This window comes from Paraburkholderia caballeronis (genome assembly GCF_900104845.1).
Lineage (GTDB): Bacteria > Pseudomonadota > Gammaproteobacteria > Burkholderiales > Burkholderiaceae > Paraburkholderia > Paraburkholderia caballeronis.
In genome coordinates, this window is record NZ_FNSR01000003.1 from 916285 (window position 1) to 973955 (window position 57671).

General features: G+C 66.2%; 45 protein-coding genes (2 of these 45 only partly in view). 16 read left to right on the forward strand and 29 right to left on the reverse strand.

Features of this window, described 5'->3' with window-relative positions; translation table 11 throughout:
- Positions 1–936: the 5' portion of a serine hydrolase domain-containing protein gene (locus tag BLV92_RS30695; RefSeq protein ID WP_090552929.1), read on the reverse strand. Its footprint begins 330 nt before the window's first position; the window shows 936 of its 1266 coding nt (coding positions 1–936); the start codon lies at positions 934–936; its stop codon lies off the left edge, out of view.
- A 135-nt stretch (positions 937–1071) separates the two neighbouring features.
- On the opposite strand from BLV92_RS30695, the gene BLV92_RS30700 reads away from it, so the two are divergent.
- Positions 1072–1713 carry a TetR/AcrR family transcriptional regulator gene (locus tag BLV92_RS30700; protein WP_208325500.1) on the forward strand — a complete coding sequence of 214 codons (642 nt, stop codon included), beginning with the start codon at positions 1072–1074 and terminating at the stop codon, positions 1711–1713.
- A gap of 82 nt (positions 1714–1795) precedes the next feature.
- Here the strand turns inward: BLV92_RS30700 and BLV92_RS30705 are convergent, their stop codons facing one another.
- From BLV92_RS30705 to BLV92_RS30725, 5 genes are all read right to left on the reverse strand, one after another.
- Complete coding sequence (locus BLV92_RS30705; RefSeq protein ID WP_110332488.1) at positions 1796–2830, reverse strand: lysylphosphatidylglycerol synthase domain-containing protein; 1035 nt, start codon at positions 2828–2830, stop codon at positions 1796–1798.
- Positions 2831–2895: 65 nt separating this feature from the next.
- Positions 2896–4122, reverse strand: a complete 1227-nt coding sequence (gene hpnI, locus BLV92_RS30710) for a bacteriohopanetetrol glucosamine biosynthesis glycosyltransferase HpnI (RefSeq protein ID WP_090553205.1) — start codon at positions 4120–4122, stop codon at positions 2896–2898.
- Between the two features lie 59 nt (positions 4123–4181).
- Positions 4182–5609: a hopanoid biosynthesis associated radical SAM protein HpnJ gene (gene hpnJ / locus BLV92_RS30715; protein WP_090552932.1), complete on the reverse strand. Its 1428-nt coding sequence runs from the start codon at positions 5607–5609 to the stop codon at positions 4182–4184.
- 39 nt (positions 5610–5648) lie between these two features.
- Positions 5649–5999 carry a hypothetical protein gene (locus tag BLV92_RS30720; RefSeq protein ID WP_134046819.1) on the reverse strand — a complete coding sequence of 117 codons (351 nt, stop codon included), beginning with the start codon at positions 5997–5999 and terminating at the stop codon, positions 5649–5651.
- 479 nt (positions 6000–6478) lie between these two features.
- Complete coding sequence (locus BLV92_RS30725; protein WP_090552935.1) at positions 6479–7444, reverse strand: LysR family transcriptional regulator; 966 nt, start codon at positions 7442–7444, stop codon at positions 6479–6481.
- A gap of 102 nt (positions 7445–7546) precedes the next feature.
- On the opposite strand from BLV92_RS30725, the gene BLV92_RS30730 reads away from it, so the two are divergent.
- Together BLV92_RS30730 and BLV92_RS30735 are read left to right on the forward strand one after the other, a co-directional pair.
- A complete protein-coding gene (locus BLV92_RS30730) occupies positions 7547–8566 on the forward strand; it encodes an aldo/keto reductase (protein ID WP_090552936.1) in 1020 nt (339 codons plus the stop codon).
- A gap of 13 nt (positions 8567–8579) precedes the next feature.
- A complete protein-coding gene (locus BLV92_RS30735) occupies positions 8580–9002 on the forward strand; it encodes an SRPBCC family protein (protein WP_090552938.1) in 423 nt (140 codons plus the stop codon).
- 66 nt (positions 9003–9068) lie between these two features.
- Here the strand turns inward: BLV92_RS30735 and BLV92_RS30740 are convergent, their stop codons facing one another.
- The gene (locus BLV92_RS30740) at positions 9069–9992 is read right to left on the reverse strand and encodes a glycosyltransferase family 2 protein (protein ID WP_090552940.1); all 924 of its coding nucleotides are present in this window, start codon (positions 9990–9992) and stop codon (positions 9069–9071) included.
- 377 nt (positions 9993–10369) lie between these two features.
- Between BLV92_RS30740 and BLV92_RS30745 the strand changes: the two genes are divergently transcribed.
- Positions 10370–10666, forward strand: a complete 297-nt coding sequence (locus tag BLV92_RS30745) for a YciI family protein (protein WP_090552941.1) — start codon at positions 10370–10372, stop codon at positions 10664–10666.
- Between the two features lie 245 nt (positions 10667–10911).
- On the forward strand, positions 10912–11154 hold the full coding sequence (locus BLV92_RS30750; protein WP_090552943.1) for a hypothetical protein: 243 nt from the start codon (positions 10912–10914) through the stop codon (positions 11152–11154).
- A 100-nt stretch (positions 11155–11254) separates the two neighbouring features.
- On the opposite strand, the gene BLV92_RS30755 is transcribed toward BLV92_RS30750, so the two are convergent.
- The 3 genes from BLV92_RS30755 to BLV92_RS30765 all read right to left on the reverse strand — a co-directional run bounded on the left by BLV92_RS30755 (position 11255) and on the right by BLV92_RS30765 (position 14269).
- The gene (locus BLV92_RS30755) at positions 11255–12133 is read right to left on the reverse strand and encodes an ABC transporter permease (RefSeq protein ID WP_090552944.1); all 879 of its coding nucleotides are present in this window, start codon (positions 12131–12133) and stop codon (positions 11255–11257) included.
- Positions 12130–12996, reverse strand: a complete 867-nt coding sequence (locus BLV92_RS30760; protein WP_090552946.1) for an ABC transporter ATP-binding protein — start codon at positions 12994–12996, stop codon at positions 12130–12132. The genes BLV92_RS30755 and BLV92_RS30760 overlap by 4 nt, the downstream gene beginning before the upstream one ends.
- A 220-nt stretch (positions 12997–13216) precedes the next feature.
- Positions 13217–14269, reverse strand: coding sequence for an ABC transporter substrate-binding protein (locus BLV92_RS30765; protein ID WP_090552948.1), 1053 nt, complete (start codon positions 14267–14269; stop codon positions 13217–13219).
- A 373-nt stretch (positions 14270–14642) separates the two neighbouring features.
- Between BLV92_RS30765 and BLV92_RS30770 the strand changes: the two genes are divergently transcribed.
- A complete protein-coding gene (locus BLV92_RS30770; RefSeq protein ID WP_090552949.1) occupies positions 14643–15467 on the forward strand; it encodes a MetQ/NlpA family ABC transporter substrate-binding protein in 825 nt (274 codons plus the stop codon).
- Positions 15468–15697: 230 nt separating this feature from the next.
- On the opposite strand, the gene BLV92_RS30775 is transcribed toward BLV92_RS30770, so the two are convergent.
- The 9 genes from BLV92_RS30775 to BLV92_RS30815 all read right to left on the reverse strand — a co-directional run bounded on the left by BLV92_RS30775 (position 15698) and on the right by BLV92_RS30815 (position 27150).
- Positions 15698–16897, reverse strand: a complete 1200-nt coding sequence (locus BLV92_RS30775; protein ID WP_090552951.1) for a porin — start codon at positions 16895–16897, stop codon at positions 15698–15700.
- 539 nt (positions 16898–17436) lie between these two features.
- On the reverse strand, positions 17437–18228 hold the full coding sequence (gene ugpQ, locus BLV92_RS30780; RefSeq protein ID WP_090552953.1) for a glycerophosphodiester phosphodiesterase: 792 nt from the start codon (positions 18226–18228) through the stop codon (positions 17437–17439).
- Complete coding sequence (locus tag BLV92_RS30785; RefSeq protein WP_090552954.1) at positions 18228–19340, reverse strand: sn-glycerol-3-phosphate import ATP-binding protein UgpC; 1113 nt, start codon at positions 19338–19340, stop codon at positions 18228–18230. The genes ugpQ and BLV92_RS30785 overlap by 1 nt, the downstream gene beginning before the upstream one ends.
- Positions 19341–19392: 52 nt before the next feature.
- Positions 19393–20238: a sn-glycerol-3-phosphate ABC transporter permease UgpE gene (gene ugpE / locus BLV92_RS30790; protein ID WP_090552956.1), complete on the reverse strand. Its 846-nt coding sequence runs from the start codon at positions 20236–20238 to the stop codon at positions 19393–19395.
- Complete coding sequence (gene ugpA, locus BLV92_RS30795; RefSeq protein WP_090552957.1) at positions 20235–21119, reverse strand: sn-glycerol-3-phosphate ABC transporter permease UgpA; 885 nt, start codon at positions 21117–21119, stop codon at positions 20235–20237. The genes ugpE and ugpA overlap by 4 nt, the downstream gene beginning before the upstream one ends.
- A 14-nt stretch (positions 21120–21133) precedes the next feature.
- Positions 21134–22444 (reverse strand): sn-glycerol-3-phosphate ABC transporter substrate-binding protein UgpB, encoded by a 1311-nt coding sequence (gene ugpB, locus BLV92_RS30800; RefSeq protein ID WP_090552959.1) that lies wholly within the window; start codon positions 22442–22444, stop codon positions 21134–21136.
- Between the two features lie 469 nt (positions 22445–22913).
- Positions 22914–24440 (reverse strand): glycerol-3-phosphate dehydrogenase, encoded by a 1527-nt coding sequence (gene glpD / locus BLV92_RS30805; protein ID WP_090552960.1) that lies wholly within the window; start codon positions 24438–24440, stop codon positions 22914–22916.
- A 281-nt stretch (positions 24441–24721) separates the two neighbouring features.
- Positions 24722–25501, reverse strand: a complete 780-nt coding sequence (locus BLV92_RS30810; RefSeq protein WP_090552962.1) for a DeoR/GlpR family DNA-binding transcription regulator — start codon at positions 25499–25501, stop codon at positions 24722–24724.
- Positions 25502–25743: 242 nt separating this feature from the next.
- Positions 25744–27150 (reverse strand): Do family serine endopeptidase, encoded by a 1407-nt coding sequence (locus tag BLV92_RS30815; protein ID WP_090552963.1) that lies wholly within the window; start codon positions 27148–27150, stop codon positions 25744–25746.
- A gap of 469 nt (positions 27151–27619) precedes the next feature.
- On the opposite strand from BLV92_RS30815, the gene BLV92_RS32285 reads away from it, so the two are divergent.
- Both BLV92_RS32285 and BLV92_RS30820 read left to right on the forward strand, forming a co-directional pair.
- A complete protein-coding gene (locus tag BLV92_RS32285) occupies positions 27620–27778 on the forward strand; it encodes a hypothetical protein (protein WP_166676728.1) in 159 nt (52 codons plus the stop codon).
- A 46-nt stretch (positions 27779–27824) separates the two neighbouring features.
- The gene (locus BLV92_RS30820) at positions 27825–30029 is read left to right on the forward strand and encodes a phosphocholine-specific phospholipase C (RefSeq protein WP_090552965.1); all 2205 of its coding nucleotides are present in this window, start codon (positions 27825–27827) and stop codon (positions 30027–30029) included.
- 110 nt (positions 30030–30139) lie between these two features.
- On the opposite strand, the gene BLV92_RS30825 is transcribed toward BLV92_RS30820, so the two are convergent.
- The 4 genes from BLV92_RS30825 to BLV92_RS30840 all read right to left on the reverse strand — a co-directional run bounded on the left by BLV92_RS30825 (position 30140) and on the right by BLV92_RS30840 (position 38910).
- Entirely contained in the window at positions 30140–32728 is a 2589-nt protein-coding gene (locus BLV92_RS30825) for a sensor domain-containing protein (RefSeq protein ID WP_090553206.1), read from the reverse strand.
- 413 nt (positions 32729–33141) lie between these two features.
- On the reverse strand, positions 33142–34584 hold the full coding sequence (locus tag BLV92_RS30830; protein ID WP_167627173.1) for an efflux transporter outer membrane subunit: 1443 nt from the start codon (positions 34582–34584) through the stop codon (positions 33142–33144).
- 124 nt (positions 34585–34708) lie between these two features.
- A complete protein-coding gene (locus BLV92_RS30835) occupies positions 34709–37780 on the reverse strand; it encodes an efflux RND transporter permease subunit (RefSeq protein WP_090552969.1) in 3072 nt (1023 codons plus the stop codon).
- Complete coding sequence (locus BLV92_RS30840) at positions 37777–38910, reverse strand: efflux RND transporter periplasmic adaptor subunit (protein ID WP_167627174.1); 1134 nt, start codon at positions 38908–38910, stop codon at positions 37777–37779. The genes BLV92_RS30835 and BLV92_RS30840 overlap by 4 nt, the downstream gene beginning before the upstream one ends.
- Positions 38911–38979: 69 nt before the next feature.
- Here BLV92_RS30840 and BLV92_RS32290 point away from each other — a divergent pair, with 69 nt between their 5' ends.
- A complete protein-coding gene (locus tag BLV92_RS32290) occupies positions 38980–39207 on the forward strand; it encodes a hypothetical protein (protein ID WP_167627175.1) in 228 nt (75 codons plus the stop codon).
- Positions 39208–39451: 244 nt separating this feature from the next.
- On the opposite strand, the gene BLV92_RS30845 is transcribed toward BLV92_RS32290, so the two are convergent.
- The 3 genes from BLV92_RS30845 to BLV92_RS30860 all read right to left on the reverse strand — a co-directional run bounded on the left by BLV92_RS30845 (position 39452) and on the right by BLV92_RS30860 (position 42483).
- Entirely contained in the window at positions 39452–40690 is a 1239-nt protein-coding gene (locus BLV92_RS30845; RefSeq protein ID WP_244283986.1) for a phospholipase A, read from the reverse strand.
- 779 nt (positions 40691–41469) lie between these two features.
- Positions 41470–41988, reverse strand: coding sequence for a DUF2778 domain-containing protein (locus tag BLV92_RS30855; RefSeq protein ID WP_090552975.1), 519 nt, complete (start codon positions 41986–41988; stop codon positions 41470–41472).
- A 9-nt stretch (positions 41989–41997) separates the two neighbouring features.
- Complete coding sequence (locus tag BLV92_RS30860) at positions 41998–42483, reverse strand: Hcp family type VI secretion system effector (RefSeq protein WP_090552977.1); 486 nt, start codon at positions 42481–42483, stop codon at positions 41998–42000.
- A gap of 569 nt (positions 42484–43052) precedes the next feature.
- Between BLV92_RS30860 and BLV92_RS30865 the strand changes: the two genes are divergently transcribed.
- The gene (locus BLV92_RS30865; protein ID WP_090552979.1) at positions 43053–44714 is read left to right on the forward strand and encodes an alpha/beta hydrolase; all 1662 of its coding nucleotides are present in this window, start codon (positions 43053–43055) and stop codon (positions 44712–44714) included.
- Positions 44715–44994: 280 nt separating this feature from the next.
- On the opposite strand, the gene BLV92_RS30870 is transcribed toward BLV92_RS30865, so the two are convergent.
- The 3 genes from BLV92_RS30870 to BLV92_RS30880 form a co-directional block, all read right to left on the reverse strand.
- On the reverse strand, positions 44995–46818 hold the full coding sequence (locus tag BLV92_RS30870; protein ID WP_090552980.1) for an SLC13 family permease: 1824 nt from the start codon (positions 46816–46818) through the stop codon (positions 44995–44997).
- A 412-nt stretch (positions 46819–47230) separates the two neighbouring features.
- Complete coding sequence (locus BLV92_RS30875) at positions 47231–47596, reverse strand: RcnB family protein (protein ID WP_244283987.1); 366 nt, start codon at positions 47594–47596, stop codon at positions 47231–47233.
- A gap of 326 nt (positions 47597–47922) precedes the next feature.
- On the reverse strand, positions 47923–48348 hold the full coding sequence (locus BLV92_RS30880) for an outer membrane lipoprotein (protein WP_243842751.1): 426 nt from the start codon (positions 48346–48348) through the stop codon (positions 47923–47925).
- On the opposite strand from BLV92_RS30880, the gene BLV92_RS32835 reads away from it, so the two are divergent.
- The 6 genes from BLV92_RS32835 to BLV92_RS30905 form a co-directional block, all read left to right on the forward strand.
- Positions 48266–48436, forward strand: a complete 171-nt coding sequence (locus tag BLV92_RS32835) for a hypothetical protein (protein ID WP_244284001.1) — start codon at positions 48266–48268, stop codon at positions 48434–48436. The genes BLV92_RS30880 and BLV92_RS32835 overlap by 83 nt on opposite strands.
- Positions 48437–49290: 854 nt before the next feature.
- Positions 49291–51450, forward strand: coding sequence for a hydantoinase/oxoprolinase family protein (locus tag BLV92_RS30885; protein WP_090552985.1), 2160 nt, complete (start codon positions 49291–49293; stop codon positions 51448–51450).
- Positions 51447–53771, forward strand: coding sequence for a hydantoinase B/oxoprolinase family protein (locus BLV92_RS30890; RefSeq protein WP_090552986.1), 2325 nt, complete (start codon positions 51447–51449; stop codon positions 53769–53771). Before BLV92_RS30885 ends, BLV92_RS30890 begins: the two co-directional genes overlap by 4 nt.
- Before the next feature lie 34 nt (positions 53772–53805).
- The gene (locus BLV92_RS30895; RefSeq protein ID WP_090552988.1) at positions 53806–54312 is read left to right on the forward strand and encodes an acetone carboxylase subunit gamma; all 507 of its coding nucleotides are present in this window, start codon (positions 53806–53808) and stop codon (positions 54310–54312) included.
- 339 nt (positions 54313–54651) lie between these two features.
- Positions 54652–56685, forward strand: coding sequence for a sigma-54-dependent Fis family transcriptional regulator (locus BLV92_RS30900; protein WP_244283988.1), 2034 nt, complete (start codon positions 54652–54654; stop codon positions 56683–56685).
- 313 nt (positions 56686–56998) lie between these two features.
- On the forward strand, positions 56999–57671 hold the 5' portion of the coding sequence (locus BLV92_RS30905; RefSeq protein ID WP_090552989.1) for an acyltransferase family protein. It continues 392 nt past the right edge of the window; the window shows 673 of its 1065 coding nt (coding positions 1–673); it begins with the start codon at positions 56999–57001; the stop codon falls past the right edge of the window.

A 57671-nucleotide genomic window follows, 5' to 3' on the forward strand; every position in this document is an offset into this window, starting at 1 on the left:
GGTCTGCGGCTTCAGCACGCTGCCGCCGCCGGCCCGGATCGCGAGCAGAAAGCGCATGAAGTCCGGCGCGGTGCCGACCATGCCCGCGCCGCCGGACGGATACGCGTGCGCGTCGAGCGCGCGTTCCGGCGTATAGCGCAGCACGCCGCCGCCGACCGGCACCGCCGCTTCGGACGCCATCCTGACCGGCTCGGGCGCACCGTCCTGATACGGCGTCGCGAGCCGGCTCGCGGACCGCGCGTGGAAGCCCGTATCGTTCATCCACAGCGGACCGGTTATCTGCTGCTGCACGACCTGCGGCAACGGCTTGCCGGTCGCGCTCGCCAGCGCCGCGCCGAGCACGTCGAGCGACATCGAATACGCCCAACGCTGCCCCGGCGCATAGCTAAGCGGCACCGACGCGATGCGCCGCAGATTCTCGTCGAGACTCACGCCCGGATCGTCGAGGCCGTCCGATACGCCCGCCTTTCGGTACGGCCCGTCGTCCGGCTCCGCGAAGCCGTAGCTCAGGCCCGCCGTATGGGTCAGCAACTGGCGGATCGTGATCGTCGGCACGCTGCCGTCCGGCAGGCGCGGCTGGAACGACGGCAGCCAGCGCGTGACCGGATCGTCGAGGCCGATCTTGCGCTCTTCGACCAGACGCATCGCCGCCGCCGACACCAGCGGCTTCGACAGCGACGCGAAGCGGAAGATCGTGTTGTCGCGCATCGCGACACCGCGCTCGCGGTCCGCGTAACCGGCCGCCCGGCGGTACACGACATGCCCCCGATACGCGACCAGCACCACCGCGCCGACGATCCGCCGTCCGGCGATCGCATCGTCGATGACCGCGTCGATCGCCGAGGCCTGCCCGACCCCGGTTCCCTCCGCCAGACAAGGCACGACCGAAACCACCGAAGCGCCGAGCGCGGCGGCCACCACCAGCGACCTTCTCATCACCGCTCCTTCACGAACAGGCGGGCCGCCGCCGGCGACCCGTCAACCGGCGCGGCACCGCGAGAATTATCTATAATCACAATGACCGTTCCGTAAATCTACCCGCGAACCGGATTAATTTCAACAATGACCGTTATGATAAATCGAGATGAGCAGGTGCCGCGCCGCGGACGTCCGCGCAATTTCGACCGCGACGCGGTGCTCGACCGCGCGATGCAGACGTTCTGGAAGCTCGGCTACGAAGGCGCGTCGATCGCGGACCTGACCGCCGCGATGGGGATCACCGCGCAGAGCCTGTACGCCGCGTTCGGCTCGAAGTCCGCACTGTATCGCGAAGCGTTGGGCCGCTACCGCGACACGGCCGGCGCGTTTCCGGCGCGCGCGCTGACCGAAGAGACGTCGGCCGTCGCCGGATTCGAACGGCTGCTGAACGAAGCGGCAACCGAATATTCGCGGCCGCGCCGCCCGCGCGGCTGCATGATATCGACCGGCGTGCTCGTGTGCGCGGCCGAGAATCGCGACGAGGCAAAGCACGTCGCGCAGCTTCGCCGCGACACGATCGACCTGTTCCGGCAGCGGCTCGACGCCGCGATCGACGCCGGCGAACTCGCGCCGGACGCGGACAGCGCGGGCCTCGCCCGTTATCTCGGCGCGATCGTTCAGGGGATGGCGGTGCAGGCGCAGGACGGCGCGTCGCGCGACGAACTGCTGGCGATCGCGCAGGTCGCCGTGCTGGCATTGAAGCAGCATAGGCGCGTGAAGGCCCGGCGCGCGTGAGGCGGGACTATCGTAGAGAACCGCGGCGAGACAGCATCACGCGAAGGCGAAGCGACAGCAACAACGCCGCCGCGACGCGCGGCTATCCCGCCCCGCCGCCCCGCTCGCCCGAGGCGGCCGTCGCCAGCCGCGCGCGGCCGGCGGTTCGCTGCCCCTTCTGCGCGTATTCGGCGAACTGCCACATCACGAGCCCGGGCACATAGATCAGCAGATCGCGAATCCGCCGTGCGCCGGCAAGCGCGAGGCTCGTCGCCGGATCGAGCCCGATCAGCCCGCCGATCAGCACGAAGCCGCCCTCCTGCACGCCGAGCCCGGCCGGCACAAGGAACGCGACGCTGCTCAGCAACTGAATCAGCACTTCCAGCACGAACGCATCGACGGCGCTCACGCGCGAGCCGAGGAAGTACAGCGCAAGCCAGATCTCGAACGCGGTCGCCACGCACTGCAGCGTCTGCCACACGAACAGATAACGGAGCACGACGCCGGATTGCCGCCAGATCAGCTTCACCGACTGGTCGATCCGCGTCGAGCGGCCGACCAGTCCGTACACCTTGCCGCCCGTCACGCGGTTCAGCACGCGCGCGATGCGCTCGAACGGCTTCGCGTGCTGAACCAGCGCGAACAGCAACAGCAGCGGCGCCGCCGCCGTGATCGCGAACGCCAGTTGGCCGACGACGCGCAGCGTGCCGGACGATGCCTCATGCAGCAGGAACCCGACGCCCGCGAGCGCGAACAGCAGCTGGCTGATCAACGTGAGCTGCATGTCCGCGACGAGGCTCGCGACCGCCGTTTCGGGCCGCACGCCCTGCGCGCCGAGCAGACGGAACGACACGATCTCGCCGCCGATCCGCGCGACCGGCAGCAGGCCGTTCACCGATTCGCGGATCCACACGAGCTTCAGCATCGTCGCGAACCGTGGGCGCTGCGCGCGCCGGATCAGCGAACGCCAGTCCAGTGCGTTCGCCGCCATCGGCACGACGTGCGCGAGCGCCGCGAGCACGAGCCCCGCGCCCGCGCCGCGCATCAGCCGGAACACGTCGCCGGGATGATCGCGCATGAACAGCCAGATCGCCGCCGCGAGACCGCACAACGCGGCGGCGCGTCCAAGAGATTTCATCGATGCGGCCTCGCAGGGCGGGCAGGCGCGCCGCGAAACAATCGGCCAGTCGGGTCCGGCATCGGTCAATCGTTCCGCAGCGGATAAAGCTGGCCTTTCCCGTCGACGCCGAAGTCGACGCCGCGCCACACGACGCGGGCGGAAAGGAAGCTGGTCACGAAAATCGCAAAGGACACGATATCGGAGATCGGCAGCACCCACAACCCGCGGGGCCGCTCGCCGGCCACGCGATCGACCTGCCATTTCAGCAGAGCGCGCGCGACGAGCGCGAACGCCACGAGCGGCCACGACCAGTCCGCGCCGCCGGACAGCAGCGCCGCGAGCAGCGCGAACGCGAGCGGATAGATCAGCGCCGAGCCGAGGTGGCCGAGCCGGTCCACCGCGCGTATCGTGCGGCTCCAGCGCAGTTCGTGCGAGAACAGCCGCGCGAAGGTCGTCTCGACGCATGCGTGCCGGACGAGGAACGGCGGAATCGCGACCGTCGCGCCGGTGCTGCGGATCGCCTCGCCGATCGCGTTGTCCTCCGCGAGATGCGACGCGAACCGCGACAGTCCGCCGATGCGTTCGAGCATGTCGCGCGTCATCGCGATCGTCTGCCCGAAGCACGGTCGCGCGCGCCCGATCGCGAGGCCCGCGATGACACCCGGCACGAACTGGTAGTTCGTCGCCGCTGCCGAAAGACGCGGCCAGAAACCCGGCTGGCACAGCCCGCGATACAGGCACGTGACGAGCCCGACGCCCGGCTGCTGAAGCTCGCCGACCACGTTGCGCAGGAAGTCCGGCGCGGCGGTCACGTCGCTGTCGGTGAAGCACAGCACGTCGTGCTGCGCGACCGGCAGCATGTTAATCAGGTTGCTGATCTTGCGGTTCAGCCCATGCAGGCGCGGATCGGCGACGACCGTCACGTGCGCGTGCGGATAACGCCGCTGCAACGCGTCGACCGCATTCAACGCAGCGTCGCCCGGATCGTGCACGCCGAACAGGAACTGCACCGGCCCTGGGTAGTCCTGCTCGAAAAAACTGGCGAGGTTGTGTTCGAGGTTCCACTCGTCGCCGTGCAGCGGCTTCACCAGCGTGACCGATGGAAACGTGGCCGGCACGGGCGCGGAACGCGAGAAGAAGCGACCGACGAGCAGCGTGGTCAACGACGTGTAGACGATGCCGAGCACCGCGCAGACGCCGCACGCGACGGCCAGCGCGGCGCAGCCATGCGCGGCCGCGCGAGCGACGGCCGACGCCGGAAAACTCGCGGCCAGCGCGACAACGAGCGCCGCGCCGACCGCGAAACACATCGCGGTGCGGCGCGCGTGGTGCGGCCTGTTCGTCCCGCCGCCGGGGCTGCGCGCGTTCATCACGCCTCGTGCGCGCGCAGGAAGCGGAAGAACTCGACGCCTTCGCGCAGGCGTCGCTGCATCATCTCCCAACTCGTCAGCATCTCGCGCACGATCTCCCAGATCTTCGACGGGCGGAAATAGAACTCGCGGTAGAACGCCTCAAGCTGGTGATAGATGTCCTCGCGCGACAGATGCGGATAACCGATCGCCGCCAGTTGAACCCCCTCCTTGCTCACCAGGTTGACGACCTTGTTCTCTTCGAGCCAGCCGTTCTCCACCGCCTGCCTGTAGAGCGTCGTGCCCGGATACGGCGCGGCCAGCGACACCTGGATCGTGTGCGGATTGATTTCCTTCGCGTAGTCGATCGTCTTGCGGATCGTGTCCTGCGTCTCGCCCGGCAGCCCGAGAATGAACGTGCCGTGAATCTTGATGCCGAGCTTGTGGCAGTCCGCGTTGAAGCGGCGCGCGAAATCCGTGCGCAAGCCCTTCTTGATGTTGACCAGAATCTGGTCGTCGCCCGACTCGTAACCGACCAGCAGCAATCGCAGACCGTTGTCCTTCATCACCTTCAGCGTGTCGTACGGCACATTCGCCTTCGCGTTGCACGACCATGTGACGCCGAGCTTGCCCAACCCGCGCGCGATCTCCTCGACGCGCGGCAGGTCGTCGGTGAAGGTGTCGTCGTCGAACATGATCTCCTTCACTTCCGGCAGGTTGTCGCGAATCCACGTCACCTCTTCGAGCACGCTCGCGACCGAACGCGTGCGGTAACGATGCCCGCCGACCGTCTGCGGCCACAGGCAGAATGTGCAGCGCGACTTGCAGCCGCGTCCGGTGTAGATCGACACGTATGGATAGTTCAGATAGCCGATGAAGTAGTTTTTGATTTTCAGGTCGCGCTTGTAGACCGGCGCGACGAACGGCAGTTCGTCCATGTCCTCGATCATCGGCCGCGCCGCGTTGTGCTCGATCGAGCCATCCTGCGCGCGATACGACAGGCCGAGGATCTCGCTGAACGGCCTGCCCTCCGCGATCTCCTGGCAGGTGTAGTCGAACTCCTCGCGGCACACGAAGTCGATCGCGTCGGTTGCGGTCAGCGAGTTGTGCGGATCGACCGCGACCTTCGCGCCGACCATCCCGATGAGCGTCGCCGGACGGCGCTTCTTCAGCTCCTGTGCGAACATCGCGTCGCTCGGGAACGACGGCGTGCTGGTGTGGATGATCACGAGGTCGTAGTCGTCCGCGATCCTCAGCGTATCCGCGACCGACAGGCCATCGGCCGGCGCGTCGAGCACGCGGCTGCCGGGGACCATCGCGGCGGGCTGCGCGAGCCACGTCGGATACCAGAACGAGCGGATCTCGCGTTTCGCCTGGTAGCGCGAGCCAGCGCCGCCGTCGAAGCCGTCGTACGAAGGGGCCTGCAAAAACAGCGTTTTTTTCGTCATTGGAAAATACCCAGTGGATTGCGGCCGCCCGCGCACGGCTCAAGTCGCGGCGAATTCAAGACGCCTGCGGTTGAGCCGAACATGGAAAATAACGAGCACGCGCCGCGGGCAGTCGGCCGACACCGACACGGTCCGGCACGGCGCATCGCTGACGACGGCATGACGGCTTTCGACAGCGGAACGGAACGCGAAACCGGCGACATTGCGCGCGACGACGAGCGTCACGGCGACGGCAATCAATACGCCGATGCGAAAGGGAAAAGACTGGAACACGTGTTCGGGGACGTCGAACACGCAAAGCGCAACGATAACGACAGCATCGATAAAGGTCGCTGCAAGCGACGCCACAAGCAGATAAGCCCGCAGCATTTCCACCGTCGATGGCTTCATAGGGTTGCCCGGTCAGCGCAAGATTACGGATGATCGACAGGCCTTTCGCGACACTTGCGATTCGCCTTCTGCCGGCGAAAAAATCGTACGTGCGCTCAATGACCTGTGTGTGAAACGTCCGCGATGCTAGCGGTCATTTCTGATGGGATGCTTAAGCGAACGCCATGCATGCAACGAACGTTCGACCGGCGGATCAGGCGGCCGTTTACGTGTTGCATATCGTGGTGGTGGTGATGGCGGCGGCGCAGGCGTGCGCGCCCGATCCGGTTGTCCGCACGCTGCGAGGTCGGCGTGAGATCGATGTATGTCGATGCTGAATTGTGCGATCGCGATGACGACCGATCGCATCGCGTGATGCGCGCCTGGGTTACTGGCAGATCCATTACAACGAGTTGACTACTGTGTTGCGCGCTCATCCATTGCGTCGATAGCGCCAGCTATTCGCGTGGCAACTAACAACACCATGCGACATGCTTGCTTCACGCCGAGGCCGTCGCGCGCTTCGCACGCCGGCTGCCGCGCTTCGGCGTCGCGCCGGAAACCGGCGCGACAACCGCACGGGTCTGCAACAGCGTCTCGCGGAAACTGCCGACGAGCGGCCGCAGATTCACGCGATGCCACGCGGCCCACAGCGGCGTCCGGTAGCTGAACCACGGCAGTTCGTGCAGCACCACGCCGTCCGGCGCCTGGTGGCGCAGGCTCTGCTGGATCATCGTCACGCCGAGCCCGGCCGCGACGAGGCCGAGCGCCGCGAGCGGCTCGGTCGCCTGCATCGTGATGTCCGGCGTGAAACCGGCCTTCGCGCACGCGGCGACGAAAAGATCGTGCCGCAGCGCGGTTTCCTTGTGCATCACGCCGATCCACTTCTGCGCGGCAAGGTCGTCCGGCGTGAACTGCTTCGCGCGCGCAAACGGATGACCGTCCGGCACCGCGAGCAGCATCGGGTCGTTCAGCACCTGCGCGCAGTCGAGATCGGGATCGTCGGTAGCGGGCGGCTCGCAGACGAGCGCGATGTCGAGACTGCGCTGACGCAGCCCTTCGAGCTGTTCCGCCGAATGATAGTTGTACAGCGCGATATGCACGGCGGGCCGTTGCGCGCGCAACGCGCGCAGCGCATTCGGCAGCACGCCCGAATGCATTGCGTTTTCGAGGTAGCCGATGCACAGGCCGCCCTCGTCGCCGCGGCCGAGCCGCCGCGCGAGCGATTCGAGCCGGTTCGCGTGCGTGAGAAACGCCTGCGCTTCCGCCAGGAACGTGCGCCCATCCGCCGTCAGGCGAATGCGCTGCTGCGAGCGTTCGAACAACGTCAGCCCGAGCCGCTCTTCGAGCTGCGCGATCTGCCGGCTGAGCGGCGACTGCGAAATGTGCAGGCGTTCGGCCGCGCGCCCGACGTGCTCTTCCTCGGCGACCGCGACGAAATAATGGAGTTGGCGAATGTCCAGCATGTCAGACCTCCAAGGACTCAAGTTCCGCATATTATGTCTTGGACAGACGCAAGCCCGCAACCTAGACTGCACGCACTCCCTTCTTTCCTGGAGCAGTCAATCATGAGCATCAAGGACAAATTGCCCGCCGGCACCGTGCTCGGTTTCGGCACCGCGCCGCTCGGCAACATGTTTCGCAATATCCCGGACGCGGAGGCGGCCGCGACCGTCGACGCCGCGTGGCAGCACGGCATCCGCTACTTCGACACCGCGCCGTTCTACGGCGCGGGGCTCGCCGAACTGCGGCTCGGCGACGCGCTCGCCGCGCATCGGCGCGACGACTACGTGCTGAGCACCAAGGTCGGCCGCGTGATCCTCGACGAGGTCGAGGACACCAGCGCGCGCGACCTCGGTGAAAAAGGCGGCCTGTTCGAATTCGGCCGCCCGAACCGGATGGTCAACGACTATTCGGCCGACGCGACGCTGCGCTCGATCGACGACAGCCTGAAGCGTCTGCGCACCGATCGGCTCGACATCGTCTGGGTGCACGACATGGCGCAGGACTTCTACGGCGACGAATGGCTCGCGCAGTTCGAGATCGCGCGCAAGGGCGCGTTCCGCGTGCTGACGCGGCTGCGCGAAGAAGGCGTGATCCGCGCATGGGGTCTCGGCGTGAACCGCGTCGAGCCGTGCGAACTGACGCTCGATCTCGCGGAAGCGAACCCGGACGGCTTCCTGCTGGCCGGCCGCTACACGCTGCTCGACCACGAACGCGCATTGCAGCGGCTGATGCCGGGCGCGCTCGCCCAGAACGTCGAGATCGTCGTCGGCGGGCCTTACAGCTCGGGCGTGCTCGCGGGCGGCACGCACTTCGAATATCAGCAGGCGTCGCCGGAGATTCTCGCGAAGGTCGAGCGCATCCGCGCGATCGCCGCGCGTTACGGGGTGCCGGTCAAGGCGGCCGCGCTGCGCTTCTCGCTCGCGCATCCGGCGACTGCCGCGGTGATTCCGGGCGCGAGCCGTCCGGAACGGATCGCCGAGGATCAGGCCGCGCTGAAGGTCGAGATTCCGGCGGACTTCTGGCGCGAAATGCGCGAACAGGAACTCGTCGCGGCGAATGCGCCGCTGCCGATCGATCGTTGAAAGGAGACCTGCGATGGCACAAGCCCATGCAAGCATCGAGGTGCCGGTCTCGCCGGATACCGTGTGGCAACTGATCGGCGGCTTCGGCTCGCTGCCGGACTGGCTGCCGTATATTCCGGATAGCGAACTGTCCGACGGCGGACGCGTGCGGCGGCTCGCGAATCCGGACGGCGACGCGATCGTCGAGCGGCTCGTCGCATTCGACGATGCGGATCGCAGCTATAGCTATGCGATCCTCCAGGCGCCGTTTCCGGTGACGGGCTATCGCGCGACGCTGCGCGTGCGGGCAACGGACGACGCGGCGCGCGCAAAGGTCGAATGGTCGGGCAGTTTTACGCCGGTCGGCATCAGCGACGATGACGCGAGCCGGTTGTTCCAGCGCATCTACGAGGAAGGGCTCGGTGCGCTTGCGAAGCGGCTGGGCGCGGGCGACTAGAGCGACATGGAACAGGACTGCAAAAAGCAGCCCTGTTCTATCGACTGTGCCGAACACCGTACTCCGTCAATTCGGCGGCGGCGGCAATGACCGGCTGCGCAAATGCAACGCCCCGGCGAGCGGCGATTTCGGTTCGCTGACGAGCGTCGTCACCAGAATGCCGACGAGCGATACGATCACGAGCAGATACGCGGTATGAAGATAAGTGATCTGCCGTTTGTACCGCGCGGTGAACGTCGGCGCGAAGTCCTTCATCCGGCGCGAGAACACGCCGATCGGATTGTGCGAAATCGCGCGATACCGTTCGCTGTTGCGCGCGTAGATGAGCCGCATCGACTCCTCGACGCGGCCCGACTGGATCTGCTCGGTCGTGCGCGACACTTCCTTCACGCGATAATAGAACAACGGCTTCTTCACGAGCCGCACCTCGGACTGCGGATCGAGCAGGCGCACGTAGAACTCCCAGTCCTCGAAGCCGTGAACCATCTCCTCCGAATAACCGCCGGACCGCTCGAACGCGTCACGCCGAAAGACCGCCGAATTCACGAGCATGTTCTGAAGTAGCAGCTTCTCGTACGAATAGTCGGGCAGTCGCCAGATGCGATTCTTCGCGCCGAAGAGACGCGTGCGGCAGTGAACCAGCGTCGCGGCGGGATGCCTGCCGAAGCAGTCCATCACGGATGCCAGGAAGTCCGGGTGGAGCCGGTCGTCGCCGTCGAGCGGCAGGAAGTAGCTGCCCGTCGCATGCGCGAAGCCCAGGTTGCGCGACGCGGCGACGCCGCTGTTCGGCTTGTGGATGTAGCGGAATCGCGGGTCGCTCTGGACGAACGACGCGATGATGTCGGCGGAACCGTCGGTCGAACCGTCGTCCACGACGATGCACTCCCAGTCGCGATAGCCCTGCGCCGCGACCGATTGCAGCGTTTCCCCGATGAATCGTTCCTGGTTGAAGCAGGGAACGACGATTGAAACCTTACCCGTGCTGGACATGTTGTCGTCTGTCTTCGTTTTTTTCCTGCCGGCGCGCGGGCGGTCTGTCCCGTCGATTTTTCTGCTGGCAAGCCCCGTAGCTGCGCATTGTACCGCCGTACCGCCGAGTGATCGCCCGGAATCGGGCTTCGGCTCAACGGCCGCCGCGCGGCGCGATGGCCGCGGTATCCGGCTGGCCGCTTCGCGTCACGGGCTTTTTCTTTCGCCAGGCTTTCACATCCACTGCCGCCCCGCAACGAATGCGACATCGTCATCATGATGGTTTGCATCGGCCCGTGCGTGCATGCGCTCGCGATCCCCGGCTGACGCCGAATGCGGCACGAGCGCGCCAGCCGCTACAATCCCCCGACACCCAATCACCCTCACCCGGAGCCACCATGCCGTACATGATCGAAACGTGGGACAAGCCGAACCATGCACACGTGCGCGAACGCGAGCGGCCCGCGCATCTCGCGTTCCTCGCGCAACACACTGAGAAGCTGCTCGCGTGCGGCCCGAAGCTGAACGACGACGGCCAGGGCGCGCACGGCAGCCTCTATGTGCTCGACGTCGACACGCGCGACGAAGCGGAGCGCTTCATCGCCGCCGATCCGTACGCGCTGGCCGAGCTTTTCGAGCGCGTGTCGGTCGTCCGCTGGCGCAAGGCTTATCTCGACGGCCGCAGCTATCTGTAATCGTTCGCTGTCGTGGCGCCCCGAAACCGGCTCGACGACAGTCCATCGAACAACGACACCAGGCGCACGGCGCAAACGTCCCGCGCAGCGCGCCTGGCAAAGACCCTGGCCCGCTCCCGCCGGCCCGCGATCCTTGCGCTCGCTCACCCTATCCGTTTTGATAGCTAGCCAGTGCCCGCTGCTGTCCTACAGTGCTATCAGAACGACAAGAAACAAACCACTATCGACCGTTGCGGGGCGTCACCATGACATTCGTCGACCAGGAAATCGCGCACATCACGAACGCGATGGCCATCTCGTTGCAGGGGCTCGCGGAAACCGGCGTGCCGGTGCTGCCCGCCGCCTACTGGCGAGAACGCATCCACAAGCTGATGGACGGGAATCATCTGGTGCACGGCCAGCTATGCGCGGTGGACACGCTGCTGCGCCAGCTGGACGGCTTCGAGGCGGTCCAGCGCTGGTCGATGCCGGCCGGCAACGCCGCGTGACCTGATGGACGAAGCGCGCGGCGCAAGCAACCTGCCGCCGCCACGCGCTTGCGACTACATGGATGTAAACGCCTGATCGCGAGCGGCAACCTCGCGGCGCTCAGTGCTGCACGCCCCAGCGGCGCACGGTCAGCCGCTCCAGCGTGTCGAACACCAGATGCTCGACGAGCAGCCCGATCAGGATCACCGCCGCGAGGCCCGCGAACACGCGATCGGTGTAAAGCTCATTACGGTTCTGAAAGATGTACCAGCCGAGGCCGCCATTGCCGCTGCTCGCGCCGAACACCAGTTCCGCCGCGATCAGCGTGCGCCACGCGAACGCCCAGCCGACCCGCAGCCCCGCGAGGATCGACGGCAGCGCGGCCGGCACGAGGATCAGCACGACATGGCGCAGCCCGGTCAGCCCGTAGTTGCGGCCGGTCATCCGCAGCGTCTGCGGCACCGCCTGGAAACCCGAATACGTGTTCAGCGCGAGCGGCCACAGCACCGCATGCACGAGTACGAACAGCAGACTGCCGGTGCCGAGCCCGAACCACAGCAGCGCGAGCGGGAGCAGCGCGATCGACGGCAGCGGGTTGAACATCGCGGTCAGCATCGACAGCAGATCGCGGCCGATGCGCGTCGACACCGCAAGCGACGTCAGCACGAACGCGCACGCGACGCCGAGCAGATAACCGCGCAGCAGCACCGACATCGACACGGCGGTTTTCTGCAACAACTCGCCCGACAGGACGCCCTGCACGAACGCGACCGCGGTCGCGCCGAACGTCGGCAGCAGCAGGTCGTTGTCCATCGCGCGCGCGAGCGCCTCCCATGCGCCGATCAGCACCAGCGCGATCAGCGCCTTGCGCAGCCACGACTGCGATGCGAGCCGCTTCGCGAACGGCAGCGGCGTCTCCACCGCGAGGTCGCCGACCGGCTCCAGCGGCCGCTCGTATTCGGCGCGCACCGGCGGCGTCAGCGGATGAGGCGTGCTCATGACGCGGCTCCCGTTTCCTCGAACAGCAAACGATGAATGTGCGCAACGCTGTCACGGAACGTGTCCTGACCGGCGCTGTCGTGCGTGTATTGATGGCTGTTCAGTTCCGCGCGCACGCGCCCCGGGTGCGGCGACAGCAGCAGGATCCGGTTGCCGACGATCAGCGCCTCCTCGATCGAATGCGTGACGAACAGCAGCGTGAAGCGCACGTCGTCCCACAGGCGCAGCAGTTCCTCCTGCATCTTGCGGCGCGTGAGCGCGTCGAGCGCGGCGAACGGCTCGTCCATCAGCAGCACGCGCGGCTGCATCGCGAGCGCGCGCGCAATTGCGACGCGCTGCTTCATGCCGCCGGACAGCGTATGCGGATAGGCATTCGCAAACGACGCGAGCCCGACCTTCTCCAGATAGTGCAGCGCCAGCCCGTTCGCTTCCGTGCGGCCGAGCTTCTTCGCGACGCGCAGCGGAAATGCCACGTTCTGCAGCACCGTTTTCCACGGCGGCAACTGGTCGAATTCCTGGAACACCACGATCCGGTCCGCCCCCGGCCCGCGCACCGGCTCGCCGCCGAGCGAGATCGTGCCGGACACCGGCGGGATAAACCCCGCGACCGCCTTCAGCAACGTGGACTTGCCGCAGCCCGACGGCCCGAGCAGCACGAAGCGGTCGCCACCGTACACGTCGAAGCTGACGTTGTGCGTCGCGCGCACGATGCGTTCGCGGGTCCGGTATTCGAGGCTCACGCGATCGACCGACAGCAGCCGGCCGCTGGCTGCGGCGGCCGCCGCGGCAGCGGTCGCAGCCGTCGCCGCGGGAACGGTAAGCGGCGTGGAATCGATGAAAGCGGCCGAAGCGGAAGCGCCCATCACTGCGCTCCCGGCCGCGTGTTGCCGGCGATAACTGACGCTATGACTTTCACGATGAGGATATGGCAGACGAAAAACGACACGATACGGCCGCGCCGGGCGTCGCCCAACCAATGTTTCCGCATATTCAATACGCGGCGACGCATAAGCGTCGGTATCGGCTGTCTCGCAACCGATACGTCCGCCGCGACGGCCAAATCGCGGCGGACGCAGTGGGCTTTCAACTTCCCGACGCGGTCGCCGGATCGTCGAAGAAGTAGTCCTTCCACGACTTCGGCTCGTTGCGGATCGCGCCGACCCGATACATGAACTGCGCGAGCGGATATGTATTCTGCGGCGCGACCTTGAACTGCACCTGCGGGTTGCGGATCACCGACAGCAGCAGGTTGCGGTCGGTCTTCGCCTGGTTCACGCGGATGTAGATGTCCGCGGCGGCTTCCGGATTCGCGGCGATGAAGCTCGCCGCATCCGCGAGGCCGTTCACGAACGCGCGATACGTCTTCGGATTCTCGTTGCGGAACTTCTCGGTCGCATACAGCACGGTCGCCGAGCTGGGGCCGCCGAGCACGTCGTACGAGTTCAGCACGATGTGCGCCTTCGGATTGCCGGCCAGTTCCTGCTCCTGGAACGGCGGGTTGCCGAAGTGACCGGTGATCTCGGTGCCGCCCGCGATGATCGCGGCGGTCGCGTCCGGATGCGGGACCGCGACGGTCAGCTTGTCGAGCCGGTCGTATTCCTTGTCGCCCCAGCGTTTCGCGGCGGCGAACTGCAATACGCGCGACTGCACCGACACCGACACGGCCGGCAGCGCGATGCGGTCCTTGTCGGTGAAGTCGGCGATCGTCTTCACGTTCGGATTGTTCGATACGAGGTAATAAGGCAGGTTGCCGAGCGACGCGACGCCCTTCACGTTCTGCCGGCCGTGGGTGCGGTCCCAGATCGTCAAGAGCGGACCGACGCCCGCGCCGGCGATGTCAACCGAGCCGCTCAGCAGCGCGTCGTTGACGGCCGAGCCGCCGGACAGCTTCACCCAGTCCACCTTGATGTCGAGCCCTTCCTTGCGGCCTTCCTTCTCGATCAGTTGCTGGTCGCGCGCGACGTTCAGCAGCAGATACACGATGCCGAACTGTTCGGCCACGCGGATGGTCCCTTCCGCATGCGCATCCGGCGCGACGCCGAGGCCCGCGGCCAGGGTGGACACGGCGAGCAGCGCGGCCGCGAACCGGCGCGCGGCGACGCGGCGGCCAGAGAAAGGTCGAACGGTGGACAGCATCGGGGCTCCAGGGAATTTATCGGGAATGTCGGCGGCGCAGCCGAGCGGACATCCGCGCAGCGCGGCCGGTTCGGGTGTCGGGCGGCTTCGTGGCATCACGCCGCCCGATCGATAGCGGGCAACCTCGCGCGCCAGCGTCTGCGGAATTTACGGTTCGCGCGCGGCGACGGTCAACGAAGCAAATCCGATACGCTTATCTGCTGAAACGATAAACGGCGTGCTGAAGCGACCCGCCCGTTCCGCAGAACCTGCGAACCTTCTTCGATAACCGGTTTCTGTCCGCATCGCTTAGCAACGCACGATAAGTTATTTGCCGGCGCGCAGCCCGCTCCCTACGATGCGAACCGTGTTCCACTCCACACGCACCGCATTCATGATGAAGAAAAGCATTCTCAGCCCGATCCTCGCCACGCTGCTGTTCGGCTTCGGCGTTTCGCTCGTTCAATCGTCGCAGGCCGCGGAGCAGACGATCCGCGTCGGCATCATGTCCGGCGAGGACGAGGACGTCTGGCGCGTGGTCGCGGCGAACGCGGCGAAGCACGGGCTCGCGGTGAAGGTGACGACGTTCTCCGACTACACGCAGCCGAACGAGGCGCTGTCCGGCCGCGATCTCGACGCGAACTCATTCCAGCACAAGCCGTATCTCGACGCGCAGGTGAAGGCGCGCGGCTACCACATCGTGCCGGTGGGTTATACCTACGTGCAGCCGATCGGCCTCTACTCGGTCAAGGTGAAGTCGGTCGCCGACCTGCCGAACGGCGCGACGATCGGCGTGCCGAACGACCCGAGCAACGAAGGGCGCTCGCTGCTTCTGCTGCAGGCGCAGGGTCTCATCACGCTGAGCCCGAACGTCGGCCTGCTGCCGACCGCGCGCGACATCGCGCAGAATCCGAAGAACATCAAGATCAAGGAACTCGACGCGGGCATCGTCGGCCGCGCGATCGGCGACCTGGACGCGGCGGTCGTCAACACGGACTGGGCGATCAAGGCGGGCATCAAGATTCCGCAGCAGCGGATCGCGCAGGAACAGGTGCCCGGCAATCCGTATCGCAACTTCATCGCGGTGAACGAGAAGGATGCGAACGCGCCGTGGGTGCATGCGCTCGTCGAGAGCTATCAGCAGCCCAACGTGGCCGCCGAGATTCTGAGCGTCTATCACGGCGCGACGCTGCCGGCGTGGGATGGGGCGCCGCATTGAGGGTGGCGGCCGACGCTTGCGGCGGCCTGTGTAGCTAACGACGACGGCGCCGGTGTGAACCGGCGCCGTCGTGCATTTTGGGCGGCGTTGTCTCGGGGTGCAGAGCGTACGGCGATTGACGTGCTTAACGGCGTCACGCTCAAACTCCAGGAAACCGGACCTCGAAAACACCGGCCGGAAAAAATTCCGGCCGCGATATCGCTATCGCGGCCAGAACGTACTGCTGTCGATCAGAAGCGGTGCGTCATGCCCACGATCGCCGCGACCTGATGGCTGGTGCTGGACCACGTCGAACCGCTAAGATTCGCAACCGCTGCCTGCCCCGTCGAATCGACCCCCGACGCGCTTTCGTAGAAACCGGTCGCGTACAGCGACGTACGCACGCTCAGCGCGTAGATCACGCCAAGGTTGACCTGGTTGTAGTGGGCGCTGCCGAAGTCGCCGGCGCCGCTGTTATGCGTGTAGATATACGCGCCAGCCAGCGTCAGGGCCGGCGTGAACGCGTACTTCACGTTCAGTTCGCCGGAATTGAACGTCGCGGTGCCGCCGGTGTACTTCGTCGCGTACGGGCTGCCCACCGGATTGACCGAACCGAGGTCCTTGAACTGCGTGTTCGAATACAGCACGGCGATCGTCGCCGGCCCGAGCGCGTACGAACCGCCTGCCGTGAGGATCTGCTGCGCGCCCGCCGAAGCGTAGCCGCCGAAGATCCGGCTCGGCATGTTGTTCGTGCCGCCGGGCGCCGACGTCGGCGTGGACGAGTTGCCCTGGTTGCCGAACGTCGCGTAATACGGATCCTTCGTGTACATGTAGCCCACGCCGAACTTGAACGGACCGTTCGCATACGAAGCCGCGACGTCCCACACCGAGTTCTTCGAGAACTGGCCAGCCTGACCGCCGAAGCTGTACAACAGCCCGACCGTCAGCCCGCGCCACGTCGGGCTCGTGTATTTGAGCGAGTTCTGGATGCGGTTCGACGTATCGACGTTGTCCACGTCGGCGGCGCGCGTGCCGTAGCCGAGACCGGATGCGGCCCAGTCCGCGCCCGAACCGAAGATGCTGTTCGCGTCGTTGCTGGCCGAATACTGGCGGCCCGCGGTCAACGTACCGTAGGTCTTGCTCGACAGCCCGACGAAGGCCTTGCGACCGAACAGCAGGCCACCCTGGCTCATGCCGCCGGTGCCGATCGTGTAGCCGTTTTCGAGCGTGAAGATCGCGCTCAGCCCGCCGCCCAGGTCTTCCGAGCCGCGCAGGCCCCAGCGCGACGAATTCGCGGTGGAAAGCTGATAGACGTGGTCGCCCTTGACGTTGTTGGTATAGAGCAGGCCCGCGTCCGCGACGCCGTACAACGTCACGCTGCTTTGGGCATGCGCGACGCCCGCGAAAGCGCCCAGCGCGAGAACAGCCGCAGTGGTCTTTTTGAGTTTCATCTATTCGGATTTCTTGTAGGTAATACGGTCGCGATAGATAAATCGGCAACCTGACACCCGGCGTCATTTAAATAGATTTTCATCCGGATAATTAATCTGGAATTCCGCCATTCAAATCCCCCGGGACTCGCTGGTCGGTTCGATATCACCCGCTACTCCAAACCATTTAGTGTTGCGAACGAAACTCGACCAGTCCGCGAATGCTAACATGCCAGATATCGTTTTCATTGTGACAGTTTCGCATATTGTTGTGATCTATCCACGCTATTGTTCACGCAACTATCACAATATAAATGTACACATCCGCATCGAAGGCCGACGCTCCTGTCGGAAAAGATGAATCTGGAAATAGGATATAAAAATAATCGAGAAAAGAAATCCACCATCGCATTCATAAATGCAATGGAATGGTGCGCTGGATATTCAAAATCGGGATTTCAGCCAGCCGGACGCCCCAAAACGAGCGCCGCGCCTTTCTCAGAAATCAGTCGAATAAAGCCTGCCGCCAATCCGGTTCGAAACGGCCTGCCCGAAACGGGTCATGCACCGGCCAGACGATCGACGGTGATCTCGTCGATGCGGTCGGTGCAGATCGAATCGACTCCCCATGCCGCCAGTTGGCGCGCACGCTCCAGTTCGTTGACCGTATAGACGAGGATTCTCAACCCTGCCGCCTTGATCCCGGCAACCCGCGCTTCGTCCAGCGCGCGATGATCGACGTGCAGCGAAACGCAATCGAGACTCTCCGTCTGCTCGCGCCAGTCGGGCGGCAACGCACCGAACAGCAGGCCGCGCGGCAGCGCCGGCGCGGCGTCCCGCGCCGCAGCCAGCGCCTGACAGGAAAACGACGACAGTAGCGGCGCGGGCTCGCCGCGTTGCCAAAGAGATGCCGCCTGTTGTGCGACGACCCGGCCTGTCAGCGTCTCGCGACCGGGGCTCGGCTTGATCTCGATGTTCGCCGCCACGCCGAGTTCCAGGCAGGCGCTCGCGACCTGATCGAGGGTCGGCATGATTTCGCGTTCGAAACCCGCGTCGAACCAGCTTCCCGCATCGAGCCGGGCGATCGACGCATAGTCCATCCGCGCCGCCGCACCCTGGCCGTTGCTCGTGCGATCGACGGTATCGTCGTGCAGCAGGAACACGACGTCGTCCGCGGACAGCTTCGCGTCGAACTCCACCATCTTCATCCCGAGTTGCGCGCCGAGCCGGATGCCGGCCAGCGTGTTTTCGGGCGCCAGCGTGCCGCCGCCGCGATGCGCGACGACGCGCGGATACGGCCATGCGGGCGCACGGCCTTTAACGGAGCCAGTCAGCGGTTTCGAGTCGCTCATCACACGCGCAATCCAGTAGTTGAATCGAAGAAGTGCAGACGCTCGGGCGGCAGCGCGATTTCGACCTGCGCGCCGGTCGACGGACGATCGGCCGCCGGCAGACGCCATACGATTTCCTGCTCGCCCAGGCGGCCATGCGCCAGATTATCCGCGCCAAGCAACTCGCATGTTTCCACCGCCAGCGACACCGACGAAACACCGCCGCCCGGCGCGATGTGTTCCGCGCGAATACCCAGCGTGTAATCGCGTCCCGGCTCCAGCCGCGCCACGACGGACGCGCCATGCCCCGCCGCGTCGGCAGACCCGCTTGCTTCGCCAAGCGGCAGACGGGGGCCGCCGGTCGCCGCCTCGAAGAAACGCCGGTCGGCCGAAACGCGGCCTTTCACGAGGTTCATCGCCGGCGAGCCGATGAAGCTCGCAACGAACTCGCTGGCCGGCGCTTCATAAACCTCGCTGGGGACGCCGATCTGCTCGATGTGTCCGCCGTTCATCACGACGATGCGATGCCCGAGCGTCATCGCCTCGATCTGGTCGTGCGTCACGTAAAGACTGGTCGTCCGCAGCCGCTGATGCAGGCGCTGGATCTCGAAGCGCATCTGCACGCGCAGCTTCGCATCGAGATTGGACAGCGGCTCGTCGAACAGAAACACGGCCGGCTCGCGCACGATCGCCCGCCCCATCGCCACCCGCTGGCGCTGGCCGCCGGACAGGTCCCGCGGGCGGCGTTCGAGCAGCTTGTCCAGTTCGAGAATCTTCGCCGCGTTCGCGACCCGCGTGTCGATCGCGCTACGCTCCATGCCCCGGATCTTCAACCCGTAGGCCATGTTCTCCGCGACGTTCATATGCGGATAGAGCGCGTAGTTCTGGAACACCATCGCGATGTCCCGGTCCTTCGGCTCCAGCTTGTTGACGACCCGCCCGCCGATCGAGATCGTGCCGTCGGTCACGCTTTCGAGGCCGGCGACCATCCGCAGCAACGTCGACTTTCCGCAGCCCGACGGACCGACCAGCACGACGAACTCGCCGTCCGCGACGTCGAGATTCACCGCATGCAGCACCGTCGCCTTGCCGTCGTAGCTCTTGCGCACACCGTTGAGCGTCAGCGCCGCCATGGCTTCCTCTTCCGCATCGATCCGACGCCCACCATGAGAATTCCTTTTGCTGTCATTTTTCTGAATCGACCAGGCCGCGAACGAACCACCTCTGCATCGACAGCACGACGACGAGCGGCGGCAGCAGCGCGAGCAGCGTCGCGGCCATCACCCGATGCCATTCGGTCGCGGCATCCCCGCTCGCGATCATGCTCTTGATGCCGATGACCGCCGTCGTCATCGACTGCGAGTTCGTAATCAGGATCGGCCACAGATACTGGTTCCAGCCGTAAATGAACGTGATCACGAAAAGCGCCGCGATGTTCGTTTTCGAAAGCGGCAGCACCACGTCCACGAAGAAGCGCATCGCGCCCGCCCCGTCGATGCGCGCGGCTTCCATCAGTTCGTCCGGCAACGTGAGGAAGAACTGGCGGAACAGGAACGTCGCCGTCGCCGATGCGGTCAGCGGCAGCGTCAGCCCCGCATAGGTGTTCGACAGGTGCAGCGTGGACACGACCTGCACCGTCGGGAAGATCCTCACTTCGACCGGCAGCATCAGCGTCGAGAAAATCACCCAGAACGACACCGTGCGAAACGGAAAGCGGAAAAAGACGATCGCATACGCCGAGATGATCGAAACGGCAATCTTGCCGACCGAAATCACGAGCGCCATGATCACGCTGTTGAGCAGCATCCGCCCGAACGGCGCGGCCGCCGTTCCGCTGCCGTGCGTCCATACCGCGACCACGTTCTCGATCAGGTGCGTGCTCGGGACCAGATGCAGCGGCACGGTGAACACTTCCGCCTCGTTCATCGACGCGGCGCAGAACGCGACGTACACCGGAAATACGATGATCGCGATGCCGGCAATCAGCATCGCATGACAGAACAGATCGAAGCCGCGACGATTTTCGATCATGAGTATTTCACCTTGCGCTCGACGAAGCGGAACTGCACGACAGTCAGCCCGACGACGACGAACATCATCACGATCGACTGCGCGCCCGAACTGCCGATGTCGAGCCCCTGAAAACCTTCCGTGAAAATCTTGTAGACCAGCGTCCTGGTTGACTGCCCCGGACCGCCGCCGGTCGCCGCGTCGATGACCGGCAGCGTGTCGAAAAACGCGTAGACGAGGTTCACGACCAGCAGAAAAAAACTGACCGGCGACAGCAACGGCAATGCAATGCCGAAGAAGCGCCGCACGGGTCCCGCGCCGTCGATCGCGGCCGCTTCCATCAGCGAGCGCGGAATGGCCTGCAGGCCCGCGTAGAAAAACAGGAAGTTATAGCTGATCTGCTTCCAGACCGACGCCAGCACGATGAGCGTCATGGCCTGGCCGCCGTTCAGCGCGTGATTCCAGCTAATGCCGACCTTCGCCAGCGCGAACGTGACGATGCCGATGCTGGGGTTGAACAGGAACGCCCACAGCACGGCCGCAATCGCCGGCGCGACCGCATACGGCCAGATCAGCAGCGTCCGGTAGATGAATTTGCCGCGCGTGACACGGTCGGCCATCGCTGCGAGAAACAGCGACACGACGAGGCCGATCACCGTCACGAGCGAGCTGAACACCACCGTCGTGCGAAACACGTCGAGGTACAGCGGATCCGCGAACAGGCTCTTGAAGTTCGCAAGCCCCACGAACTCGGATGAAATGCCGAACGCATCCTGGGACGACATCGACTGCCACAGCGCCACGCCTGCCGGCCACAGAAAAAAGACGGCCGTGATCGCCAGTTGCGGGGCGATCAGCAGGTAAGGCAGCCACCCCGCGCCAAAATTCGTTCGACGTTCCATCGGATCGCGCGCTCCTAGTTCGCCGTCTTCTCGAAGCGGCGCAGGAGTTCGTTACCGCGCGTGTTCGCGTCGTCGAGCGCCTGCTGCGGGGTCTTCTTGCTGGCCCAGACCTGTTCCAGCTCCTCGTCGACGACCGTGCGAATCTGCGGCATGTAGCCGAGACGCAGCCCGCGCGTGAACGGCAGCGGCGGCTTGTTCAGCATCTGCCTGATCGCCGTTTCCGAGCCGACGTTCGCATCGTAGAACCCTTGCTGACGCGTCAGGTCGTAAGCGGCCTTCGTCACCGGCAGATAACCCGTGTCCTGGTGCCACTTCGCCATCACCGGCGCCGACGTCAGGTACGACAGGAATTGCGCCACGCCCTTATACGTATCGGCGTTCTTGCCGCCCAGCACCCAGAGGCTCGCGCCGCCGATGATCGCGTTCTGCGGCGCACCCTTGACGCTCGGGTCGTACGGCATCATGCCGGTGCCGAACTGGAACTTCGCATATTTCTGGATGTTCGCCAGCGCGCCGGACGACGCCATCAGGATGCCGCAGTCGCCGCTGTAGAACTTCGCGTTCGCTTCGTCCTTGCGGCCGACATACGTGAACGTGCCTTTGCCGACCATGTTTTGCAGAAACGCGATGTGCGCGACCTGTAGCGGCTTGTTGATTTCGAGCTGCGCGTCGGTGCCGTCGAAGCCGTTGTTGCGCGTCGAAATCGGCGCGGCATGCCACGCGCTGTAGTTTTCGATCTGGATCCAGCCCTGCCAGCCCGTGGTGAATCCGCAGACCGCGCCGGACGCCTTCAGCTTCGCCGCGTCGTCGGCGACTTCGGCCCACGTCTTCGGCGGCGTCGCGGGATCGAGACCGGCTTTTTTGAACGCATCCTTGTTGTAGTAGAGCACCGGCGTCGAGCTGTTGAACGGCATCGACACAAGGTGGCCGGTCTTCGCGTCGCTGTAGTAGCTCGCGATCGTCGGCACGAATGCCTTCTCGTCGAACGGCACGCCTGCCTTTTTCATCACGTCGTACACCGGCACGATCGCCTGCTTCGCCTGCATCATCGTCGCGGTGCCGACTTCATAGACCTGCAGGATCGCCGGCGCGTCGCCGCTGCGATAGGCAGCGATGCCGGCTGCCATCGTCTGGTCGTACGAGCCCTTGAAGACCGGAACTATCCTGTACTGGCTTTGCGACGCGTTGAACTGCGTGGCGATGTCGTTCACGCGCTCACCGAGCTGGCCTTCCATCGCATGCCAGAACTGGATTTCAGTCGCCGCATGAGCGCCCTGCATCAGCCCCGCCAACATCAGCGCCGCCGACGCCGCCCGCAAGGACATCCTCACCCCGCCGTTCCGCTTGTTCTCTCTTTTCATGGAATTCCCTTCGTTCTTCAGAGTTCTAAAAATTTCGCAACGCGGAGCCCACGGATCGTCTGTCTGCACGACGATTGCAGCGCCCTCCCCAAGGCATGCAATCTCTGCGGCGCTGCCCGGTTCAGAACGGTTTCACCTGACCGACGACGTCGTTCTCATCCACCGCGATAAGTGCCATTGCGCGAACAACGAATGTTCAGGCGGCACAAGTTACATAACGTCTATTTCATCGGCGTGACAATCGGCACTTAATCGGCACGTTTTTCCATGTCAATAATTTGTTGAACTATCTATTTTTTACATGGAATATTATCCTGCCGTAATCCGGCAGATATCCGCGTCCAATCGACACAAAACAGTTGGCGCGCAATGCGCACCGACAACACGGCCCCGTGTCGTCAAGAACCCTGAACAAGACGACGCGCGCTATTGTTCAATGCGTGGCGGAAGCGTCAGCGCTGGCAAACCAGCGGTCGAGCGCCGCCGTCGCCGAACCGAGCCTTCCCGCTTCGACACGCAACCCGAGTTTCGTGCGTCGCCACAGCACGTCGTCCGCGCAGGTTGCCCATTCGACGTCGCGCAGATAACGCAACTCCGCTTCGTGCATGCCGGCGGCGATCTCCGCGCCGAGATCGTCGATGGACTTCGCATCGCCGATCACACGACTCGCACGCGTGCCGTAAGCTCGCGCATAACGACGCGCGAGCACGGCGGGCAGCCACGGATAACGGCGCGCGAACCCGTCGGCAAACGGCTCGAAACGCCCACTGTCTATGTCTCCGCCCGGCAGCGGCTTGCCTGCCGTCCATGGTCCAGCGGACTGGCCGAGCGCGTGGCACAGCAGACCGCATGCCTCTTCCGCGAGCTTGCGAAACGTCGTGATCTTGCCGCCGAACACGGATAACAGCGGCGCACCGTCGCTGTCGTCCAGTTCGAGGCGATAGTCGCGCGTAATCGCGGACGGATTGCCGGTGTCCTCGCCTTCGAGCAGCGGACGCACGCCGGAATAACTCCAATGCACGTCGGCGGGTGAAACCTTGCGCCTGAAATAGCGGTTCACCGAGTCGCACAAATAACGCGTCTCGTCGTCCGATATCGCAACCTGCTGCGGATCGCCGGTGAATTCGGCGTCGGTCGTCCCGATCAGCGTGTAATCCTGCTCGTACGGAATCACGAAAATGATCCGCCTGTCGGGATTCTGGAAAATGTACGCGTGATCGTGATCGAACAGACGCTTCGTGACGATGTGACTGCCCTTCACGAGACGCACGCCATGATGCACGTCCTGACCCAGCGCGCCGCCCAATACTTCGCCGACCCACGGACCAGCCGCATTCGCCAGCGCGCGGGCGCGCACGGCGATGATCGAACCGTCCGCGCGACGCATCTGCGCGAGCCATTCGCCGTTCACCCGCTTTGCGCTCACGAGCTTCGTGCGCGTGTGGACCGTCGCGCCGCGCTCCTTCGCATCGAGCGCATTCAGCACGACGAGGCGCGCATCGTCGACCCAGCCGTCCGAATAAACGAACCCGCGCATGATCGTGTCGACCAGCGGCGCGCCCGACTCGTGGCGGCGCATGTCGATCGCGCGCGACCCGCGCAGCAGCTCGCGCTTCGCGAGGTGGTCATATAGAAAGAGCCCGACGCGGATCAGCCACGCCGGTCGCCGGTTCGGCACGTACGGCATCACGAACCGCAGCGGATGCATGATGTGCGGCGCCATTCGCAGCAACGTCTCGCGCTCCTGCAACGCCTTGCGCACGAGACCGAACTCCCGGTACTCCAGATAGCGCAGCCCGCCGTGAATCAGCTTGGTGCTGGCCGACGACGTGTGCGACGCGAGATCGTCCTGTTCGCAAAGGAACACGGACAGCCCGCGCCCGGCCGCATCCCGCGCGATGCCCGCGCCGTTGATCCCGCCGCCGACGACAAGCAAATCGTAATGATTCTGTTCGGTCATCTGCGGTGCCGGGAGGTGTTCGGAAAAGCCAGAAATGTGCGAATTCGAACTTTAATGAACGAAATCGAAAAAGTAAAGTTCGTTCGGAAGGGAAGCGAAGCGGGGGTATTGCCGGTGCGAAGGGTCGTTCGAGGCAACCGGCCAGGCGGGCAGCCAGGCACGATCGTGCGGCCGCGTTGGCGTAGCGGCAATGAAGGAAAGCCAGGGAGGAAAGCGGCCGAAACCGAAAGACGCCCGAGATAGCGCAACACGCGGCCCGGCTCAACGAGCCGGAACCGGAGCTAGTCCGCGACGTACACCTGCGTATTCGCTGCCGCCGCGGTTTCCGTCATCTCGGTCGGCAGCGGTTTGTCGGTGAACAGCGCATGAATCTGGTTCAGATGCCCCTGGCGAACCAGCGCCGGCCGGCCGAACTTCGAATGATCGGCGACCAGATAAACGAGCCGCGCATGCTCGATGATCGCCTCCGCAACGCGAACCTCGCGCGTATCGAAGTCGCGCAGCGTGCCGTCCGCCTCGATCGCGGACGTGCCGATGATCGCGTAGTCGACCTTGAACTGGCGAATGAAGTCGATCGCCAGTTCGCCGACGATCCCCTTGTCCCACGGCCGCACGATACCGCCTGTAATCAGCACCTCGCATTCGGGGTAGCCGCTCATCATGTTCGCGACGTTCAGATTGTTCGTGATTACGCGCAGGCCGCGATGATGACCCAGCGCGCGCGCCACTTCCTCGGTCGTCGTGCCGAGATTGATGAACAGCGAGGCCTGATCCGGGATATACGACGCGACCAGCGTCGCGATGCGCCGCTTCTCTTCATGGAACATCCGCTGGCGCGCGGTGTACGACACGTTTTCGGAACTTGTCGGCAGCGTCGCGCCGCCGTGATAGCGCCGCAGCAGGCCCTGATCCGCAAGCTGGTTCACGTCGCGGCGAACGGTCTGCGGCGTGACGTCGAAGTGCGACGCAAGATCGTCGATGGTCACGAAGCCTTCGCGCTGCACCCATTCGATCAGTTCCTGCTGGCGGGCATTCAGGGTGAAGCGGGGGTCTCGGGCCATGATCCGGTTCGGAAGTTCGGAAAGAAGCGGCCCCTATTGTAAGCGGTGTTCGAACGAACCGTGCGGGACAGACCCATCCGGACAAGCCCTTGCCCGGACCCGCGCGCACTACGGGAAAGAGCGGGTGGAACAGATGAAACGAGGCTGGAGACGGCGCCCACCTCGACGTGAACGACTTAAAGCAAAACGGGACGACAACCCTCACGGCCTGCCGTCCCGCGTGTTCGAACGAACAATCGCTATCAGCCCAGTTGGACCGGCACCGACATCTGCGCGCCGTCGCGTGCGATCACGATCGACACGCGGCCGCGCGAACCGGCAATCATCTGCCGCAACTCGTCGACGCTGCTCACCGCCGTGTCGTTCACGCCGACGATGATGTCGCCCGGTTGCAGCCCCGCGCGCGCCGCCGGTCCCTGAACCTGTTCGATCAGCAGACCCGAATCCACGCCGGCCTGTTGCAGTTCGTCGTCCGTCAACGGCCGCACCGCGACCCCCAGCTTCGCCGGCGCCGCATGCGGACGCGGCTCGGCGCCCGCTGCGCGCTGCGCCGACGACTGCGCGGTCCCGACCGTCAGCGTCAGCTTCTTCTGCGCGCCGTGGCGCCAGATCTCGATCGGCACGTCAGCGCCCGGCGTCAGTTGCATCACGCGCGACGGCAGTTCGTTCGCATCCGTCACCGGCTGTCCGTTCAGCGACAGGATCACGTCGCCGTTCTGGACGCCCGCGGCGGCGGCAGGACCATCGGGATCGACGGAGCCGACCAGCGCGCCGCGCGGCGTATCGAGACCGAGCGACTTCGCCGCGTCCTGATCGAGCGACTGCACGCCGACGCCGATGCGGCCGCGGCTCACCGAACCATGCTTCACCAGTTGATCCTTCACGTGCATCGCTTCGTCGATCGGGATCGCGAACGACAGCCCCTGGAAACCGCCGGTGCGCGAATAGATCATCGAGTTGATGCCGATGACCTCGCCCTTCAGGTTGAACAGCGGGCCGCCCGAGTTGCCGGGATTGACCGGCACGTCGGTCTGGATGAACGGCGTCGCCGCGTCGTCGGACATCGTGCGCGCCTTCGCGCTGATGATCCCCGACGTGACCGTGCTGTCGAGCCCGTACGGCGAGCCGATCGCAACGACCCACTCGCCGACCTTGCTCTGCGACGGATCGCCGATCTTCACGGTCGGCAGACTGTCCGCGTCGATCTTGAGCACCGCGACGTCGGTCGTCTTGTCCGCGCCGACCACCGTCGCATGGAACGACCGTTTGTCCGCGAGCCTGACCGTCACTTCGTCCGCGCCGTCGACGACGTGGCAGTTGGTCAGGATGTAGCCGTCGCTGCTGATGATGAAGCCCGAGCCGAGCGCCGAACTCGGCTGATCGCTGCCGTCGGCGGACTGGCCTCCCAGATGCTTCACGCGGATGTTGACGACCGCCGGCCCGTAGGCGGACACGATCGCGGAGAAGTCCGGCGTCCCGGAAGGGGCGACGGACGGGGCTGCGGACGGCACCTGCGCGGCGACCGGCTCCAGGCCCTGCACGATCGGCTGTCCGCCGACGGCGTTATGATGCCCGGCCGCATACGCGCCGAGAACCGCTACCGCGAAGCCGGCGACCACCACGCCGCGCGACCGAGTCTTTGCTTCCATAGTGCTCGTGCAACCCTTCAGTTTCAGGAAGGCGTACGGTACGTGCGGGCGCTTAAAGGAATCTTAAACATTCGATTTTGCGGATCGACAGCCGTCATCGTACTTTCCCCAGGTTGCGAAACGCGCGTTGTCTCCCCGATCAATCGACTCGTGGATCGGGCAACGATCGTCGCGCACGAACAAATAAACGGCACCCGAAATCGCGCCAGCACCGCCCGCGCTCATTCATTGTGATTCGAATGAATCGGCATACCGCCCACGTCCGGCTCGCAACCGCACCCACGCCGACACCGATCATCGAAATCGAAATCGAAAGCCGTTACGTTTTGTTACCCATCCGTCGGCTAGCTGACGTCCGGCTTAACCGGGTTGACATGATGCGTCCCTAACCTTCTGAGAAGGATGCGAACGACGGCCCCAATCGTCTCCCGCACAACGATTCTCATTTTTCCATCTGCCACTACCCGCCATGCTCAAGAGACCGATCCTTCTCTTCGCGTTGCCCGTCGTACTGTGCATCACGCTGTCCGCCTGCGGCGGCGACGACACCGTCGCCGCTTCGTCGAACGCGCAGCAGGACAGCGGCGTGACGAACAGCGCGCCGTCCGGCCTGCGCTCCGCGCCGTGAAAACAGAAAACAGCCCCGTATCCCTTCTCGCTCACCAGGACCCACAATGACCGTCAACAACAACCGTCGCAGCTTCCTGATCAAGTCGGCGCAAGCCACGAGCGCCGCCGCGGCCCTGTCGATGCTTCCGCCGTCGATCCGCAAGGCCTTCGCGATTCCCGCGCATCATCGCAAAGGCACGATCGAGGACGTCGAGCACATCGTCGTGTTCACGCAGGAGAACCGCTCGTTCGACCATTACTTCGGCGCGATGCGTGGCGTGCGCGGCTTCGGCGACCGCTTCCCGATCCCCGTGCCGAACGTCTCCAATCTCACGGGCAAGACGGTCTGGTATCAGCGTTTCGACGGCGGCACGCCGGCGATCCTGTCGCCGCAGCACAACGACACCGGCGCGAACTTCAGCCTGATCCGGACCGCCGACACGCCGCATCTGTATCCGGACGCGCAGGGCGCATGGGACGGCGGGCGCATGAGCAACTGGCCGCAGTACAAGAAAAACGCGTCGATGGTCTATTACACGGACCAGGACATCCCGTTCCAGTACGCGCTCGCGAATGCGTTCACGATCTGCGACCACAACCACTGCTCGTTCACCGGCGGCACGAACCCGAACCGCTGCTACATCTACACCGGCACGAACCACGGCCGCGACAACCCGAACAAACCAGGCGTCTACAACGGCCCGGCGCTCGACAACAGCTACAACAACATCGCGAACGGCCCGATCGCCGAAGGTTATACGTGGACGACCTATGCGGAGCGCCTGCAGGCGGCCGGCATCACGTGGCAGGTGTACAAGCCGTCGACCGAGGACTATTCGCTGAACTCGCTGCTCGGCTTCAAGAACTTCCGCGACGCGAACGCCGCGAGCCCCGCGACCCGCACGCAGTGGCAGCAGCAGTTGTATGCGCGCGGCATCCAGACGCGCGAGCTGTCCGACCTGAAGGCCGACGTGATGGCCGGCACGCTGCCGCAGGTGTCGTGGATCTGCGCGACGTCGTCAGGCTCAGAGCACCCGAGCGCATCGAGCCCGCTGCAAGGGGCGAACTACATCGCGGAAGTGCTCGACGCGCTGACCGCGAATCCGGACGTGTGGAGCAAGACGGTGCTGCTGCTGCACTTCGACGAGAACGACGGCTTCTTCGACCACGTGCCGCCGCCCGCGCCGCCGTCGTATTCGACGTACGACCCGAACCCGGCGCGCGCGCAGTTCGCCGGCGCATCGACGGTCAATCCGTTCGACGACTATCTCGGCGACGACGTCGGCGGCATCACGTCGACGCTGCCGTACGTGCATCATCCGTACGGAATGGGGCCGCGCGTGCCGATGTACGTCGTGTCGCCGTGGAGCCGCGGCGGCTGGGTGAACTCGCAGGTGTTCGACCACACATCGACGATCCGCTTCATCGAGAAACGCTTCGGCGTGTTCGAGCCGAACATCAGCCCGTGGCGTCGCGCGGTGGCCGGCGACCTGACGTCGTGCTTCGACTTCAGGAACCCGAACAACGACAGTGTGATGTCGCTGCTGCCGCCGACCGCCGATCTCGACGCGAAGAGCCGCACGCTGACGAAAACCACGACGCCGGTCACGCCGGCCGAACCGTCGCTGCCGGTGCAGGAAACCGGCGTGCGCCGCTCGCGCGCGCTGCCGTACGAACTGCATACGAGCGCGCGGGTGCCGCTCGGCGGCGGCGACGTCGAACTGATCTTCGCGAACAGCGGCGACGTCGCCGCCGTGTTCCACGTGTACGACCGCAACCATCTGGACGCGCTGCCGCGCCGCTACACCGTCGAGCCGGGCAAGCAGTTGAGCGGCCACTGGGACGTCACCGCCGACAACGGCGCGTATGACCTGTGGGTGCTCGGCCCGGCCGGTTATCACCGGCATTTCACCGGCCGGCGCGCGGTCGCCGGCGCGAATCCGGAAGTGCAGGTCGCGTACGATCCGAACAACGGCAATCTGTATCTGAAGGTGCACAACACCGGTTTCGCGCCGGTCGAGGTGACCGTCACCGCGAACGCGTATTTCGACCACAAGCCGTGGACCGCGCGCGTCGAGCCGCGCGGCGAAACGATCATGCACTGGCCGCTCCAGCAGTCGGGCCACTGGTACGACTTCACGCTGACCGCGAAGGGCTTGCCGGGCTACACGCGCCGCTTCGCGGGCCGCGTCGAGACGGGCAAGGACGGCATCTCGGATCCGGCGCTGGGCGGCAACGCGATCGGCAACCAGTTGAAGGTCAGCGCGTAAAGGCAGTTATCCGAAACGATGCGGCCGGCGCCGCGTCGGCCGTGCCTGCGCACGGTCCGGCGCGAAGCCGGCCGCGTTGTATTGCATTGCGTTCGCGGAAACCGCCAGCGTCACGCGTGCGAACTGACGCTCACCCCGCGCACCCACGTTTCCAGTTGATCCGCCGGCATCGGCCGCCCGAGCAGATACCCCTGCAACACCGGGCATCCATGGTCGAGCAGGAATTGCCGCTGCGTGTCGGTCTCCACCCCTTCGGCGACCACCTTCATCCGCAACATCTCGCCAATGCGCAGCACCGTCGCGGTCAGCGCACGCGCCGAGTCGCTGTGATCGAGGTCGCGCACGAAGCTGCGGTCGAGCTTCAGTTCGTCGAGCGGCAGCTTGTGCAGCACGCCGAGGCTCGAATATCCGGTGCCGAAATCGTCCATCGACAGTTTCACGCCGAGCCGGTGCAGATCCGCGATCATCGACGCGACCATCGGCTCGTCGCTCAGCATCACGCTCTCGGTCATTTCGAGCGTCAGGTCGCGCGGTTGCAGCCCGTGGGCCAGCAGCGTGCGCGCGACCCGATCCGCGAGCATGCAGTCGCGGAAATCGCTCGCGGACAGGTTGATCGAAATGCGCGGGATATCGACGCCGCGCGCGCGCCAGTCCGCGAGTTGCCGGCACGCCTGCTCCATCACCCAGTTGTCCAGTTCGCCGATCAGCCCGCATTCCTCGGCCAGCACGACGAAACGCGCCGGCGACACCGCGCCGAGCGTCGGATGCTGCCAGCGCAGCAGCGCCTCGACGCCGTCGAGTTCCTGCGCGTTCGCGCCGCCGAACTGCGGCTGATAGCACAGCGTCAGCAGATCGCGTTGCAGCGCGACGCGCAGGTCCGCTTCCAGCAGCGCCTGCTCCTGCACGTAGCGGTTCATCTCCGCGCGAAAGAAGCTGTAGCCGCCCGGCCCCTGGCCCTTCGAGTGATACATGGCGATGTCCGCGTGGCGCAGCAGCGTTTCGACGTCCGGGCCATCGACCGGGAACATCGCGATGCCGACGCTCGCGCTCGCGTGGATCGTCGCACTGCCCACGACGACCGGCTGCGCGATCGCCGCCAACAGCCGCTCGGCGACGTTCTGCGCCTGCTGCGGGCCGCAGTGCGGCAGGATCGCGACGAACTCGTCGCCGGCGAGGCGGCCGAGCAGATCGCCTTCGCGCAGCACCGACTTGAAGCGGCGGCCGGTCTCGCACAGCACCTCGTCGCCGGTCGCGTGGCCGCGCGTATCGTTCACGCGCTTGAAACGGTCGAGGTCGATGAACACCAGTGCGAGATCCCAGCCGTCGTTGCGCGCGTCCTTCAGCAGCCCTTCGGCCTCGGCTTCGAGCATCGTGCGGTTCGGCAGGCCGGTCAGCGTGTCGCGAAACGCAAGCTGATGGATGCGCGCGCGGGTCCGTTCGCGTTCGAGCAGCAGCGCGCACAGGCTGAGGCCGATTTCGACGAGGCTCTGATGGAACGCGACCGGGCCGTGATGATCGCGGTAGTAGAAAGCAAACGTGCCGAGCACCGTGCCGTCGGTGCCTTTCACCGGATACGACCAGCACGCGGCCAGCCCGAGCGGCTGCACGAGATCGCGGTAGGCGGTCCATAGCGGATCGGTCGCGATGTCGGTGACGGCGACCGGCTCGCCGCGCCACGCGGCGGTTCCGCACGAGCCCGCGCACGGGCCGATCGGCTCGCCGTCCATCAGCCGCGTGACCGATTGCGGCAGGCGCGGCGCGGCGAGCGTGAAGAGCCGCCCTTCCGCGTCGACGCGCAGGAACGACGCCGTCACCTCCGGCGCGATCCGCTCGACCTCGACGCACAGGATCCGCGCGACCTCGGCGGCCGGCAATTCGCGCGCCATCGCGTCGAGCACCTTCTGCTGAAGCTCCTCGTGCATCTTGGTCAGCGTGATGTCGGTGAGCACCGCGAGCACGTTGACCGGCTGGTTCGCGTCGTCGCGCACGACGGTCATGCCGATGCACAGCCAGATCGGCCGGCCGGCCTTCGTGTACAGCAGCACGTCATGGCGAAACGCATCGACGAGCGGCTGCCGCTCCGCGATCCGGTGCAACTGCTCGACCGCGTCGGCGTCGGTGTGCAGGCCGACGAACGATTCGAACAGCCGCCGTCCGGCAACTTCGTCCAGTTCGTAACCGAGCATCTTCGTGATCGCCGCGTTCACGAACGAAATGCGCCCGTCGAGGCCCGCGACGATCACGCCGTTGTCGCTGCTGTTCACGACCATCGCAAGGCGCAGCCACTCGTCGCGCTGGCGCTGCTGGTCGGTCACGTCCTTCACGAACGCCGCGCGAAAGCGCCGGCCGGCCACGTCGAATTCGCAGACCGACAGCGCGCCCTGGCGGATCGCGCCGTCCGGACGCTCGATCGGCACGTCGGTCGCGCTCGCGCCGAGCCCGTCGATATGCTCCGGCAAGACCGCGAGCGCCGCGTGGCCCGCGAGATCGGCCGGCACGCGTTCGCCGGATGCGCGAAACCCCTGCGGAAACAGCGCGCCCGCGTGACGCCCCTGCACCGCGGAAGCGGTCAGCCCCCACAGGACCTCGGCCGCCGGATTGATGAAACCGACCTCGTCGTGCTCGTCGACGAGCACGACGGCGTCCGGCACCTGCGCCAGAACCTGGACAAGAATTTCGGCTGCGTCCGCATTGCTCATGTCTTCGCCCGCCTTTTCGGTGTTGCCGCCGGACCGCGGAACCACGCCCGCGAAGGTTCGCATCGGCCGCGCACCGCCACCGGCGCGGGCCACTGAACGAGAATAGCGCAGCCATTGCCGGAACACTATGCCGGAAGCCGCGCGCGAATGTGCGGAACCCGCCGTTCGCGCGACGTATAGGGCCGGCGCAGCTTCCGTGCTCGACGGGAAGGATGCCGAAACGCGCAACGAAACCCGCCCGGTTCCGGCCACCGAAGGCCATTCGAAAGGTCGCCGCCGATCGAGCCCGCCGATCGAGCCCGCCGATCGAGCCCGCCGATCGAGCCCGCCGATCGAGCCCGCCGATCGAGCCCGCCGATCAAAACCCACCGATCAAAACCCGCCGCCGCAAAAACCACCGCCGCAAAAACCGCTCAACGGTCCGCACGCGCCGCCGCCGGCGCGCCGCTGCCCGGATCGTCGATCCGCCAGCCGCCGCCCATCGCGCGAAACAGCGCGACTTGCGCCTGCACCTCGGCCGCCTGGTCGCGCACCTGCGCGGACCGGCTTTCGAGCAGCGCGACCCGCGCGTCGTCCACCTCGGCGCGCCCCGCGTCGCCGACCGCCAGCCGCCGCGTCACCTTGTGCAGCGCCGTCTCGCGTTCGGCCACTTCCGCGTCGCGCATCCGCCGCTGCGCGGTCTGCCGGTTCAGCCGCGCGAGCGCCCGCTCGACGTCGTACAGCGCCGCGAGCGCCGTCCGCTCGTACGCCTGCAACGCCTGGTTCGCGCGCGCGTCGGACAGCTCGATCTGCGAGCGCCGCGCGCCGAAGTCGATCAGCGGCAGCGCCGCGCCCGCGCCGAACAGCCAGAACGTGCTCGGCCCGATCGCCTGGCCGGCGAGATCGAGCCCGTTGCGCGCGAGCAGCGCGCTCAGCGAGAACGTCGGCCAGTAGTTGAGCCGCGCGACGTCCGACTGCGCGATGCTCGCGCGCAGCCGCGCCTCGGCGGCGATCAGGTCCGGCCGGCGCATCATCAGGTCGACCGGCTGCCCCGGCCCGATCGCCGGCAGCGCCGCCGGCAACCCCGCATCGCCGGCGAGCAGGTCGCCGAACGCGCCCGGCTGCTGCGCGCACAGGTTCTCCAGTCCGAGCCTTGCCTGCGTGATCGCCGCGTCGATTTCCTGCTGCCGCGCGCCGACCTGCGCGAGCGCCGCCTGCGCGACGTTGATGCTCGTGCTCAGCACGACGCCGGCCGTATAGCTCCTGCCCGCGATCGCGACGAAGTCGCGCGCGATCGCCTCGCTCTGCGCGAGCAGCGCGCGCTGCCGGACCAGCGCGCGATACGTGACGTACAGATCGGCGACCGCCGACGCGACCGCGAGCCGGACCGCCTGCGCGTCGCCGGCGGCGGCCGTCGCGAGCGAGCGCGTCGCGGCAAGCCGCGCGCGATTGCGGCCGAACACGTCGACCTCCCATTGCGCCTGCACGCCGACGCGCCACATCTGCACGGTCAGGTCGTTCACGCCGAGCAGCTGCTGCAACTCCAGTTCCGTTTCGCCGCCGTGATAACGCAACCCCTCGACGCCCGCGCCGACCATCGGAAAAAGCTGCGAGCGCGCGGCGACGATCGTCGCGCGCGCCTCGTCGAGCCGCGTCGCCGCGAGGCGGATGTCGTGGTTCTGCGCGAGCGCGAGCGTCACCAGCTGCGTGAGCGTGCCGTCGTGGTAGAGCGTCCACCATTCGGCCAGTTGCGCGTCGCTTTCGACCGGCGTCGCGGCCTGGGCCGCGTCGGCTTCCGCGAACTTCGGCGGCAGCGGCTGCGCCGAATCGAGCCGCAATGGCCGGTAGCAGCCGGACACGAGCAGCGCCGCAAGCACGCACGCGGCGGCGGCACGCGCGGCCGCGCGAGCGCCGCCGGGTCCGCGTCCGCACCGCCGTCTGGGTGCAAGTGCCGGTGCGGGGCCACGTCCACGCCCCGGCCCGCGGGCACATCCGCATCGATCACCGGTTCTCACGCCCGTCTCCCGCCGGCGCGGCGTCGCCGCTCTCCGTGTCGCGAATCGAGAAGAACTGCGCATACAGCGCCGGCACCGCCACCATCGTCAGCACGGTCGCGAACGCGAGGCCCGCCATCATCGTGATCGCCATGTCGCGAAAGAACGGGTCCCACAGCAGCGGCACCATCCCGAGTATCGTCGTGCCGGCCGCGAGGCCGACCGGCCGCAGCCGGCTCATCGAGCCGTCGACCACCGCCCGCATCCGCGGCACGCCCGCCGCGATCTGCGCGTCGAGTTCCTGCACCAGCACCACGCCGTTCTTGATCATCATGCCGACGAGGCTCAACAGCCCGAGCAGCGCCATGAAGCCGAACTCGCCGCGAAACACCAGCAGCCCGAACGTCACGCCGATGATCGCCATCGGCAGCACCACCAGCACGACGAGCGCCGACCTCACGCGCGCGAACATGAACAGCACGATCAGCACCATCGCGGTGAAGCCGATCGGCAACTGGCGAAACAGGCTCGCCTGCGCCTGCGCGGACGATTCGTGCTCGCCGCCCCATTCCGCGCGATAGCCGGGCGGCAGCGCAATCGCCTCGACGGCGCCGCGCACGCGCTCGAACACAGCGACGCTGTTGCGCCCGTACTCGACGCCCGCGCGCACGGTCAGCGTGCGGATGCGCTCGCGGCGCGCGATCGCGCCTTCGTCGGTGCGGATCGCGAAACCGTCGATCACGTCCGCGAGCGGCAGATACCGGCGCTGCGTCGCGCTGAACACCTGCAGCCCCGCGAGCCGGTCGGTGCCGCGCGCGGCCGTCGGCTCGCCGAGCACGACCGGGATGATCTGGTCGTCCTCGCGGAACACGCCGACCGGCAGCCCTTCGGTCGCATAAGCGAGCACGTCGCTGAACTGCCGCCGCGTGACGCCCGCGTTGCGCGCGCGCACGTCGTCGAACACCGGCTCGACCTCGTCAACCGGCGTTTCCCAGTCGTCGCGCACGAGGTCGATCTCGCGGTCCGCGCGCAGCGCGGCTTCCGTCTGTTCGGCCAGATGGCGCAGCACCGCCGGGTCCGGGCCGCTGAAGCGCACCTGGATCGGCTCGCCGCTCGCCGGGCCGAAACTCGGCCGCGACACGCTCCACAGCGCCTCCGGATGCTCGCGGCGCAGCCTCTCGACGAGCGGCGGCACCAGCGGATCGATGTCCGCCGCGCTGTGCGTCGTCACGATGAACTGCGCATACGCGGGGTTCGGCGTCTCCGGATCGTAGACCAGGAAAAACCGCGTCGCGCCGCCGCCGATGTACGTGCCGACGTGATCGACGCCGCGCTGCGCGAGCAGCAGCGTCTCGACCGCGCGCGTGCGTTCCGCGACGGTGCGGATGTCGGTGCCGCGCGGCATCCGCATGTCGACGTAGAAGATCGGCGTGGTCGACGCCGGAAAGAAGCTCTGCCCGACGAAGCGGAAGCCCCAGAGCCCCGCGACGGTCAGCAGCACGAGCGCCGCGATCGCCCCGACCCGCCGCCGGATCACCCAGTCGAGCGTGCGCCGGTAGCGCACGTAGATCGCGGAGCCGTACGCTGCGCCCGCGTCTTGCGGCTTCGGCCGGAACAGGTAATAACCGGCGAGCGGCGTCAGCCCGACCGCGATGACCCAGCTAAGCAGCAGCGAGATCGCCGCGACGGCGAACAGCGACGCGCAGAACTCGCCGACCGCGTCCGGCGACAACCCGATCCCCGAGAACGCGAGGATGCCGACGACCGTCGACGCGAGCAGCACCCACTGCTGCTGGCGCAGCACCGCGCCGGCCGCTTCGACGTGCGACTCGCCGCGCTCGACGCGCACCAGCATCCCTTCGCAGACGACGATCGTGTTGTCGGTCAGCATCCCCATCACGATGATCAGCGCGCCGAGCGAGATCCGCTGCAGTTCGATGCCGAACGCGTACATGAGCGCGAGCGTGCCGAGGATCGACAGCAGCAGTTCGACGCCGAGCACCACGCCCGCGCGCCAGCCTAGCCCGACGCCGAGCGCGATGCCGACGATCGCGACCGACAGGAACACGTCCATGATGAAGCCGCGCACGCTCGCATCGACCGTCTCGGGCTGGTCGTACAGCACGTGCAGTTCCATGCCGACGGGCCGGTCGCGCGTGAGTTCGAGCATCTTCGCCTTCACCTCCCTGCCGACCTGCACGACGTTCACGTTCGCGCGCGCGCTGATGCCGATCGTCAGCGCGGGTTCGCCGTTGTAGCGGATCAGTTGCGTCGGGATCGACGCGTAGCCGTAGCCGACGCGCGCGAGGTCGCCCAACTGGATCGGCGCGCCCGGGTTGCCGACCGGCAGCGTCCGCACGCCGTCGAGGCTGTCGAGCAGGCCGGTCGGCGCGATGCGCAGGTTCGCGGCGTCCGCGCGCACGCTGCCGGCCGCGCGCATTTCGCCCTGCAAAAACAGGCCCTGCGCGATGTCGTCGGTGGACAGGTTCGCGGCGGCGAGCGCGGCCTGATCGACGTCGACGCGAACCTGCTCCTGCTGGTTGCCCGCGATCACGACGTCGGACACGTCCGGCAGCGTCAGCAACTGCCGCCGCAGTTCGCGCGCATACCGATGCAGTTCCGCGCTCGTATAACCGTAGCCGGTCAGCGCGTAGAACATCCCGTACACGTCGCCGAAACGGTCGACGACGATCGTCGGCCCCGCGCCCGCCGGCAGGCGCGGCGCGACGTCGGACACCTGGCGGCGCAGTTCGTCCCAGATCTGCGGCAGTTCCGGCGAGCGGAACCGGTCGCGGATGTTCACGCGGACCTCCGAATAACCGGGCAGCGAGCGCGACGTGATGAAATCGACCTGCTCCATCTGCTGGATCGAGCTTTCGAGCAGATCGGTCACCTGGCTCTCGACCTGCTCCGCGCTCGCGCCGGGAAAACGCGTGACGACGATCGCGGTCTTGATCGTGAACTTCGGGTCTTCGAGCCGGCCGATGTTCACGTACGCATAGAGGCCGCCGATCAGGCATGCGAGCGCGATCACCCAGGCGATCAGCGGGCGCTCGATCAACGCGCGCGCGAAACTCATCGAAGGTCTCCGAGTGGCCGCACGGCGTCGCCGTCGCGCAATAGCTGCGCGCCCGCCGCGACGACGCGGTCGCCCGCATGCAGATCGCCTTCGACCACCACCGCGCCGTCCGCCTCGCGCAATTCGCGCGGCGTCACGGCTACCGCATGCACGCGCGAGTCGCCGTCCTGAAGCCGCCAGACGCGATGGCCGCCGTCCGGCGCAACCGACAGCGCGCCGAACGGCACGGTCAGCACCGTCGCCTGCGCCGCCGCCGGCGCGGGCAGCGCGCCGAGCACGCGCACCCGCACCGCCATCCCCGGCAAGAGGCGCACCGACGGCGCACGCACGGTGCTGAACACGAGCCGGTACGACGACGCGCCAGGGCCGCCGACCGTCGAGTTCTCGCGATACGCGAGGTCGAACAGCTGGTCGGGCCGGTCGGGCGTCCACGCCTGCGCGCGCAGTCCGCCGTTCAGCGGCAGCGCCTCGGCTACGCGTTGCGGCAGTTCGATGCCGATGTCGACGCGCGTCGCGTTCTCGAAGCTCACGACCGGCATGCCGGCCTGCACGGTCTGCTCGGTCTCGACGTTGCGTTGCAGGACGCGCCCGGCGAACGGTGCGACGAGCCGCGTGTTGTCGAGGTCGCGCCGCGCGAGATCCCGCTGCACGGCCGCCGCTTCGAGCGCGGTTTTCAACTGGTCGAACGCCGCATCGGACAGGATGTTCTCGTGATTCAGCACCGCCTTGCGGCTCACGTCGTCCGCCAGTTGCGCGTATTGCGCCTGCGCGCGGCGCAGCACCAGCGCATAGGGCACGTCGTCGAGCCGCGCGATCAGTTGTCCCTTCGCGACCGGCTGGCCGTCGCGCACCGCGAACCCGACGATGCGGCCCGGCACCTGAAACGCGAGCGGCGACACGCTCGAACGTTCGACCCGCCCGGCGAACTCGCGCAGCGACGCGGCCGCGCCGCCGCCGACCGTCGCCACCCGCACCGGGCGCGGGCCGGTCTGCGCGCTTTCCTCGCGCTGCCGGCTGCACGCGCCAAGCAGCAGCATGGCCGCCAGCAGCGCGGCCGTGACGGCTTGCGCGGCGCGGCGCGTATCGCCGCCGGCGCGCTCCGTCGCGTCAACGATCCTCGTACCCGCCATGCCACTCTCCCCGCTTCGAGTGCTACCGGTTTGCCGAATGGGATGCCGACTGTTGCAACGAGCTTTCGGATGGACGGCTTTCGAGCCGCGCCTGCGGTCGCGATGACTGCGATGCCGGCCTGGCCGAGCGTCGTCCTCGCACGGCGGCTGCGCGCGGCACGCGAACACGATCCGCGGACGCTGATATCCGGCCCGGGCCATCTTCACGACAGCGGTGACGAGCTTGAAAAACACGGCCTGATGCATCGAGATCGGCACCGGGTACCGGATGTTGCAGAAGCAACCGCCCATCCGTGATCCGAAAGCGGAAGGAAAGCCGGAGCAGCGAGCGAAGCCCACTTTCGTCTGCGCGAGCCTGCGCGGCCGCGAAAGAATCCCGATATCGACGCTCGACGCTCGACCCGGCAGGCATCGCGGCCGACGCGAACAGCGACCGTTCCGACTGGACCCGTGATGCCATCCACCGCAGTTCCGGATAACCGCCGCCGCTCTTCTGAAACGCACCGTCCGGCGGACTCGCCTTCATCGACGCACCGCTGCGCTAACGCGCGATGCTGAAGCCGATCCGGGCGATCCACCGGCGCTTGTTGTAGTCGAGGATGTCCTCGCCGTAACCGTTGAAATAACCGATCCAGAGATAACCGCCCCATGCGTTGCGGAACAGCTTCGCGAGCGGATACGTGAACTGCGTGTCGATGCTGCCGTAGCCGGCTCGCGCGCCCTTGCGCAGCGTCGCCGCGAGTTGCGCGCCATCGGGGCTGCCGTACTTCACCAGCAGATCGACATAACCGCGATAGTCGGCGATGTCGTGGTTCTCGTCGGCCTTCACGACATAGTAGTAAATCTTCGGCGACACCGTCAGATGGGCGGACTGCACGTCGCCGAACTCCCAGGTCGGCCGCACGAACAGGATATCGACGCTGCGCGATTCGGGACCGTCGCGCCCGTTCGACTCGTGGCCGAAACCCGCCATCAACCCCATCTGCGAGAACAGCGGGCTCTTCCAGCCGGTGTCCGGAATCGAGTAGATCAGTTGCGGCATGTAGCTCGTGTCGCGGAACGGACCCGACGTCTTGCGGATGTCCCACAGCGACGTCTGCGTGTACGCGAAGTACAGGTTGTCCACGAAGCCGCGCGAACGCGGATCGTCCGGAATCACGAGCCGGAACTTGAAGCTGAACTGGAAGCGCGCGATGTTCTCGCCGTTCGAACCGTCCGCGAAGTAGATCGGCTCGAACGTGGACAGCCGGCCGCCGAGGAAGCGGTTCACGTCGGGCACCGGCGTCGCCGCCGCGGCGGTGGCGGCGGTCTCGCCGGCCGGCGTCGGCGTTATGTCGCCCGGCGTGGCTGGCGGCGGCAAGCCCGCCGACGCCCCGGCGGACATCGCGCCGGCCTCCGGCGCGGGCTTGCGCGTGAGCAGCACGACGACCGGCGACACGTCCATGCCCGGCACGTCCACCCGTACCGCGCCGCGCGCCCAGTCCGGCCACGGCGCGGAGAAGCGGACCGCCTTCAGTTCGCCGCTCGCGAGTTCGACGCGGGCGGGCGCGCCGGCTTCGCGGGTCAGCGTCACGCGCCTCGGCGGCACGTCGCCGTTCGTCAGCGTGACGTCCAGATGCTCGGGGACCTCGACGCCGGACGGCGTCGGCTGGTCGCCGCTGTAGACGAGCGTGACCTGGAGCGGCGACAGCGTCGTCGCCTCGCGCGGCGGCCGGAGCACCGACACGGCGGCTGCCGCGAACCCCGCATGCAGGCAGCCGAGCGCCGCCGCGACGAGCACCGCCGGCCTCGCGAAACCGTGCCGTCGACGGCCGCCGACGGCACACGCAGCGTGCTCATTCGTTTGAACAAAAGATCGATTCCGCATGGAATGCCTCATTGAACAACGAACCGCTCCGGAGCGCGTCGCGCCTCCCCGCTGTTGCGTCGGTGGAAGCCGGGCATGCGCGAACGTAGCCGCCAGCATGCCTTTATTCCGCGAACGATGTCGGCTGCGTGCCGCATCGCTTGCGATGTCCATGTGTTACGCAGTGCGTGACTTCAGGTCATGCAGTTGCCGGTGGACCGGCGCGGTCCCGGCGCGGGGATTCGCCGCTGTGAACGAATAATAGAGCTTGACACGGCGAGCCTTGAGGAATCAAAGGCTTGGCGATAGGCGTGATCGCGATCCATTGAAATAGAGTTCGACACAATTCCCGACTTGCTCCATGGAAGCGGGCATTTTGCGACAAAATAGTTGGACACAAGTACGGCACGATGCGGGCTAAAGACCGATGGCACTTCACACGCATCACGCCGACCTGGTCTCCTTTCATATGCTCTAGTTAGCGCCGACAGTACCGCCATAACTTCACGATCGCCACATAGGCAAGCGTAGTTGCGACCAGGTTCATCACGACCGTAACCCAAAAAAATAGATCATCGGGGTCACGGATGCCTAACCGGTTAGCGGCGTGCAACCATGCGAGAGACTGGCTTTCTGTCCACTCCACAGGGTAGGGATGGACATACGGCAAAAGAAGACGGAACAGGCCGCAGAACAGAACGACCTTGAACACCCTACGGACAAGTGTTGCCATACGTGATGACCTCGATTGTTCCGTATGCTTGAAGCCCTGAGTTGCGGGCCGGGATAGTCGTCGTGTGCAGGAATGCGTTGCGGATTCTCAGGAAATCAACGCGGCTCGGCAGGGTGATACAGCCTAGCGAAATCCCGCTCCCGCCTGCCGGATGTAGCCGGAAATGCCCGCGCTGGACGCCATTTACCCAAGTCGTGTCGTCAATCGCGCCATCATCCCGATACAGCGCGAACCATTCTGCGTGATGAGTCGCATGGCCCACGACCGAATTCAGCGTGTCTTTAGCCCACGCATAAGCCTGTGAGCGCGTCCCCCCTGTGGGGCGATCCACTATCCAATACCTACCGGCAGGGATCGGGCCGTTATCGGGCACCATCGTGCAGCCACCCCGATTGAGGTATTGATTATTGCCGGAGTAGGCCATAAACGTACCTACCCCAAAAATCGTCAGTGGTGAGAAAGGTTCGTTATTGACCAGAAATTTACCCTGATAAGTCATCACTCCCCCTTACCCGCGTTCGTTCCACGAGTCCGTGAATTTGATATTGCCGTCGAGATAGTGCCATGTGATGCGGTCGTACATCATGGAGACCGATTCGACATGATTGAGCGTGGACGCTTGCGACAGTTTCGTGTTGGACATGCCGGGGTTGACGCCGCAGACTTTCACGCCCTCCATTAGCATCACGAAATACACTTCCTCTTTCCCCGCATCGTTGATGCGATACCACTTGATTTCGGCGGACTGCAACGTTTGGCCTTTTGCTACGGCCTTATAAAGATAAGGCGTCGCAGCATCAAACTCCTTTTCGAACGCGGCGACCGAGTGAGTTCGCGCGCCAGTTATCTTGCCGTTCGCAGCATCAACCGGCAGGTTTACGCCGTGTCCAAAACTGATAATTTCTATGCTGCCTTCGCGGCCTTGCACGGTTGACGAGCCTTTGATATCTGCGCCGCCATCATCTTTAAGCCACATATACGCGGGAATCGGCATGCTGATTTTGTCCTTCGGTTGATTGAACGGGGTTCCGGTCGGTGCCGGAGCCCGAAACAATGAACGAAGACAGCAGTGCAACTCCATGATCTGGAATAAATAACTGCCTGACTGCTATCTGCCGATACCCATCGCTTCCGGGACGCGCTTCTCGTGTCAAACTCTATTGTTTTGTGTCAAGCGGTTTTGTCCTGTGTCGAACGCTATTGTTCGTTCACAGTCGCCCGTTTCCGTTTCGACACAGCTCACATTGCACGGGCAACTTTCCGCATAACGGGCTGGCGCAATACGAAGCGACCCGCCGTCGGCGTGTCAAATGCGGCTTTTGCATGGAGGGCGGCCGTGAAAAAGCTCATCGGGTTTGCGCTGCCCCGGCTTTCCTGGCAATCGCCGGCTCGATCCAGTGTGTTGCCAGTTGCACCGCAGGGATGGCCTTCGTATGCACGCACGAAATCCGCCGTCAACGCCAATGACAACGCCCGCGTCCGCTCCCGCTCCACCGCATCGCCGGATATGCGACAGTGCGATGGCGACCGACACCCGCGAACCGCCCACCGGCCGACCGCGCCATGACCGACGACCCGCCCCCCACCGCCGCCCTGCCTCGCCGCCCCCGCAAGCCGCTGCTGCGGCGCGTCGCGACGCTGGTACGCTGGATCGTCGTCGCGCTGCTGGTGGTCGCGGTGCTGCTGCTCGCGTTTCGCGCGTACGACACGCGCAATGGACCGCCGTTGCAGTTGTGGCACAAGTACGTGCCGTCGGAACTGAGCGCGGCGGAGATCGACCGCGCCGACTGGCAGGCGTACGTGCAGCACGAAAACGCGCTGTTCGCCGACGTGCGCCGCAACGTCACCGACCGCCTGCCCGCCGAGGCGCGCATTCCGTCGAACCGCTATTTCCCGGGCAGTCCGCTTTATCCGGGCCGCTTCGATCACGACTGGAACCGCTCGTACATCCTGCGCCCGGCCGGCCCGCCGGTCGGCGCGGTGGTGCTGCTGCACGGGCTGACCGATTCGCCGTACAGCCTGCGTCACGTCGCGCAGCGTTACGTCGAGCACGGTTTCGTCGCGGTCGGCATCCGGCTGCCCGGACACGGCACGGTGCCGGCCGCGCTCACGCGGATCGACTGGGAAACGTGGATGGCCGCGACGCGGCTCGCGGTCCGCGAAGCGCGCCGGCTCGCTGGCCCGGACCGGCCGCTCGACATCGTCGGTTATTCGAACGGCAGCGCGCTCGCGCTGAAGTACGCGATGGACGCGATCGAGAACGGCCGGCTCGCGAAGCCGCGTCAGTTGATCCTGCTGTCGCCGATGGTCGGCATCACGCGTTACGCGCGCTTCGCCGGCCTCGCGGAACTGCCGGCGCTGCTGCCGGCGTTCGCGAAAGCGGCATGGCTCGGCATCGTGCCGGAGTTCAATCCGTTCAAGTACAACTCGTTCCCGGTGAACGGCGCACGGCAGTCGCACCGGCTGACCGCCTCGCTGCAGACGCAGATCGCGGCGCTGAGCCGCGACGGCCGGCTCGCGGCGCTGCCGCCGGTGCTGACGTTCCAGTCGGTCGCCGATTCCACCGTCAGCACCCCGGCGATCCTGCAGGCGCTGTACGCGTGGCTGCCCGCGAACGGCAGCGAACTGGTGCTGTTCGACGTGAACCGGAACGCGAAACCCGGCGTGCTCGTGAACCCGGCGGCGCTCACCGCCCTCGCGCGCATGATGCCCGCGCTGCCGCTGCGCTATCGCTTCACGGTGATCGCCAATTCGGCCGGCGACGCGCGGGTGTCCGAGCGGGTCGTCGAGCCGGGGCAGGCCATCGCGCGCGAGCGGCCGCTCGCGCTCGCGTATCCGCCGGACGTCGTGTCGCTGTCGCACGTCGCGGTGCCGTTCCCGCCCGACGATCCGCTGTACGGCTTCGCGCCCGCGCCGACGCCGGACGGACAGCCCAAGTTCGGCGTCGAACTCGGCGCGCTGGTGGTGCGCGCGGAACGCGGCGTGCTGAACGTGAGCCTCGATTCGCTGTTCCGGATCGGTTCGAATCCGTTTTTTCCGTATCTGCTCGAACGGCTCGACGGCTGGATCGATCGCGGCGCGCCGCGTGGAATCGCAGGCATCGCGCCAGAAGCCGGCGACGTTCCCGTGATACCGCCTCTTCCGCGCGAAGCGCCCGCCGCCGTGCCGTTCGACGAGATCGATCCGTTTTCGCGCGGCGGCAACGGCGATGCGATGACGCCTTGAACGGGGGCAGCCGCGCGTCGCTTGTCGAACCGCCGGCAGCAGCCCTCGGCACGCCCGGCATCACGACGAGCCGGAAGCGGACCGCCACCGTCCGACGGGATCGACCCGCTCTCGCGCAGCGGCGGCAACCGCGCGTCGCTTACCGCCCCGCCGGCGGCAGCGCGTGGCGCACCCGGCATCCCGACCGTCACCGCCGTCCGACGAAACCGCGCCGTTCCCGCGCGGCGGCGACGGCGACGCGACGACGCCGTAAGCGGCAACATCCGCTCATCGCCGATCGTTACGCGGGCAGCAGCCACGGCACGATCAGCACGCTGAGCGCCATCACGCCGAGCGCGAGCGGCGTGCCGATCCGCACGAAGTCGCCGAAGCTGTAGTTGCCGGCGGTGCTGACCAGCGTGTTGACCGGCGACGAGATCGGCGTCATGAACGCCGCCGACGACGCCAGCGCGACGATCATCGCGAACGGATACGGCGACGCATGCAGATGATGCGCGAGCGCAATCGCGACCGGCGCCATCAGCACGGCCGTCGCGGTGTTCGAGATCACGAGGCCGATCACCGCCGTCATCGCGAACACGCACGCGAGCACCGCGCGCACGCCAGCGCCGCCGACCACGTCGAGCAGCGCCTGCGCGGCCATGTCCACGCCGCCGGTGCGTTGCAGCGCGAGCGAAAACGGCAGCATCCCGACGATCAGCACGAGGCTGCGCCAGTGAATCGAGCGATACGCGCTGTCGAGGTCGATGCAGCGGAACAGCCCCATCAGCAGGCAGCCGGCGAACGCGGCCTGCACGTTCGGCACCACGCCGAACAGCATCAGCACGACCACGACGAGCATCGACCCTACCGCATACGGCCCGCGCCGCGGCGACGGCGCGACCGACTCGCCTTCGGCCGGCATCGCCAGCGTAATCAGGTCCGGGCCGTCCGACTGCAATGCGCGCAGCGCGCGCCACGGTCCAACCACCAGCAATGTGTCGCCGACCTTCAGCCGCTCGTTCTCCAGCCCGTAATCGTGCGTGTTGCGTCCGCGCCGCAGACCGACGATGGTCAGCCCATGCGCCGCGAGCAATGCGGACCCGCGCACGCCCGCGCCGACCAGTCCCGAGTCCGGCGGCACCAGCGTCTCCGCCATCCCGACTTCGCCCGCGTGCTCGATGAAATACGCGCCGCCCATCGGCAGCGACGTCAGCGCGCAGCGTTCGCACAGCGGTTCGAGGTCGAGGCCGGCGACGGCCACGTCGACCAGCAGCACGTCGCCCGCATGCAGTTCGGTCGCGGGCAGCGCACTCAGCACGGCGACGCCGAAACGCACGCGCCGCTCGATCGCGATCACGCGCGCGCCGGATGCGCCGTCCAGTTGCACGTCGCCGAGCGGCGTGTTCGCGAGCGGCGACGACGGCTCCACGCGCAGCCGGAACGCGCGGCCATGCAGACGGTACCGCTCGATCCAGTCGTACAGCGTCGGACGCGCCGGCGTCGGCGCGCCGCCGGCATCGCCGGGCGCGCGGCGCACCAGCAGCATGTAGCCGATCGCGAGCGCGAGCAGCGGCAAGCCGATCGGCGTGAACGAGAAGAACCGGAAGCCGGCCGCGCCCTCGCGCACCAGTTCGCTGTTCACGATCAGGTTCGGCGTCGTCGCGACCAGCGTCAGCATTCCGCTGACGAGTGCCGCGACGCTGGTCGGCATCAGCAGGCGGCTCTTCGGGATGCCGGTCTGCTGCGATACGCGCAGCACGATCGGAATGAAGATCGCGACGACCGCGGTCGAACTCATCACCGAGCCCATCAACGCGACGACGCTCATCAGCAGCACGACGATGCGCCGTTCGCCTTCGCCGCCGCGCGAAATCAGCCAGTCGCCGACGCGCTGCGCGACGCCGGTCCGGACGAGCCCCTCGCCGAGCACGAACAGCGCCGCGATCAGCACGATGTTCGGATCGCTGAATCCCGCGAGCGCCTCGGGCACGGTGATGACGCCGGTCAGCGGCAGCGCGACGATCATCGCGAGCGCGATCGCATCGACGCGCGGGCGGCCGATCACGAACAGCACGATCGCGATCGCGAGCAGCACCAGCACGGACAGCAACTCGACGGACATGATGCCGGCTCCGGCTTTCGAAACAGACGGTTGACGATGGGCGGCGACGGTCGCGAACGACACGGAACGCCGCCTGCCGGCAGACGAAACGGAAACAAAAGCGGGAACGGCGGACGTGCGGGAAACGGAAAACCGGCTGCGGAATTCCCGTGCACAGGATAGCGGCAACGGGGAACGCGTGGGAAGCGGGAGCGGCTATCGCCGATGTTCCGAGGGAATGGGCCGGCGCGCATCCGGGCTGGATTGCCCGGCGACGCAACGGCAAGAACGATATGGAGTGGAGAACGGGGGTGAAGAGCAAAGAACGACGGGACCCGTCTGGCGTCATCCATTGCGGCGATCCGGCGAATGCCGGACCGCCGCCGTGCGCCCGCGATACTTCGCGCGGACGCAGCTACACAGTGACGACTACCTACCGCGCGATGACGCTGGCGATGATGCCAGTGCCGATCGCGGCGAGCACGTAGTCGCCGTTCACGCCGACCCACTGACAACCGCGCGGCGGTGCGTCGAGACTGTGTCCGCGCCAGTTGTCCACGACGAAGTTGTGATGGCGAAACGCCGCTGAAACTCGCTCGCCCGTGGGCCAGTCGCGGCCGATGCGGTCCACGCGCGCTTCGTGGACGATCGCGCGCTGAGGTCCAGGGTGAAGCGGCGCGGCGAACGAGAACGCGGATGCGCCAAGCAGCGTGAGCGCGACGAAGGCGGCGATGATCTTTCTGGTCATGGAATTTGCCCCGGGTCGAATGAATCGGATAACGGCCTGCGCGACGATCAAGCTTCATGTGTCCGCCGCGAGACGCGGTCATGGCGTTCGACGATAAAAGCGTCCGTGAACCGTTGCCGAAGACCGGCGAGGCATCCGGTCGTCAGGATGGCGAATGACCAGGAAGGAGAACCAGGCGTTGCAGTCCCGCGATTCACATGGATCGCGCATCCGGGCCATCGGGCGCCGGCGTACTTTCACTTTGCCTTCAAATCGGGGGCATTGTATCGACCGACGATCCGTTTTCGAGACAATCCGCAGCGTTTTACTGGGGTTTACCCTTGGTTATCAAACGAACGAAGCGGTTTCATCACGGACCAGGCGCCCGACACGCCCCGTCAGTGCGTGACGCGCGTAATGCCGCCGCTCGACACCAGCCGCACGCGTTGCCCCGGCCTGAAGATGTCGCCCGACGACGCCTGCGTGATCGCGCGCAGTTCACCGTTGTCGAGCAGCACGGTGATCTCGACACCCTGGCGCATCGCCATGGTGTTTTCCACCGCGTTGCCCGCCACCGCGCCTGCCATGCCGCCGAGGATGCCGGTCGCGATCGAGCCGCGCCCGCCGCCGATCGACGCGCCGGCCAACGCGCCCAGCGCGCCGCCGCCGACCGCGCCGAGGCCGCTCGGCTGACCGTCGTTGGCGCTGATCTGAACCGGCCGCACGCTTTCGACGGTCGCCATGCGCACCGTGCTTTCGCGCTGCGCCTGCGCCGAGCGAAACACATCCGGCGAGCTGCTGTTGTACGCGCATCCGGAAAGCAGTGCCGAAACGCCCACGCAAACCGAAACCATCGTGCCGATCCGTTTCATCTCTTTTCTCCCGGTTGACCGTCGTGCCGACGGCGCATGAAGAGCGAACGCATTCGTTTTCAAACATCGATCGTTGTCCGCACAACCCGACTTCACGCGGACCGCGACGTGCCAGTCCGCCAGCGCGCCTGCAACGAAGTCACTGATCGGACGTTACCGGAAAACGCGATCTCAGCGCGCCAGAGTGACAGGCTCGCCGGCCATCGCCACTACCCGAAATAGACGGTATACCCTGCAAAGCGCGATGAAAGACATTTGAAATAAACACCTACCTCACTAAAATGGCTTCGCTTCGCAACGCATTCGACAGAATGAATCGAGCCTCTCAAGCCAGAGAGTCATGGCCCGAAACAGCGGCCCGCGTCACGAGCGCGTCTCCGCCCCTCGATCAGTAGACCATAACCATAAACCGTCTTGTTCACCGGATCGCCTCGCTGTTCGCCCTCGTCAGTGTGATGACCTCGGGCGCCGCCATCGCACAACAGGCGGCGACGCACAGCCGGACCGCGAGCCGGCCGCCTCGGCCGGCTCGATCGCTGGGCAACGACATCCCCCTCTTCAACGACGACACGGCGTATCGATACGCCGTTGCGCCACACAGCCGCGCGACCCGTTCAAGTCCAACGGCTCGCTGATCCCCAACGCACCGATCGGTCCGGACGGTATCCGTACGCGGCAACAGTCCGGAATCCGGTCGTCTCGCTCTCGACGGCACGTTTGTCGTTGCGCGCATCCGCTCCGCGATGACCGCCGCACGGCGCATCCGGCCTGCGCCGCCGCCACTGGCATATCCATTGCAATGATCCGTCCGCAACGCATCGCCGAGCGGGTCGTCCGCCCGTTTCCGCGAGTGCGTCGCACGCGCACCATCATTCAATCAACGGAGACACATCCATGGAGACGCAATCCGAAGTCCAGGTGATGGGCATCGATGCCGGCGGCACGATGACCGACACCTTCTTCGTCCGCGCCGACGGCCGTTTCGTCGTCGGCAAGGCGCAGAGCAATCCCGACGACGAATCGCTCGCGATCTTCAACTCGTCGCAGGACGCGCTCGCGCACTGGCAGCGCGACGTCGATGCCGTCTATCCGCAGTTGCTCACCTGCGTGTATTCGGGCACCGCGATGCTGAACCGCGTCGTGCAGCGCAAGGGGCTCGACGTCGGCCTCATCGTCAACAAGGGCTTCGAGCATGTGCACTCAATGGGCCGCGCGATCCAGAGCTACCTCGGTTATGCGCTCGAAGAACGGATCCATCTGAACACGCACCGCTACGACGAGCCGCTCGTGCCGCTGTCGCGCACGCGCGGCGTCACCGAACGCACCGACGTGCAGGGTGAAATCGTGATTCCGCTGCGCGAGGCGGAAGTGCGCCAGGCCACCCGCGAACTGGTCGCGGCCGGCGCGAAGGCGATCGTGATCTGCCTGTTGCAGTCGCACAAGAACGCGACCAGCGAGCGCGAGGCGCGCGACATCGTGCTCGACGAGCTGAAGCAATCCGGCGCGAACCTGCCGGTGTTCGCCTCCGTCGACTACTATCCGCAGCGCAAGGAAAGCCACCGGATGAACACGACGGTGCTCGAAGCGTATGCGGCCGAGCCGTCGCGGCAGACGCTGAAGAAGGTCAGCGACCGCTTCCGCAAGCACGGCGCGAAGTTCGACCTGCGCGTGATGGCGACGCACGGCGGCACGATCAGCTGGAAAGCGAAGGAACTGGCGCGCACGATCGTGTCGGGACCGATCGGCGGCGTGATCGGCTCGAAGCTGCTCGGCGAGACGCTCGGTTACGACAACATCGCGTGTTCGGACATCGGCGGCACGTCGTTCGACATGGCGCTCATCACGAAGGGCAAATTCGCGATCGCCTCGGACCCGGACATGGCGCGGCTCGTGCTGTCGCTGCCGCTCGTCACGATGGATTCGGTCGGCGCGGGCGCGGGCAGCTTCGTGCGGCTCGATCCGTACAGCGGCGCGATCAAGCTCGGCCCCGACAGCGCCGGTTATCGCGTCGGCACTTGCTGGCCCGAAAGCGGCCTCGACACGGTGTCGGTATCTGACTGCCACGTCGTGCTCGGTTATCTGAACCCGGACAACTTCCTCGGCGGCCAGATCAAGCTCGACGTCGAACGCGCGCGCGCGCACATCAAGACGCAGATCGCCGATCCGCTCGGGCTGTCCGTCGAGAACGCGGCCGCCGGCGTGATCGAACTGCTCGACCTGCAACTGCGCGAATACCTGCGCTCGAACGTCAGCGCGAAGGGCTACAACCCGACCGAGTTCGTCTGCTTCTCGTATGGCGGCGCGGGACCGGTCCACACGTACGGCTACACCGAGGGGCTCGGCTTCCGCGACGTGATCATTCCCGCGTGGGCCGCCGGTTTCTCCGCGTTCGGCTGCGCATGCGCGGACTTCGAATACCGCTACGACAAGAGCGTGGACCTCGCGCTGCCGCAGTCCGCGCCCGACGACGACAAGGTGCAGGCGGCGCAGACGATCCAGCGCGCGTGGTCCGAACTGGCGGCGAAGGTCGTCGAGGAATTCCGCATCAACGGCTTCGACGAAAAGGACGTGATCCTGCGCCCCGGCTACCGGATGCAGTACATGGGCCAGTTGAACGACCTGGAGATCGACTCGCCGATCCCGTCGGCCGCGACGTCCGACGACTGGGACCGCATCGTCGCCGCGTTCGAGGAGACCTACGGCCGCGTGTACGCGAGTTCCGCGCGCTCGCCGGAACTCGGCTTCTCGGTGACCGGCGCGATCATGCGCGGGATGGTCGTCACGCAGAAGCCGGTGCTGCCCGCCGATCCCGAGGACGGCCCGACGCCGCCGAAGAACGCGCGCATCGGCACGCGCCGCCTGTATCGCGGCGGCCGCTGGCACGACGCGGTGCTGTGGCGCATGGAGGCGCTGAAGCCCGGCAACGCGATCACCGGCCCCGCGATCATCGAATCCGACGCGACCACGTTCGTCGTGCCGGACGGCTTCGCGACGACGCTCGACAAGCACCGGCTGTTCCATCTGAAAGAAGTCAAGCAAGGAGACGCGCAATGAACATGATTTCCACTCGCGAACTCGGTTTCGCCGACCTGCTGAAGAACGGGATGACGCTGAAGGCGTTCCGCGACGGCATCCTCGAACGCACCGAGAACACCGGTCACTACAACGGCCTCGAACGGCTCGAACTGCGCGAGTCCGACCCGATCCGCTACGAGAAGATGTTCTCGAAGCTGCGCGGCGGCCTCGTGCATGCGCGCGAGACCGCGAAGAAGATCGCCGCGAGCCCGATCGTCGAGCAGGAAGGCGAACTGTGCTTCACGCTGTACAACGCGGCGGGCGACTGCGTGCTGACGTCCACCGGCATCATCATCCACGTCGGCACGATGGGCGCGGCGATCAAGTACATGATCGAGAATAACTGGGAACTCAACCCCGGCATCCAGCCCGGCGACATGTTCACCAACAACGACTGCTCGATCGGCAACGTGCACCCGTGCGACATCGCGACGATCGTGCCGATCTTCGTGAACGACAAGCTGGTCGGCTGGGTCGGCGGCGTCACGCACGTGATCGACACCGGCGCGGTGACGCCCGGCTCGATGTCCACCGGCCAGGTGCAGCGCTTCGGCGACGGCTACATGATCACCTGCCGCAAGACCGGCGTGAACGACACGCCGCTGCGCGACTGGCTGCACGAAAGCCAGCGTTCGGTGCGCACGCCGAAGTACTGGATTCTCGACGAGCGCACCCGCATCGCCGGCTGCCACATGATCCGCTCGCTGATCGAAGAGGTGATCGCGGAAGAAGGGCTCGACGCGTACGAGAAGTTCGCGTACGAGGTGATCGAGGAAGGCCGCCGCGGCCTGCAGACGCGCATCAAGGCGATGACGCTGCCGGGCAAGTACCGCAAGGTCGCGTTCGTCGACGTGCCGTACAACCATCCGGACGTGCAGACGTCGTCCGCGTTCGCGAAGCTCGACTCGATCATGCACTCGCCCGTCGAGATGGAGATCCGCAAGGACGGCTCGTGGCGGCTCGACTTCGAAGGCGCGAGCCGCTGGGGCTGGCATTCGTACAACGCGCACCAGGTCGCGTTCACGAGCGGCATCTGGGTGATGATGACGCAGACGCTCGTGCCGACGCAGCGGATCAACGACGGCGCGTATTTCGGCACCGAGTTCCATCTGCCGAAGGGTGCGTGGATGAATCCGGACGACCGCCGCACCGGGCACGCGTATGCGTGGCACTTCCTTGTGTCCGGCTGGAGCGCGCTGTGGCGCGGGCTGTCGCAGGCGTACTTCAGCCGCGGTTATCTGGAGGAAGTCAACGCGGGCAACGCGAACACGTCGAACTGGCTGCAAGGCGGCGGCATCAACCAGGACGGCGACATCCACGCGGTGAACAGCTTCGAGGCGTCGTCGTGCGGCACCGGCGCGTCCGCGATCAAGGACGGCCTCAACCACGCGGCCGCGATCTGGAATCCCGAAGGCGACATGGGCGACATCGAGATCTGGGAGATGGCCGAACCGCTGCTTTATCTCGGGCGCAACGTGAAGTCGAACTCCGGCGGCTACGGCAAGTATCGCGGCGGCTGCGGGTTCGAGACGCTGCGGATGGTCTGGAAGGCGCAGGACTGGACGATGTTCTTCATGGGCAACGGCTACATGAACAGCGACTGGGGGCTGATGGGCGGCTACCCGCCCGCGGCCGGCTATCGCTTCGAGGCGCACCGCACCGGCCTGAAGGAACGCATCGCGCTCGGCGAAAGCCTGCCGCTCGGCGGCGACGCGAACCCGGACGTGCCGGACTACGAGAATCACCTGAACGCCGGCGCGATCGTGAAGCGCGACCAGCAGTGCATGACGACCGAGGACTGCTACGACAACTACGACCTGTATCTGAACTATCTGCGCGGCGGCCCCGGTTTCGGCGACCCGCTCGACCGCGAGCCCGAAGCGATCGAGTACGACCTGAACAACGCGCTGCTGCTGCCCGAGTACGCGCGCAAGGTGTACGGCGCGGTCGCGACGAAGGACGCGAACGGCATCTGGAAGATCGACGCGAAAGCGACCGCGCTCGCGCGCATCGACATCCGCAACGAGCGGCTCGCGCGTTCGCAGCCGGTCCGCGAGTGGATGCGCGGCGAACGCGAGCGGATTCTGGTCAAGCACGCATCGACGCAGGTGCAGCACATGTTCGCGACCAGCTTCAGCCTGTCGAAGAAGTTCGAGCAGCAGTTCCGCACGTTCTGGGAACTGCCCGACTCGTGGACGCTGACCGAGGACGAACTCGACGTGCCGACCTACGGGTCGAAGTACCGGATGGATCTGTCGAAGATGCCCGACGTGCACACCGTCGTGCTCGTCGAAGAATAAGCGCCGGCGCGAACCGCTCAACAGAGGAAACGAAATGTCCACATACACGAAGGAACAGATCGCGAACCTGGTCGACGGCAAACTCGACTGGGACACGACACTGCGGATGCTGTCGATGCCGAAGGACAGCGAACGCTTTCAGATGTACGTCGATTCGTTGCAGAAGAAGCTCGGCTGGCAGGACCGCATCGTGCTGCCGCTCGGGCCGCACCTGTACATCGTGCAGCAGGCGGCGACGAAGAAGTGGGTCACGCAGTGCGATTGCGGCCACACGTTCTGCGACTACCGGCAGAACTGGAAGCTGCATGCGAACGTGTACGTGCGCGACTCGGACGAGGCGATGGACGAGGTGTATCCGCGGCTGATGGCGCCGGATACGCAGTGGCAGGTCTATCGCGAGTACTACTGCCCCGACTGCGGCACGATGCACGACGTCGAGGCGCCGACGCCGTGGTATCCGGTGATCCACGACTTCGAGCCCGACATCGACGCGTTCTACGCCGACTGGGTGAAGCTGCCGGTGCCCGAGCGCGCCGACTAGCGCGTCGCGCCCCCCTGTCGCACCCCGGCGGGTGCGACCGCCCCCCTGTTCCGTGCGCCGCCGCACTGCGGCGCACGGATAACGGCCGTCCGGAATCCGGACGGCCGTTTCGTTTCCGGACGCGCCGCGCACCGCCGAAGCAGCGATTGCGCCCCGTCGGCCGCTGGTGCGGAACTTGCGAACTCAGGGATGCTCCGGGCGGCGGCCCGCGATCCGATCGGAGTACGATGTGCGCAGCGGCGCGCCGGACGCGCCGCGACGAGGTGGTATCCCCGACAAAAAACAGCCGGCCGCACGACGGCCGGCCGCGCGGTCCTCCCGGCCGCCAGGAGACACGACATGCAACAGGCCGGCACGCCTATGGACTGGTTTCCCAGTCCCGAACACGACGCCCGCATCATGTCCGCATGGGAGCATCTGGTCGGCGGCGGCCAGTTCGGGCCGAACGCGGTGCGCAGCGTCGTCGACGATTCGTGGCGGCGGTGCCTCGACAGCCGCGTCGATCCGGCGGTCGATCGCGCGCCGCCGCCGGTCGGCGAAAACCGCCTCGCGCAATGGCGCGACCGCAACGCCCAGTTGATCGACGCCAGCGCGCCGCTGATGCAGCAGACCCGCGAACTGCTGTCGCAGACCGGCACGATCATGCTGCTCGCGGACCCGAACGGCCTGATCCTCCAGCACGAAGGCGACATGCGCACGATCGAGCCGGCCGGCGAAACCGGGCTGATCGCCGGCTTCAACTGGATCGAGCCGAACTGCGGCACGAACGCGATCGGCACCGCGCTGGCGTTGCAGCAGCCGGTGCAGATCCACGGCGCGGAACACTTCTGTGCGGGGATCAAGCGCTGGACCTGCTCGGCGGCGGTGATCCGCGACCCGGTGGACGCCCGGATACTCGGCGTGATCGACGTGTCCGGCCTCGCGGACACGTATAGCCGCTACTGCCTCGCGCTGACGGTGTCGCTCGCGGCGCGGATCGAGAACCGCATCGCGAAGAACGCGATGGGCCGCCGCCTGCAACTGCTCGACCGCTGCGCCGCGCACTTCGGCGGACGCGACGCGGTGCTGCTCGTCGACGAGCACGGCCGGTTCGTGAAGGCGAATGCGCACGTCGTGCCGACGCTGCGGCGTCTCGGCTTCGATATCGATCTAGACGCGGATTTCGTGCTGCCGGCGCCCGACGCCGTCACGTCCGGCAGGCCGCAATGGCTGCTGCGCGCGCACGTCGAAACCATCCGCGACACCGACGGCCCGCTCGGCTTCCTGATCGTGATCCCCGATGCCGCCGCGCGCCGCGTGCGCGAACCGGCTGCGCTCATCGAACCCGAACGGCAAACGGACGGCACCGATGCGTTCGAAAGCATCGCCGGACGCGGCCCCGCGCTGCGCGCGGCGGTCGCGAAAGCGCGGCAGCTTGCGCCGTCGAAGGTGCCGGTGCTGCTGCTCGGCGAGACCGGCGTCGGCAAGGAACTGTTCGCGCAGAGCATCCATCGCGCGAGCGCGAACTCCGGCGGCCCGTTCGTCGCGCTGAACTGCGGCGGACTGTCACGCGACCTGCTCGCGAGCGAACTGTTCGGCTACGCGGAAGGCGCGTTCACCGGCGCGCGCCGTTCGGGCGCGGTCGGCAAGATCGAGGCCGCGCACGGCGGCACGCTGTTCCTCGACGAGATCGGCGAGATGCCGCTCGACATCCAGCCGCATCTGCTGCGCGTGCTCGAAGAGAACGAGATCTACCGGCTCGGCGAGAACACGCCGCGCAAGGTGAACTTCCGGCTCGTCGCCGCGACCCACCGGAACCTGAAGGACGCGATCGCCGACGGCACGTTCCGGATGGACCTGTTCTACCGGATCGCGGTCACGACGGTGTCGATCCCGAGCCTGCGCGAACGCCGCGACGACCTGCCGGAACTGATCGGGCACTGGCTGCGCCGGCTGTGCGAACGCTACGGCCTGCCGCCGCGCTCGTTCGACGACGACGCGCTGACGCGGCTGCTCGACTACGACTGGCCCGGCAACGTGCGGGAACTGCGCAACGCGATCGAGGGCGCGCTGCTGATGACCGACGGCCCGGTGATTACCTCCGCCAACCTGCCGGCGGAAATCGTCGCAGCGAACGCCGAAACGATCGGCGCTCCGTTTGCGGTCTTCGACGCGGCGGGCGACGAAACGAGCGCATCGTTGCAGGCCGTCGAGGCGGAATCGATCCGCCGCGCGCTGGCGCGCCATGCGGGCAATCTGACGCAGGCGGCCGGCCAGTTGGGGATCGCGAAAAGCACGCTGTACGAAAAGATTCGCCGGTACGGGCTCGCGGATGCGGTCGGCGAAGTGCGCCGGCATCGCGGGATGCGGCGGCCGGACGGCGCTTCGGGGTGAAGCGCAGCGCGTTTCTGTACCGCGACGCTGTATCGGCAGGTCTGCAACGACGGCTGAAATCACGACCGGATGGTTGCGCGATCCCCACGCTGTCGCAACCCCATCGCCGCGTGCTCCATTAAGTCAACACATACGGACATGGCGGCTTCGTGTCCGTCCTCCGCCGCGCCTTCGCGTTATCTGCCCGCCTCCGTTCGGCCCCGCACACATCGGCGTTTTCATGCGCACCGGTTCGAGATGACAATGCAGTACCACGCGCTTCCGCTTCGCCGATGCGATCGTGCCATACCCATCGACATCCGACGAGCCGCCCATGAACAAGCTTCATTCGTTGACCATCCTGCGCGCGCTCGCCGCGACGACAGTGATCGGCTTTCATGCGATGGCGACGTCCGGACCGGCATTCGGCGAATTCGGCGTCGATATCTTCTTCGTGCTGAGCGGCTTCGTGATCGCGCTGGTGATCGACACGCCAGGGCTCACCGCGCGCCAGTTCCTGGCGGACCGCATCGCGCGGATCGTCCCGCTGTACTGGCTGATGACGATGACAGTCTTCGTCGGCGCGATGACGCTGCCCGCGCTGTTCAATTCGACGACCGCCGACGTCGGCCACCTGTTTCAATCGCTGTTCTTCATCCCGTATCGCAAGGAAAGCGGCCATCTGTTCCCGATGCTGTTCGTCGGCTGGACGCTGAACTACGAGATGATGTTTTATCTGGTCTCCGCGCTTTCGCTCGTGCTCGTGCGCCGCAAACGCCTGCTGTTCATCGCGGTCGCGATCGCCGCGATCTGGTTCGCCGCAAAGGCGTCCGGCTCGCGTTCAGCAATCGCCGAATTCGTGTCGCACGAGCGCGTGTTCGAATTTCCGCTCGGCTTCGCCGCGTATCTTCTATGGCGCAATGGCGTGCGGGTCCGGCCCGTCGCGGCCGCTGCCGTCGTCGCGGCGATGTACGGCTGGATGGCGTTCGCGCAGTGGAAGGGTTTCG

Excerpts from the sequence above, each read along its gene's own strand:
- BLV92_RS30890 (WP_090552986.1), top strand. The coding sequence starts at position 51,447 with ATGAACATGATTTCCACTCGCGAACTCGGTTTCGCCGACCTGCTGAAG.
- ugpA (WP_090552957.1), bottom strand. The coding sequence starts at position 21,119 with ATGGAACGTCGAACGAATTTTGGCGCGGGGTGGCTGCCTTACCTGCTG.
- BLV92_RS30895 (WP_090552988.1), top strand. The coding sequence starts at position 53,806 with ATGTCCACATACACGAAGGAACAGATCGCGAACCTGGTCGACGGCAAA.
- BLV92_RS30730 (WP_090552936.1), top strand. The coding sequence starts at position 7,547 with ATGAGCATCAAGGACAAATTGCCCGCCGGCACCGTGCTCGGTTTCGGC.
- BLV92_RS32285 (WP_166676728.1), top strand. The coding sequence starts at position 27,620 with ATGCTCAAGAGACCGATCCTTCTCTTCGCGTTGCCCGTCGTACTGTGC.
- BLV92_RS30720 (WP_134046819.1), bottom strand. The coding sequence starts at position 5,999 with ATGAAGCCATCGACGGTGGAAATGCTGCGGGCTTATCTGCTTGTGGCG.
- BLV92_RS30775 (WP_090552951.1), bottom strand. The coding sequence starts at position 16,897 with ATGAAACTCAAAAAGACCACTGCGGCTGTTCTCGCGCTGGGCGCTTTC.
- BLV92_RS30740 (WP_090552940.1), bottom strand. The coding sequence starts at position 9,992 with ATGTCCAGCACGGGTAAGGTTTCAATCGTCGTTCCCTGCTTCAACCAG.
- hpnJ (WP_090552932.1), bottom strand. The coding sequence starts at position 5,609 with ATGACGAAAAAAACGCTGTTTTTGCAGGCCCCTTCGTACGACGGCTTC.
- BLV92_RS30820 (WP_090552965.1), top strand. The coding sequence starts at position 27,825 with ATGACCGTCAACAACAACCGTCGCAGCTTCCTGATCAAGTCGGCGCAA.
- BLV92_RS30700 (WP_208325500.1), top strand. The coding sequence starts at position 1,072 with ATGATAAATCGAGATGAGCAGGTGCCGCGCCGCGGACGTCCGCGCAAT.
- BLV92_RS30810 (WP_090552962.1), bottom strand. The coding sequence starts at position 25,501 with ATGGCCCGAGACCCCCGCTTCACCCTGAATGCCCGCCAGCAGGAACTG.
- BLV92_RS32835 (WP_244284001.1), top strand. The coding sequence starts at position 48,266 with ATGCGCACCGTGCTTTCGCGCTGCGCCTGCGCCGAGCGAAACACATCC.
- ugpE (WP_090552956.1), bottom strand. The coding sequence starts at position 20,238 with ATGATCGAAAATCGTCGCGGCTTCGATCTGTTCTGTCATGCGATGCTG.
- BLV92_RS30725 (WP_090552935.1), bottom strand. The coding sequence starts at position 7,444 with ATGCTGGACATTCGCCAACTCCATTATTTCGTCGCGGTCGCCGAGGAA.
- BLV92_RS30855 (WP_090552975.1), bottom strand. The coding sequence starts at position 41,988 with ATGACTTATCAGGGTAAATTTCTGGTCAATAACGAACCTTTCTCACCA.
- BLV92_RS30825 (WP_090553206.1), bottom strand. The coding sequence starts at position 32,728 with ATGAGCAATGCGGACGCAGCCGAAATTCTTGTCCAGGTTCTGGCGCAG.
- BLV92_RS30745 (WP_090552941.1), top strand. The coding sequence starts at position 10,370 with ATGCCGTACATGATCGAAACGTGGGACAAGCCGAACCATGCACACGTG.
- BLV92_RS30885 (WP_090552985.1), top strand. The coding sequence starts at position 49,291 with ATGGAGACGCAATCCGAAGTCCAGGTGATGGGCATCGATGCCGGCGGC.
- BLV92_RS30770 (WP_090552949.1), top strand. The coding sequence starts at position 14,643 with ATGATGAAGAAAAGCATTCTCAGCCCGATCCTCGCCACGCTGCTGTTC.
- BLV92_RS30765 (WP_090552948.1), bottom strand. The coding sequence starts at position 14,269 with ATGCTGTCCACCGTTCGACCTTTCTCTGGCCGCCGCGTCGCCGCGCGC.
- hpnI (WP_090553205.1), bottom strand. The coding sequence starts at position 4,122 with ATGTGTTTCGCGGTCGGCGCGGCGCTCGTTGTCGCGCTGGCCGCGAGT.
- BLV92_RS30750 (WP_090552943.1), top strand. The coding sequence starts at position 10,912 with ATGACATTCGTCGACCAGGAAATCGCGCACATCACGAACGCGATGGCC.
- BLV92_RS30835 (WP_090552969.1), bottom strand. The coding sequence starts at position 37,780 with ATGAGTTTCGCGCGCGCGTTGATCGAGCGCCCGCTGATCGCCTGGGTG.
- BLV92_RS30900 (WP_244283988.1), top strand. The coding sequence starts at position 54,652 with ATGCAACAGGCCGGCACGCCTATGGACTGGTTTCCCAGTCCCGAACAC.
- BLV92_RS30785 (WP_090552954.1), bottom strand. The coding sequence starts at position 19,340 with ATGGCGGCGCTGACGCTCAACGGTGTGCGCAAGAGCTACGACGGCAAG.
- BLV92_RS30840 (WP_167627174.1), bottom strand. The coding sequence starts at position 38,910 with ATGGCGGGTACGAGGATCGTTGACGCGACGGAGCGCGCCGGCGGCGAT.
- ugpQ (WP_090552953.1), bottom strand. The coding sequence starts at position 18,228 with ATGAGCGACTCGAAACCGCTGACTGGCTCCGTTAAAGGCCGTGCGCCC.
- BLV92_RS30865 (WP_090552979.1), top strand. The coding sequence starts at position 43,053 with ATGACCGACGACCCGCCCCCCACCGCCGCCCTGCCTCGCCGCCCCCGC.
- BLV92_RS30755 (WP_090552944.1), bottom strand. The coding sequence starts at position 12,133 with ATGAGCACGCCTCATCCGCTGACGCCGCCGGTGCGCGCCGAATACGAG.
- BLV92_RS30860 (WP_090552977.1), bottom strand. The coding sequence starts at position 42,483 with ATGCCGATTCCCGCGTATATGTGGCTTAAAGATGATGGCGGCGCAGAT.
- ugpB (WP_090552959.1), bottom strand. The coding sequence starts at position 22,444 with ATGTCCTTGCGGGCGGCGTCGGCGGCGCTGATGTTGGCGGGGCTGATG.
- BLV92_RS30735 (WP_090552938.1), top strand. The coding sequence starts at position 8,580 with ATGGCACAAGCCCATGCAAGCATCGAGGTGCCGGTCTCGCCGGATACC.
- BLV92_RS32290 (WP_167627175.1), top strand. The coding sequence starts at position 38,980 with ATGGACGGCTTTCGAGCCGCGCCTGCGGTCGCGATGACTGCGATGCCG.
- BLV92_RS30705 (WP_110332488.1), bottom strand. The coding sequence starts at position 2,830 with ATGAAATCTCTTGGACGCGCCGCCGCGTTGTGCGGTCTCGCGGCGGCG.
- BLV92_RS30815 (WP_090552963.1), bottom strand. The coding sequence starts at position 27,150 with ATGGAAGCAAAGACTCGGTCGCGCGGCGTGGTGGTCGCCGGCTTCGCG.
- BLV92_RS30870 (WP_090552980.1), bottom strand. The coding sequence starts at position 46,818 with ATGTCCGTCGAGTTGCTGTCCGTGCTGGTGCTGCTCGCGATCGCGATC.
- glpD (WP_090552960.1), bottom strand. The coding sequence starts at position 24,440 with ATGACCGAACAGAATCATTACGATTTGCTTGTCGTCGGCGGCGGGATC.
- BLV92_RS30760 (WP_090552946.1), bottom strand. The coding sequence starts at position 12,996 with ATGGGCGCTTCCGCTTCGGCCGCTTTCATCGATTCCACGCCGCTTACC.